Here is a 56348-nt window from a genome sequence, read left to right as displayed (position 1 = left end):
GCTAAAGCAATAGTTCTGATGACTGCCTAGGATCAAGAGCAAAAGCTTCGCGAGCAAGCCCGCTCCCACAGTTGACCGGGTTGTCTGGATAGACACGGTCTAAATGTGGGAGCGGGCTTGCTCGCGAAGGCGATCGCCCAGACGATTCAAAAATGACTCATGAAACGTACATTCAACATCCCCTGTGCCCGAGGCGCGGTGCATAAAGTGCTGAGGGTTTTCTGCAACCACGGCAAGTCATGGTGAGGTTTGCGGGCAAGCTGTTTGGGCCTGAGCTTGCCGATGTGTTTTTTGAAATTTTCTTCCAGGGTTTCCCGAGTCCCGATGCCCTTGAGCTTCTTCAGCAGTTTCCCCTCCTTGTAGAACAGCACAGTGGGTGTGCCGGTGACTTCCGGATGCCTGGGGGACTCACTCGTACTCAGCACGTAGACCTGCGCGTGATCCTTATATTGCTCGGCAATCGTGCGGAAAACCGGCTCGGCCATCTCGCAGGCGTAACAGTTTTTATCGCCGAAATACAGGATCACCGGGCGCCAGGTTTTCAGGGCTTTGCGATAGGCCGGAGCCAGCGTTGATGGGTTAATCATCGAACTCATTGAAATCTCCTTTTCAAAGACAATCGAAGGCCTGTTGACGTTAAAGGAGGCGAGCAGGTGGGTCTACTGTCAGAAATTACAGGTAGGGCTCTGCTTCATTTTGAATCGCTATGGCTTCAGATGTGGTGCAAGTACTCGAGCGTTGTGTCCCACGGTAGCGTTCTCTTATTTGTGCGTTTCGTAACGCCTTCTCGCGCTCACGCGCATCCATCTGATTCAAAACACTTTCCAGACTCCCCGAGATTCTGCCCATAACCTGTGGCACACTTTCTGCTGTCTATTCCGTTGTTACATACCATGTTCCGGTATAGCGGAATAAACACAACTCTGGAGTGCTTGCCATGCATCGCCGACCTTCGTTGTTTAAAGCGTGTGTTTTTCTGTTCGCGGCTTCGGCCGCTGTCATGGGGGCCGCTCAAGCGGCAGACAGCAAGCTCGACAGCGTGCTGGCCCGTGGGAAATTGATCGTGGGCACGGGCAGTACCAATGCGCCGTGGCACTTCCAGGGCGCGGATGGCAAGTTGCAGGGTTTTGATATTGATATCGCGCGGATGGTGGCCAAAGGGTTGTTCAACGACCCGAGCAAGGTCGAGTTCGTGGTGCAGTCGTCCGATGCGCGGATTCCCAATCTGCTGACCGACAAGGTCGACATGAGTTGCCAGTTCATCACCGTGACCGCCAGCCGTGCACAGCAAGTGGCGTTCACCCTGCCGTATTACCGCGAAGGCGTCGGCCTGTTGTTGCCGGCCAACAGCAAGTACAAGGAAATCGACGACCTGAAGGCTGCCGGCGATGGCGTTATCGTGGCGGTGCTGCAGAATGTGTACGCCGAGGAACTGGTGCATCAGGCGTTGCCCAAGGCCAAGGTCGATCAATACGACAGCGTGGATTTGATGTATCAGGCGGTGAATTCCGGTCGCGCCGACGCAGCGGCCACCGATCAGTCGTCGGTGAAATACCTGATGGTGCAGAACCCCGGTCGCTATCGCAGCCCGGCTTATGCCTGGAGCCCGCAAACCTACTCCTGTGCAGTCAAGCGCGGCGATCAGGACTGGTTGAACTTCGTCAACACCGTCCTGCATGAAGGCATGACCGGTGTTGAGTTCCCGACGTATGCGGCGTCGTTCAAGCAGTGGTTCGGTGTCGACCTGCCGACCCCAACCATCGGTTTCCCCGTCGAATTCAAATGATCCCGTGAGAGCGGGGCGTTTCTAAATCGCCCCGTTCAAGGTACTGCTGACCATGAACTATCAGTTGAATTTTGCCGCCGTCTGGCGCGACTTCGACACCTTGCTGGCGGGGCTCGGTCTGGGCCTTGAGCTGGCACTGGTGTCGATCGCCATCGGCTGCGTGATCGGCCTGCTGATGGCGTTTGCATTGCTGTCAAAGCACCGCGCATTGCGGGTGCTGGCGTCGGTGTATGTGACGGTGATCCGTAATACGCCGATCCTGGTGTTGATCCTGTCGATCTACTTCGCGTTGCCGAGCTTAGGGGTTCGGCTGGACAAGATCCCCTCGTTCATCATCACCCTGTCGCTGTATGCCGGGGCGTACCTGACCGAAGTGTTCCGCGGCGGGTTGTTGAGCATTCCCAAGGGGCTACGTGAAGCCGGCCTGGCCATCGGGCTCGGTGAGTGGCAGGTCAAGGCGTACATCACCGTGCCGGTGATGCTGCGCAATGTGCTGCCGGCCCTGTCGAACAACTTCATTTCGCTGTTCAAGGACACCTCGCTGGCGGCGGCGATTGCCGTGCCGGAGCTGACCTATTACGCGCGCAAGATCAATGTCGAGAGCTACCGGGTGATTGAAACCTGGCTGGTGACCACAGCGCTCTATGTTGCGGCCTGTTACCTCATTGCCATGATGCTGCGTTACCTCGAGCAGCGTCTGGCGATTCGCCGATAGGAGGCCCCCATGTACGAATCCCCCAGTTGGTTGCATGAGTTATGGGTGGCGCGGGAAGTCCTTTGGCAAGGCTTTCTGACCAGTGTGCAGTGCTCGGCGCTGGCGATTTTACTGGGCACGCTGGTCGGCATCGTTGCCGGTCTGGTGCTCACCTACGGCACGTTCTGGATGCGCGCGCCGTTCCGGTTTTACGTCGACATCATTCGCGGCACGCCGGTGTTTGTATTGGTGTTGGCCTGCTTTTACATGGCGCCGGCATTGGGCTGGCAAATTAGCGCATTCGGCGCCGGTACCTTGGGGCTGACGCTGTTTTGCGGCTCCCACGTTGCCGAGATTGTGCGCGGTGCATTGCAAGCGCTGCCCAGTGGCCAGATGGAAGCGAGCAAGGCCATCGGCCTGACGTTCTACCAGGCGCTGGGCTACGTGTTGTTGCCCCAGGCGTTGCGGCAGATCTTGCCGACCTGGGTCAACTCGTCCACCGAGATCGTCAAGGCCTCGACGCTGTTGTCGGTGATTGGTGTCGCCGAATTGCTGCTCAGCACCCAACAGATCATCGCCCGGACGTTCATGACCCTGGAGTTTTACCTGTTCGCCGGTTTGCTGTTTTTCGTCATCAACTACGCCATCGAACTACTCGGCCGGCACATTGAAAAGCGGGTGGCTTTGCCATGACACAAGCTCAAGTTTCGACACAGGATCAAGCGCTGCTGAACATCCGCGGCCTGCACAAACAATACGGCCAGCTCGAAGTGCTCAAGGGCGTCGACCTGACGATGCAGCGCGGCAACGTGGTCACGCTGATCGGCTCTAGCGGCTCGGGCAAGACCACGCTGCTGCGCTGCGTGAACATGCTTGAAGAGTTCCAGGGCGGGCAGATTCTGCTCGATGGCGAATCCATCGGCTATCACGAGGTCAACGGCAAGCGCGTGCGTCACCCGGAAAAAGTCATCGCCCGCCATCGCGCCATGACCGGTATGGCGTTTCAGCAATTCAACCTGTTCCCGCACCTCACCGCGTTGCAGAACGTCACCCTCGGGTTGCTCAAGGTCAAAAAGCTGCACAAGGATGAAGCCGTGGCGCTGGCGGAAAAATGGCTGGAGCGGGTTGGGTTGCTGGAGCGTCGCGATCATTACCCCGGCCAGTTGTCTGGCGGTCAGCAACAGCGCGTGGCGATTGCCCGGGCGATTGCGATGAACCCGAGCCTGATGCTGTTCGATGAAGTCACCTCGGCCCTAGACCCGGAGCTGGTGGGTGAAGTGCTGAACGTGATCAAGGGCTTGGCCGAGGACGGCATGACCATGCTGCTGGTGACCCACGAAATGCGCTTTGCCTTCGAGGTGTCGGACAAGATCGTGTTCATGAATCAGGGGCGGATCGAAGAGCAGGGGCCGCCCAAGGAACTGTTCGAACGCCCACAGTCACCGCGTCTGGCGGAATTTCTCAAGAACACCCGTTTTTAACGTTTTCAATCAGGAGGAACACTCATGAGCATTACTCGTTACGGCACCGGTAGTACGGCCGGTGGCGGCCAGCCCCGTCCTTTCGCCCGCGCCGTCGAAGCCGATGGCTGGCTGCACGTGTCCGGCCAGGTGCCGGCGCTGGATGGCGAAATCATTGTGGGCGGGATTGTCGAGCAGACTCACCAGACCATGAAAAACCTGATCGCGATTCTGGAGGAGGCCGGTTACGGGCTCGAAGACGTGGTCCGTACCGGCGTATGGCTGGAAGACCCGCGGGATTTCTGGAGTTTCAACAAGGTGTTCTCCGAGTACTTCAAAAGCGAACACGCACCGGCGAGGGCCTGCGTACAGGCGAACATGATGGTCGATTGCAAGGTCGAGATTGATTGCATCGCGTACAAGAAAAAGGCCTGAACCGAGTCGCGCCTATCGCGGGCAAGCCCGCTCCCACAGGGTTCTATGTGCTGCCACAGATTGCAGACACACCTTCCATCTCTGTGGGAGCGTGGCTTGCCCGCGATAGGCGGCCTTACAGTCGCCACCGCACTCTGGGTAAACTCCCGGCACTCTGAATGGGAACCGAATGACATGACCGAAGACACCATCAAGCGCCGGGCTCGCGGTCTGGACCGGGCGTTCGACATTCTCGATTTCCTCAAGGAAATCGGCCAGCCCCTGCGCCCGAATGAAATCGCCAGCGGCATCGGCAGCCCGAAATCCACGGTCTATGAACTGGTTGCGTCCTTGTTGGAACGGCGCATTCTGGAACCTGTGGGCAAGGACGGTCACGTATACCTCGGTCGTCAGCTGTACTTCCTCGGGCAGGCGCATTTGCGCCATTTCGACCTGACCCGCGAGGCTGATCTTGCCTTGCAAGAGATCGTCAGCCAGACACGTGAAACCGCGCAGATGTGCCTGCTCAACGGGCGCAAATATACCGTGGCGTTGATGAAAGAAGGCGAGCGGCATTTCCGCATTTCCTCGGACATCGGCGAGAACGCGCCAATCCCCTGGACCGCTTCCGGGCGCTTGCTGCTGGCGCACCTGAGCGATCAGCAGATTGTCGACTTGATCGACCCGGACGACTTCATCCTGCCCGACGGCGAACGTTTGCCGCTGGAGCGGTTTCTCGAGGAAATTCGCCAGGCCGGTATCGACGGGTTCTTTTCCTTCGATAGCGTCGCTGACACGTTTACCCATTGCTTCGCCGCGCCGGTCAAAGACCCGAATGGCGTGGCCATCGCGACCCTGTGCATTGTCGCCCCACGGGCCGATGCAAAGAACAATTACAACGACTATCGTCGGGTGCTGATCGACAGTGCCAACAGTCTCGCCCGGCGTATCAACGAATAACAGCGGCTGCCTGCGGCCACGAGTGTGAGGAGATCGACCATGTATTCCGCCAAAAATACTGCCGCCGTGGAAAAGGGCTTTGCCCACACAGGCGCCAATCTTGTGCGCGACGTCAGCCTGCCGGCGCTGGTGCTGCACCGCGACGCGCTGGAACACAACATTCGCTGGATGCAGGACTTCGTCAGCAACAGCGGCGCGGAACTGGCCCCCCACGGTAAAACCAGCATGACCCCGGCGCTGTTTCGCCGCCAACTGGACGCCGGTGCCTGGGGCATTACTCTGGCCAGTGCCACGCAAACCCGCGCGGCTTACGCCCACGGCGTGCATCGGGTGCTGATGGCCAACCAATTGGTCGGCACGCCGAACATGGCGCTGATCGCCGATCTGTTGGCAGACCCGACCTTCGACTTCTATTGCATGGTCGATCATCCGGATAACGTCGCGGACCTCGGCGCGTATTTCGCCTCGCGCGGGGTGCGCTTGAACGTGATGATCGAGTACGGCGTGGTCGGCGGGCGTTGCGGTTGCCGCACCGAAACCGAAGTGCTGGCGCTGGCCAAGGCGATTGCGGCACAACCGGCATTGGCGCTGACCGGCATCGAGGGCTACGAAGGGGTGATTCACGGCGATCACGCGGTGAGCGGCATCCGTGCGTTCGCTGATTCTTTGGTGCGCCTGGCGGTGCAATTGCAGGACAGCGGCGCGTTCGCCATTGCCAAGCCGATCATCACGGCGTCGGGTTCGGCCTGGTACGACTTGATCGCTGAATCCTTCGAAGCGCAGAACGCCGGCGGGCGTTTCCTCAGCGTGCTGCGTCCTGGCAGCTACGTCGCTCACGACCATGGCATCTACAAAGAAGCGCAATGCTGCGTGCTCGACCGCCGCAGCGACCTGCACGAAGGCCTGCGCCCGGCGCTGGAAGTCTGGGCGCATGTGCAGTCGTTGCCGGAGCCGGGTTTTGCGGTGATCGCCCTGGGCAAACGCGACGTCGCCTACGACGCCGGTTTGCCGGTGCCGTTGCTGCGTTACAAGGCCGGCGTGGTGCCGGCAATCGGCGAGGATGTGGGTGCCTGCAAGGTGACGGCGGTGATGGACCAGCACGCGTTCATGACCGTGGCGCCGGGGGTTGAGTTGCGGGTGGGCGATATCATTTCGTTCGGTACTTCGCACCCGTGCCTGACGTTCGACAAATGGCGCATCGGGTGTCTGGTGGATGAGCAGTTGAATGTCATCGAAACCATGGAAACCTGTTTTTAAGGTTTGAGACCGCGTCGTGGCCTTCGCGAGCAAGCCCGCTCCCACAGTGGATCTTCAGTGCTCACAAGACCCCTGTGGGAGCGGGCTTGCTCGCGAAGACGTCCGCCCAGACACCACCGAAACACCAGAGACACCACATCAATGAACAGCATCAGCCCCCTCGGCCCCAACACCCCGCGCATCGCCCTGATCGGCGAATGCATGATCGAATTACAGCAGCGCGCCGATGGCACGCTGCAGCAAAGCTTCGGCGGCGATACCCTGAACACGGCGGTCTACCTGGCCCGTGAGCTGGGCGATGGCGGCACGGTGGATTACGTCACCGCCTTGGGCGATGACAGTTTCAGCGATGCGATGTGCCAGAGCTGGGCCAGTGAAAATATCGGGCTGGACATGGTCCAGCGTTTGCCCGGTCGCCTGCCTGGCCTGTATTGCATCCAGACCGATGCGGCCGGCGAGCGACGTTTTCTCTACTGGCGCAACGAAGCGGCAGTGCGCGATTGCTTCACCACCCCGGCGGCCGCGCCGATCCTGGCGGCGCTGCCGGATTATGACGTGTTGTATTTCAGCGGCATCACCCTGGCGGTGCTCGGTGTGCAAGGGCGGGAAAAACTTCTGGAAACCCTGATCGAAGCCCGGCAGCGGGATGCGCGAATTGTGTTCGACAACAACTACCGGCCACGCTTGTGGGCGTCGATCGAGGAAGCACGGGCGGCTTATCGCAGCATTCTGCCCTATGTCGACCTGGCGTTGCTGACGGTTGACGACGAGCAGGCGCTGTTCCATTTTTCCGATTGCGCGGCGGTGTTTGCCGCTTACGAGCAAATGGGCACGCCGGAAGTGGTGCTCAAGCGCGGGGCCGAGGCGTGTCTGATTCACTGCGATGGAGAGTCGTTCGAAGTGCCGGCACAGGTAGTCGAACGGGTGGTGGACACCACGGCGGCGGGGGATTCGTTCAGTGCGGCTTACTTGGCGTGTCGGCTCAAGGGTGGCAGCCCGGTCGAGGCTGCCGAGGCCGGGCATCGGTTGGCGAGTCGGGTGATTCAAGTGCCTGGGGCACTGATCCCGAGATAGGCGGAGGATGGCCGCTTGCTGCGCAATCGGTTCGCGAGCAAGCCCGCTCCCACACTAGATCTTCAGCGAACACAAAATGGGTGAGCACCACCGATCAAATGTGGGAGCGGGCTTGCTCGCGAAGGGGCCCTAAAGCCAACCGCTCAATCCCGGAAAAATACCTGCACCAGGTGATAACCGAACTTGCTCTTGATCGGCCCATGCACCACCCGCAGTGGTTTTTTGAAGATCACCGCATCGATCACGCCGACCATCTGCCCGGGCCGTACTTCGCCCAGGTCGCCGCCGCGTTTGCCGGACGGGCAGGTGGAGTATTTCTTGGCCAGCACATCGAAGGCTTCGCCCTTGGCGATGCGTTGTTTGAGCTGCTCGGCTTCTTCCGAGGTTTTCACCAGGATATGGCGGGCTTGGGCTTTCATTGGCAGTACCTTGCAACGGTGGTGGCTATGCTGGTGCCAGCGTGGGGCGCGCGATTATGCCTTAACTCAGTCCGCTTGGCCGATCATCGTGCGAATCTTGTTGGCCAACAGATCGATGGAAAAGGGCTTGGCCACCATGTCCATGCCTTCCTCCAGGAACCCCTGGCGTTCGGCGGCTTTCTCCGCATAACCGGTCATGAACAGCACCTTCAGATCCGGGCGATGCTGACGCGCGATTTCCGCCAGTTGCCGACCGTTCATGCCCGGCAGCCCGACATCGGTCACCAGCAGATCGACCCGCAGATCGGATTCCAGCAAGGGCAGGGCGGCCTTCGCGTCTTCGGCTTCATGGGCGTGATAACCCAGTTCATTGAGCAGATCGAGCACCAGCATACGCACCGCCGGATCGTCTTCCACCAACACCACCGTTTCACCGGCCACCGCTGCCGGTGTTTCGCCGGTGAGCGGTTCCAGAGTGTGCTCCGGCACCGCGACGTGCAGCCGTGGCAAATACAGGCGAACGCAGGTGCCCTGGCCCGGCAGGCTGTGAAGGCTGACGTGCCCGCCTGACTGCTGGGCGAAACCATAGATCATCGACAGTCCAAGGCCGGTGCCCTGACCGATGGGTTTAGTGGTGAAAAACGGGTCGAAGGCCTTGGCCAACACTGACGGCGTCATGCCGGCGCCGTTGTCGCTGACGGCAATCATCAGGTAATCCCCGGCCGTGACCGGTTCCAAGGGGGTGATGTCGCTACCGTCAAGATGAACGTTGGCGGTTTCGATCAGCAGCTCGCCACCTTCGGGCATCGCATCCCGGGCATTGATCACGAGGTTGAGCAGGGCGTTTTCCAATTGGCTGACGTCAGTACTGACCGGCCATACTTCATCGGCCAGTTGCATTTTGAGTTCGATATGGTCGCCCTTGGTGCGGCGGAACAAATCTTCCAGGGAGTGCACCAGCTGGTTGGCATTCAGCGGCTTGCGATCCAGCGACTGACGCCGGGAGAACGCCAGCAGGCGATGGGTCAGGGCAGCGGCGCGGTGAGCCGAGGACACCGCGGCTTCGGTGAAGCGCCCGATCTCGGCGGCACGCCCGTCGGCGATGTAGCGCTGCATCAAATCGAGGCTGCCGATGATCCCGGTGAGCATGTTGTTGAAGTCATGGGCGATGCCGCCGGTGAGCTGTCCCACCGCTTCCATTTTCTGCGCATGCCGCAAGGCGTCTTCGGCGCGCTCGCGTTCGAACATCTCGTTCTGCAGCCGCTGGTTGGCTTCGGCCAGTTGTTGAGTGCGGGCGCTGACGCGCTCTTCAAGGGTTTCGTTGAGATTGCGCAGGGCTTCTTCGGTCTGTTTGCGCTCGGTTTCGTCGATCACGAAGATGTAAAAACCATTGACCGCGCCGTCCGCGCCATGACGCGGCAGGTAGTTCATCAGGGCCTGGCGGGTGCTGCCATCGCGGTGCGCGGCGCTGATGCTGAAACTGCTGGCCTTGCCTTTCAGCGCTTCGGCAATGTATTCGGCGCGCAGGGCATAGGCTTCGTCGCCCAGCACTTCACGGACGGTGCGGCCGTAAAGCTCCTGGGGCGTCAGGCCGTACCATTCCAGGTAGGCGGCATTGTTGAGGCGAAAACGCTCCTCGCTGTCGACGTAACTGATCAGGATCGGCATGGCGTTGATGATCAGTTGCAGCTCGGTCTGGCTCTGGCGCAAGGCCTGTTCGATGTGTTTGCGTTCGGTCAGGTCGAGTGCGGCGCCAAGGAAACGAATCGGCCGACCGTGATGATCCTTGTAGCAGCGGCCTCGGGCAAACACCCAGCGCAATTGGCCGTCGGGCTGCAGCAAGCGATATTCCTCGGCGTACTCGCTGCCATGGGTGATGCAGTGCTTGATGCTGCGGGCAATCATCGCCCGGTCTTCCGGGTGTACGCCGTGGAGGTATTCGCTGATGGGCAACTGGCTGGCCATGGCCGGATCGACGCCATGCAATTGCGCGAAGTGGGCATCGGCGATGAAACGGTCTTCGCCGATGTCCCAGTCCCAGGTGCCGACGGCATCGGTGGCGGCCAGCGCCAGTTGCAGGCGCTGTTCGGTTTCGTGCTGGGCCTTGAGGCTGGCGGCGGAGCGTTGTTCGAGTTCCAGGGCGATGCGGCGGCGTTCGTTGGTTTCGATGGCCGTGACCAGAATCCCGGCGACCTCGGCGCTTTCATTGCGAATGGGACTGTAGGTCAAATCCAGCCAGAAGTCGGAATCTCGCCCGTCACGCTGCAAGGTGAAGCGCTGTTCGCTGTAGGTCCGCACCTGCCCCTGTAGGACGGCGCTGTAAATCGGGTCGGTGAAGTCTTTAAGTTCTGGCCAGATCAGGTGCGTCGGTTGTCCGAAAGCGTGAGGGTGTTTACTGCCGGCGAGGAAGGCGAAGCCGTCGTTGTAGATCTGGGTGAGCTGCGGGCCCCACAGCAACAGCATCGGCATCGGCGAGTGAATCACAATGTCCACGGCGGTGCGCAGGCTCTGCGGCCAGTGATCAGCAGCGCCCAGCGGGTTGTTTGTCCAGTCCAGTCGGGCAATCAAGGCCTGGGCGTCGCTGGCGGTCAGTGGTGCGTTCATCACAATGTCCTGCGCGTCAGTCGGTGTGGCGGCGTCTACTATCCTTGCATGGCGGTAGACGCTGGATGATCCGTTTTGGGTCATTTTTTCAATTGAATGCTTCGCGGGTGTTTTTTGCCATGGAAATCGATGCACTGTTGCAAATTCTGGCCAGCCGCAATGGCTCCGATCTTTACTTGTCCACGGGCGCGCCACCCAGCGCGCGATTCGACGGTGTGCTCAAAGCCCTGGCCGAGCAACCGTTCAAGCCCGGAGAAATCGCAGCCATTGCCGCGTCCATCATGGACGCCGAACAGCGCCTGGAGTTCGATCGCGAACTGGAAATGAACCTGGCGCTTTCCCTGGCCGGGGTCGGGCGCTTTCGGCTCAATATCTTCAAGCAGCGCAATGATGTGTCGATCGTGGCGCGCAACATCAAACTCGACATTCCACGCTTCGAAGACCTCAAACTGCCACCGGTGCTGCTTGAAACCATCATGCTCAAACAGGGGCTGATATTGTTCGTCGGTTCGACCGGTTCCGGCAAGTCGACCTCGCTGGCGGCGCTGATCGATTACCGCAACCGTCACAGCAGCGGGCATATCATCACCATCGAAGACCCGGTCGAGTTTATCCATCGGCACAAGAAGTCGATCATCAACCAGCGTGAGGTCGGCGTCGATACCCGCAGTTTTCATGCGGCGTTGAAAAATACCCTGCGCCAGGCGCCGGACGTGGTGCTGATCGGCGAGATCCGCGACCGCGAGACTATGGAACACGCGCTGGCGTTTGCCGATACCGGTCATCTGGTCATTTCCACTTTGCATGCGCACAACGCCAATCAGGCACTGGACCGCGTGATTAACTTCTTTCCCGAAGAACGCCGGGCGCAACTGCTCCATGACCTGGGCAATAACCTCAAGGCCTTTGTTTCCCAGCGTTTGGTGCGTACCCGGGATGGGCAGCGCCGGGCGGCGGTGGAAGTGATGCTGGGAACGCCAACCATCGGCGACCTGATCCGGCGCAATGAGCTTGGCGAGCTCAAGGGGATTATGGAGAAGTCGTCAGAAGCGGGAATGCAGACCTTTGATGGTGCGCTGTTCGGGCTGTTTGCCGAGGGCGCGATTGATGAGGCAGAGGCGTTGAAACATGCGGACTCGGTGAACAACTTGCGCCTGCGTCTGAAAATGCACGCCGAGGCCACGCCTGGGCCCCATACACCGCCGGGTGAATGGGGATTGGTGGACTAGGGCAACGACGATCAAAATGTGGGAGCGGGCTTGCTCGCGAAAGCGGTCTATCAGCCAACATCAATGTTGAATGTGAAATCGTCTTCGCGAGCAAGCCCGCTCCCACAGTGGATCTTCGTTTCAGTCATTCAATTCAGGGCGGTCGCGAAACTGCTCCAATGCCTCGGGATTGGCCAGTGCATCGGTGTTTTTCACCTTCTGGCCATGCACCACATTCCTTACCGCCAGCTCGACCACCTTGCCGCTGATGGTTCGCGGTATATCCGTCACCGCGACAATCTTCGCCGGCACATGCCGCGGCGTGGTGTTGGCGCGTATCACCTGGCGAATCTGTTGTTGCAGTGCTTCGTCCAGCTCGACACCATCACGCAACTTCACGAACAGCACCACCCGCACGTCATCCTGCCATTGCTGACCGATGGCAACGCTGTCCAGCACCTGCGGGACTTTCTCCACCTGACGATAGATTTCCGCCGTGCCGATGCGCACGCCGCCGGGGTTGAGCACGGCATCGGAACGCCCGTGGATCAACATGCCACCGTGGGGCAGTTGTTCGGCGTAATCGCCCTGGGCCCAGACACCGGGGAACACGCTGAAATAGGACTTTCGTAGCTTCTCCCCATCAGGGTCATGCCACAAACCGATGGGCATGGCCGGAAAATGCCGGGTGCACACCAGTTCGCCTTTTTCCCCGATCACAGGCGTACCGGCGTCGTTCCATACTTCGACCGCCATGCCCAGACCCTTGCACTGCATTTCGCCACGACGCACCGGAAGGACCGGGTTGCCGATCACGAAGCACGAAACGATGTCGGTGCCGCCGGACATCGAGGACAGGCACAGGTCAGACTTGAACGCGCGGTAGACGTAATCGAAGCTTTGCGGCGACAGCGCAGAACCGGTGGACAGCACGGTTTTCAGGCTGCTCAGGTCATGACTGTCGCAGGGCTTCAGGCCATTGCTTTCCAGCGCGGTGAGGAACTTGGGGCTGGTGCCGAAGACGTTGATGCGTTCGTCGTCGATCAGGTCGATCAAACGCTCCGGGCCTGGATGAAATGGCGAGCCGTCGTACAGCACCACGGCGCTGTCGACGGCCAGGGCCGAAACCAGCCAGTTCCACATCATCCAGCCGCAGGTGGTGTAGTAGAACAAACGGTCGCCGGGGCCGAGATCGGTGTGCAGGCCATGTTCCTTGACGTGTTGCAACAGCACGCCGCCGGTGCTGTGCACAATGCACTTCGGCACGCCGGTGGTGCCGCTGGAGTAAAGGATGTACAGCGGATGGGCGAAGGGCACGGGAATGAATTGCGGCTCGCCGCCCGGGTCGTAGAAATCGTCCCATAGCGTCACGTTGGCCTGGCTGCGGAAGTCCTCTATACGCGCTTGGGGTCGTGCATAAGGCACAACGATCAACTGCTGCAAGGACGGCAGTTGCCCGAGGATTTCGTTGACCTTGGCGGTCTGGTCGATCTCTTTGCCGGCGTAACGGTAACCGGCGCAGGTGATTAGCACTTTCGGCTCGATCTGGCCGAAGCGGTCGATCACCCCATGAGTACCGAAATCTGGCGAGGAACAAGACCAGATCGCGCCCAGACTGGTGGTGGCGAGCATGGCCACTAGTGTTTGCCAGGTGTTTGGCATGCACGCGGCCACGCGGTCGCCGAGGCCGACGCCGGCGGCTTTCAGGCCGTTCTGAAAACCGGCGACATGGCTCGCCAGTTCGGCCCAGGTCAGTTGTTCCCGTTGGCCGTTTTCGCCGATGGCCACCACCGCCACGGCATCGTCGCGACGGCGCAGCAAGTGCTCGGCGAAATTCAGCGTGGCGCCGGGGAACCACTGGGCGCTGGGCATTTGTGCGCCCTCAATCAGTACCGCGTCTGGTTGATCGTGAAAACGAATGTCGAAGAAATCGACGATGGCCTGCCAGAAAGCTTCCCGTTGATCGATGCTCCACTGGTGCAGGGCAGGGTAGTCGGCGATCTTGAGGTTGTGTCGCTGATTGATCGAGCGCCGAAAGGCCTCCATGCGGGACTTACCGATGCGCTCGGTGCCGGGTTGCCAGAGGATGTCGGACATGGCTGGACCTCTTCTTATTTATGCATAACACGCAGGCTTTTGTGGCGAGGGAGCTTGCTCCCGCTGGACAGCGCAGCTGTCCCAACACCTAATTACGGCTGCTTCGCAGCCGAACGGGAGCAAGCTCCCTCGCAACAGGGGTTACCGGTAGTTCACTGCGCCAACCACCCACCATCAATATTCCACGCAGCGCCACGCACCTGGCTACCGGCTTCGCTGCATAAAAACAGCACCAACTCGCCCAGCTGCGGCGGCGTCACGAATTCCAGCGACGGCTGCTTCTCGGCCAGCAAATCATGTTGCGCCTGCTGCGGGTCGATCCCGGTCGCGGCGCGATCATCAATCTGCTTTTGCACCAGCGGCGTCAGCACCCAACCCGGGCAAATGGCATTGCAGGTGACGTTCGTCGTGGCGGTTTCCAGACCGACCACCTTGGTCAGGCCGATCACACCATGCTTGGCCGCAACGTACGCCGCCTTGCCCACCGAACCGACCTGGCCATGCACTGACGCGATGTTGATGATCCGACCCCAGCCCTTGGTGCGCATCCCCGGCAAGCTCAAACGGGTACTGTGAAACACCGATGACAGATTGATCGCAATGATCGAGTCCCAGCGCTCCACCGGAAAATCTTCCACCGACGCCACATGCTGGATGCCCGCGTTGTTGACCAGGATATCCACGCCGCCGAACTCACGCTCGGCGTACTCGATCATGTCGGCGATCTGCGCCGGGTCGCTGACGTCGGCGGGGTGATGGCCGACCTTGCCGCCGAATTGTTCGACTTCGGCAATCACTTTGGACGCATCGCCGAAACCGTTGAGGATCAGGTTGGCGCCAGCCTTGGCCAGGCTCAGGGCGATTCCCAGGCCGATGCCGCTGGTGGAACCGGTGACCAGTGCGGTCTTGCCCAAAAGAGTCGTCATGAATACCTCACACAATGCCAGTGGCGTAGAAAGTACCGATCACCACAAAAACAGCGAGTGTCTTGATCAGCGTAATACAGAAAATGTCTTTGTAGGCTTCGCGGTGGGTCAAACCGGTGACCGCCAGCAAAGTAATCACCGCGCCGTTGTGCGGCAGGGTGTCCATGCCGCCACTGGCCATCGCGGCGACCCGGTGCAGCACTTCCAGCGGGATATTGGCGGCGTGGGCGGCACTGATGAACGTCTCGGACATCGCCGCCAGGGCGATGCTCATGCCGCCCGACGCCGAGCCGGTGATACCGGCCAGCAGGGTCACGGTGATCGCTTCGTTGACCAGCGGATTGGGAATGCTTTTGAGCCAGCCGGACAGCACCAGAAAACCCGGTAGCGACGCGATCACTGCACCGAAACCGTATTCCGACGCGGTGTTCATCGCCGCCAGCAGCGCGCCGCTGACCGCACTTTTACTGCCTTCGGCCAACTTGCCGCGAATCGTCTGAAAGGCGAACACCAGCACCATGACGATACCCACCAGCAAGGCTGCCTGGACCGCCCAGATCGCCGTCAGTTTGGCGATGTCGGTGGTCACCGGTGCTGCCATTCCCGGCAGCGCGAGGCTGTGCGTCTTGCCATACCACAGCGGAATCCAGCGGGTGAACAACAGGTTCATCAAGCCCACCATCAACAGCGGCGAGAGCGCGATCCACGGGTTGGGCAGCTTGATGTCCGGCGCGGTTTCCGGCTCGTTGCGCAGCGCTGAACCATACCCTTCACCGCTGCGCTGGGCCTTGTTGCGCTGGCTCTGCAGGAACAGCATGCCGGCGCAGAACACGAAAATCGTGCCGATCACACCCAGCCACGGCGCGGCCCAGGCGGTGGTGTTGAAGAAGGTGCTGGGGATGATGTTCTGGATCTGCGGCGTGCCGGGCAGGGCGTCCATGGTGAACGAGAACGCGCCGAGGGCGATGGTCGCCGGGATCAGGCGCTTGGGGATATTGCTCTGGCGGAACATTTCGGCGGCAAACGGGTAGACCGCAAACACCACCACAAACAGCGACACGCCGCCGTAAGTGAGCAGGGCGCAGACCAGCACGATCACCAGCATCGCCTGGCGAGTGCCGAGCAAGCGAATGGCTGCTGCGACGATGGAACGGGAGAAGCCCGACAACTCGATCAGCTTGCCGAACACGGCACCGAGCAGGAACACCGGGAAATACAGTTTGACGAAGCCGACCATTTTTTCCATAAACACCCCGGTGAAGACGGGGGCAACGGCGGAAGGGTCGGTGAGCAGGACGGCGCCGAGGGCGGCGATCGGGGCAAAGAGGATAACGCTGTAGCCACGGTAAGCAGCCACCATCAGCAGCGTGAGGGCTGCCAAGGCAATGATCACACTCATGGTGTGTCTCCTTCGATTGTTATTTTTGTAGGGTGAAGCTTTGTGGGAAGGGCTATAGCGAGTTTCGTGCCATGCAAGTAAGTAATTGAAATAAAAGAATATTTTTTATTTTGTGCGTTTAGTTTTAATTATTCGTCTCTATTTGGAGACTTGTGTTGGCAGGTCTGGCCCTTTCGCGAGCAAGCCCGCTCCCACAGTTTGACCGAGTCGCTCGGAAAAATGCGGTCGAATGTAGGAGCGGGCTTGCTCGCGAAGAGCGCGCAGCGCTCAGGAGGCCATGTCTACCAAATGAGATATGTGTCTCCTTATGGGGACTCTGCAATCCCCAACGCCACCATCTTCTTGTACAACGTCGACCGCCCCAGCCCCAACCGCGCCGCCGCTTCAATAACCTTCCCACCGCATTGCGCGAGGGCGGTTTCAATCAACTGCCGATCAAACCGTTCGCGAGCTTCACTGAAAGTCTCATGGGCAACCGGCTCGATGGCCAAGGGCGCCACACGTTGCACCGGGATAAAACTGCCAATCGCCGCGCGGATATCCCCCACGTTCAGCATCAAATCATCACTGAGCAACGCCGCGCGCTCCAGAACATTGCGCAGTTCGCGGATGTTCCCCGGCCAGGCGTGTTGACCCAACAAATTCAGGGCTTCGGGATTCAGTTCGTGCTGACTGCGCAGCTCTTCGAGAATCGCTTCGCTGAGGGCCGGCAGGTCGTCGAGGCGATCACGCAGGGGCGGGACCTGAATCGGTAGCACGTTGAGGCGGTAATACAAATCGGCACGAAACTCGCCGCGTTTGATTGCCGCTTCCAGATCGGTGGAGGTGGCCGCGATCACCCGCACATCGCTCTGGATCACTTCGTTGGAGCCTACGGGCTCGAATTCCTTTTCCTGCAACACCCGCAGCAACTTGCTTTGCAGCGGCAGCGGCATGTCGCCGATCTCATCGAGAAACAGCGTGCCGCCCTGAGCGATTTGCAACTTGCCGGTGCGGCCCTTGCGATCGGCGCCGGTGAACGCGCCGGGGGCGGTGCCAAAGAACTCGGCTTCCAGCAGCGACTCGGGGATCGCCGCGCTGTTGATGCTGACGAAAGCTTTGTGGGCCCGAGGCGAGGCGCCATGGATCGCTTGGGCCAGCAGCTCCTTGCCGGTACCGGTTTCGCCGAGCAGCAACACCGGTGATTCGGCACTGGCGCTGCGCCGGGCGCGGCGTTTGACTTCCAGGCTGGCGGCGCTGGTGCCGATGAAATGGGCGAAGTTGTACTTGGTCTGCCGTGCCCGCAGCAGCGAGCGGGTGGAGGCGAGTTCTTCCTGCATGCTCAGGTAGCGCTTGAGCATCGGCGACAGGCTGCGCAACTCATCGAACAGGGCAAAGCCGATAGCGCCAATCACTGCGCCGGCATCGTCGTGAATCGGCAGACGCATCACCACCAGCGGTTCCTTGGGAGTGTCTTGCATGTCCAGCAGGATGGGGCGTCCGGTGCGCACCACCTCGCGCAACAGGCTGCCGGGGATCACACTTTCACAGGCCCGGCCAATCGCACCGGCGGCCGACTCCAGACCGAAACGCCGGGCATAACGCTCGTTCATCCAGACGATGTTCGCGTCGCGGTCGACAATCACCGTGCCTTCGCTCGATTGCTCGATGATTTCGAACAGCGAGCGGATCGCCAGGGTGCGAACGCGCTGGTAGTCCTTGAGGCTTTCGGTGGTGTTCATCGGTGTCATATCCAGAATGTGTGGTGTTGTTATGGGCGTCTTCGCGAGCAAGCCCGCTCCCACATTTGAATTGAGGTGTTAATGCGATCCAATGTGGGAGCGGGCTTGCTCGCGAAGGCCGCGACACGGTCCAACGACATGACGCCGATTATGCCTACCCCGGATGCGCCGCCGCCAACAGCTCTTTGGTGTAGGGATGCTGCGGCGAGTCGAACACATCGTGGCTGGCACCGCTTTCCACCACTTTGCCGTCCTTGATCACGATCATGTCGTGGGCCAAGGCGCGTATCACCGCCAGGTCGTGACTGATGAACAGGTAGGTCAGGCCGTATTTTTCCTGAAGCTGACGGAGCAGGGCGACCACTTGTTTTTGCACCGTGCGATCCAGCGCCGAGGTCGGCTCGTCGAGCAGGATCAGCGCCGGTTTCAGCACCAGTGCGCGGGCAATGGCGATGCGCTGGCGTTGTCCGCCGGAGAATTCGTGTGGGTAGCGATGACGGCTTTGCGGGTCGAGCCCAACTTCTTCCAGCACCCGAATCACCTGGGCTTCGCATTCGTCCGGGGTGGACTGGCTGTGAACCTCAAGGCCTTCACTGATGATCTGCGCCACGGACATTCGCGGGCTGAGACTGCCGAAGGGGTCCTGGAACACCACCTGCATCTTCTTGCGCCACGGTCGCAGCTGCTTTTGCGTCAAGCCATCCAGGGCCTCGCCCTGAAAGCGAATACTGCCTTCGGAATCGAGCAAGCGCAGGATCGCCTGACCGAGGGTGGACTTGCCCGAACCGGACTCACCGACGATGCCCAGCGTCTTGCCACGCTGAACATTCAGGCTGATGCCATCCACCGCGCGCAGGTATGTTTTACGCTGGAACAGGCCGCCACCGATGGCGAAATGCACCTGCAAATTATCCACTTCCAGCACTTTTTCACGCTCGTCCCGGGGCAGGGCTTCACCTTCCGGTTCGGCGTGCAGTAATACGCAGCTATAAGGATGTTTCGGCTCGGTGAACAGTGTCTCGCAAGGCGCCTGTTCGACGATTTCCCCGGCCTTCATCACGCATACCCGCTGGGCGATGCTGCGCACCAGATTGAGGTCGTGGCTGATCAACAGCAGCGACATGCCGAGCCGCTGTTGCAGGGATTTGAGCAGCAGCAGAATCTTGCGCTGCACCGTCACATCCAGCGCGGTGGTCGGCTCGTCGGCGATCAGCAATTCCGGTTCGCAGGCCAGGGCCATGGCGATCATCACCCGTTGTCGTTGACCGCCAGAAAGTTGATGGGGATAGGCCTTGAGCCGCTCTTCGGGCTTCTGGATGCCTACCAGTTGCAGCAACTCGAGAATCCTTGCTTGCGCCGCTTTGCCGCCCAACCCTCGGTGCAGCAGCAGCGTTTCGCCGATCTGCTTTTCAACGCTGTGCAGTGGGTTGAGGGAGGTCATCGGCTCCTGGAAGATCATCGCGATCCGGTTGCCGCGCAGCTCGCGCAAGGTCTTGATGTCGGTGCCGATCAACTCCTGGCCGCGATAGCGAATGCTGCCGGTGGTTTCAGTGCCGGTCTCGGGCAGCAGTTGCAGGATCGAGTGGGCGGTCACCGACTTGCCGGAACCCGATTCGCCGACCAACGCAAGGCATTCGCCGGGGCGGATGTCCAGGCACAGGTTGCGCACCACGGTCTGGCCGCTGAAGGCCACGGTGAGGTCACGGATTTCGATCAGGTTGTCAGTCATATCACCAGTCCGTGTCATGGTTGTCGATCAAGAGCGTGGATCAAAGGCATCACGCAATGCCTCGCCGATGAACACCAGTAGAGAAAGAATCAGCGCCAGGGTGAAAAACGCCGTCAGCCCCAGCCATGGCGCTTGCAGGTTCTGCTTGCCCTGACCGATCAATTCGCCCAGAGATGCACTGCCAGCCGGCATGCCGAAGCCGAGAAAATCCAGCGCCGTGAGGGTGGAAATCGCCCCGGTCAGGATGAATGGCAAGTAACTCAGGGTGGCGTTCATCGCGTTGGGCAGAATGTGCCGCACGATCACCTTGCGGTCGGTCAGGCCCAGCGCACGGGCGGCCTTGACGTATTCCAGGTTGCGCCCGCGCAGGAACTCGGCGCGCACCACGTCCACCAGGGCCAGCCAGGAAAACAGCGCCATGATCCCCAGCAGCCACCAGAAATTCGGCTCGACGAAGCCCGACAGAATGATCAGCAGGTACAGCACCGGCAGCCCCGACCAGACTTCCAGCAAGCGCTGGCCGAGCAGGTCAACCCAGCCGCCGTAGTAGCCTTGCAGCGCACCGGCGGCGATGCCGATCAACGCACTGATGAAGGTCAGCGCCAGCGCGAACAGAATCGACACCCGCGCCCCGAAAATCACCCGGGCCAGCACGTCGCGGGCCTGATCGTCAGTGCCCAGCCAGTTGACCTTCGACGGCGGGCTCGGTGCGGGTTGATTGAGGTCGTAATTGGGCGTGTCGTCGCTGAACGGGATCGGAGGAAACAGCATCCAGCCGCCGTCCTTATGAATCAGCTTCTGCACGTAATCGCTGCGGTAGTCGGCCTGGAACGGCAGTTGCCCACCAAACTCCTGTTCGGTGTGGCGTTTGAACGCCGGGAAGTACAGCGAGCCCTGATAACTGACCACCAGCGGTTGGTCGTTGGCGATGAGTTCTCCGCCCAGGGTCAGCAGGAACAGGCCGACAAATAACCACAGCGACCACCAGCCCCGGCGGTTTTTCTTGAAGCGGTCGAAACGGCGACGGCCCAGCGGCGAGAGCTTGAACATCAGGCGTTCCTCGCGGCGAAGTCGATGCGTGGGTCGACCAGGGTGTAGCACAGGTCGCCGATAAGTTTTATCAGCAGGCCGAACAAGGTGAAGATGAACAGCGAACCGAATACCACCGGATAGTCCCGTGAAACCGCGGCTTCGTAACTCATGCGACCCAGGCCATCGAGGGAGAAAATCACTTCGATCAGCAGTGAGCCGGCAAAAAATACGCTGATGAAGGCCTGCGGAATTCCTGACACCACCAGCAGCATGGCGTTGCGAAACACATGGCCGTAAAGCACCCGGCGTTCGCTCAAGCCCTTGGCTCGGGCGGTGACCACGTATTGGCGAGTGATTTCATTGAGGAAGGAGTTCTTGGTGAGGATGGTCAGGGTGGCGAAACCGCCAACCACCAGCGCTGTCACTGGCAGCACCAGGTGCCAGAAGTAATCAGTGATTTTGCCCAGGGTCGACAGCGACTCGAAATTGTCCGAGACCAGCCCGCGCACCGGAAACCAGTTCAACGAGGTGCCGCCAGCGAAGACCACGATCAGGAACATCGCAAACAGGAACGCCGGCATGGCGTAACCGATGATGATCGCGGTGCTGCTCCAGATATCGAAATGGCTGCCATGATGCACGGCCTTGCGGATGCCCAGAGGAATCGACACCAGATAAGTGATCAACGTGGCCCAGAGCCCGAGAGAAATGGTTACCGGCATTTTTTCCAGGATCAGGTCGGTGACCGTGGCACCACGGAAAAAGCTCTTGCCGAAGTCGAGGCGGGCGTAGCTCTTGAGCATCAGCCACAGACGTTCCGGGGCCGGTTTGTCGAAGCCATATTGCTTTTCAATCTCCTTGATCAGTTGCGGGTCGAGCCCTCGACTGGCCCGTGAGCTGCCATGCATGGTTTCGCTGGAACCGCCACCGACACTCGCACCGCCAATGCCCTGCAATTGTGCGATGGCCTGTTCCACCGGGCCACCGGGCGCGGCCTGGACGATGACGAAATTGACCAGAAGAATGATCACCAGTGTCGGAATGATCAGCAGCAAACGCCGCAGTATGTAAGCCCACATCAGCGCGGCCCTCCGGGTTGGCCGCGTTTGATCAGTTCGGCGGTCATCTGTTCGTTAGTCAGGGGCGTGGTGCTCACTTCCCACCAACTCTCGATAGCTTCGTCATTGCTCGCCTGTACAGAGGGAATGCCGAAGCGGTTCCACCACACGGTCGAACTGCCTGGCGGGTAATAATTGGGAATCCAATAGAAGTTCCATTGCAGGACACGGTCCAGGGCATGGGCGTAGCGCAGCATGTCAGCCTGGGTGGTGGCGCGAACCAGGCCGTTGACCAGCGCATCGACTGCCGGGTTCTTCAGCACCATATAGTTGTTGGAACCGGGATCGTTGGCCGCCGCCGAGCCAAAGTAGTTGTACAGCTCGTTGCCCGGCGAAGTGGTGACCGGGTAGCCGGTGACGATCATGTCGTAGTCCCGGGACATCAGGCGGTTGATGTACTGGGACGCGTCGATGCGCCGAATATTCAGGTCGATGCCGATTTGTTTCAGGGTGCGTTTATAAGGCAACAGCAGTCGGTCCATGCCGTTCTGGCTGACCAGGAAAGTGAAGCTCAGCGATTGGCCTTGGGCGTTGACCAGTTGATCGCCATCGGGTTTCCACCCGGCTTGTTCGAGCAAACCCAGGGCTTGCAACTGTTTGTCGCGAATCACGCCGCTGCCGTCGGTTTTCGGTGCTTCGAAGACCTGGGTGAAGACTTCGTCGGGGATCTGCCCGCGCAGCGGTTCGAGAATCGCCCGTTCGCCTGTGTCGGGCAATTCTCGGGCAGCGAGGTCGGTGTTGGAAAAGTAGCTCTGCTGGCGGATGTACATCTCGCGCATCATCTGCCGGTTGCTCCACTCGAAATCCCAGAGCATGGCCAGGGCCTGACGCACGCGACGGTCCTGGAACATCGGGTTTTGCAGGTTGAACACAAAGCCCTGGGCCGATTGCGGTGCCTCTTTGGCCAGGTGGGCCTTTTGCAGGCGACCGTCGCTCAGGGCCGGGCTTTCGTAGCCGATGGAGTAGGCGGTAGCGGAGAATTCGCGGTTGTAGTCGTAGGCGCCGCCACGCAGAACCTGACGGGCCACGTCGGTATCGCCGAAGTACTCAATGCTGAAATGATCGAAGTTGTAGAGGCCACGGCTGACCGGTAAATCCTTGCCCCACCAGTCGGCGTTACGCTCGAAGGTGATGCTGCGCCCAGAGTCGACCTTGCTCACGCGATACGGCCCGCTGCCCAGCGGTGGCTCGTAACCACCGCCGCTGGCAAAGTCGCGGGTTTTCCACCAGTGCTCGGGAAATACCGGCAAGGTCGCGAGGTCCAGGGGCAGGGTACGGTTTTCGTTGCTCTTGAAGTCGAACCGAACGGTGAGTGGTGACTCCACTTCGACGCCTTTGACGTCGGCGAATTGCGTGCGATAGCGCAGGCTGCCCTGAGTCATCAGCAGGTTGAAGGTGTAGCGCACGTCTTCGGCGGTGATCGGCTTGCCGTCGGCGAAGCGGGCCTTCGGATTCAGGTAGAAATGCAGGGACAGTCCGTCGTCGGAACGCTCCATCCGTTGGGCGACCAGGCCGTAAACGGTATAGGGCTCGTCCAGCGAACGCTGGGCCAGGGGCGAGTAGATCAAGCCGTCGATCTGCGTGACACCCGTGCCCTTGTCGATGTACGGCAGCATATGGTCGAAATGACCGATTTCCATCGCCGAGCGACGCATCGTGCCGCCCTTGGGCGCGCGCGGGTTGGTGTAGGCGAAATGGCTGAAGCCAGCGGGATACTTCGCCGGTTCACCGTACACGGTCAACGCATGTTGCGGTGCAGCGTTCACACCAGCGGCACTTAATAGCAGCGCCACGACAGTGAACAACAAAGTGGGGAAAGCCAGTCGCATTGTCAGCCTTAGAGCCGGGTGGTGGATAACCACAATTTGTACGCTAGCGGCGCGTCCCTCGCCAGCCGTATCACGTAACGAAAACACAACGGCCCACCAAAAGGCGGGCCGTTGTGTAGCAAACTCAAGCGTTGATCAGTCCTGACGACTGGTCACTTCCAGCAGGTGGTAACCGAACTGGGTCTTGACCGGGCCTTGCACCACGTTGATCGGTGCGCTGAAGACCACGGTGTCGAATTCCTTGACCATCTGGCCCGGGCCGAACGAACCCAGGTCACCGCCCTGACGGCTGGACGGGCAGCTGGAGTTGGCTTTGGCGACTTCGGCGAAGTCGGCACCGGCCTCGATCTGGGCTTTGAGTTCGTTGCACTTTTCTTCGCTGGAAACCAGGATGTGACGGGCAGTGGCTTTGGCCATGGGAAAATACTCCATTCAATGTTCAATAAAGTGCGGAGCCTACCGGATTCAGTGGGCTATTTCTTCCCCAAAGTTCCGTCTCTTTCATGCCGCGTTTTAAAGGCCGGCATTTCGCAAGCGTTCGGCATGTTGCACATACAGGGCAATCGGATCGATACCCTGGCGGACCTGACCGGTTGTCTGGCCGAGGCTATCCAGATGATCCAGCGAATAATCCGAACGGATCACTTTGCCCAGATGGGAACTGAATCGACCGACCATGCCGTCATTCTGCTCGGCTTCGGTGGTGAAATAGTGGGAGAAGGCCCGCAGAAACCCGTGCAGCGGATTGAGTGCATGGAGTCCCTCATCGAGGATGTCGCCCTGCCAAATGCCGCTCCAGGAATAGTAGCGCACGCCATTGACCTGATCGCGACCCTTGCCGCCCCAGGTTTTTGGCAACCCTTGCGGGTACTTGTCGTTAAAGGCGCCGACGCCTTCGGTGGTCAGTGCATTGAGCGCGGCAATGGCATTTTGCGGCAGATGCCGGTTGCCACTGAGCAATGACAGGAAATCGGCGAACAGCGTGGCCACCGCTCCGGCAACGTGTTCCGGCAGGCGTCCGGGGATCAGCGCCTTACGCAGGAAGTCGGCCAGTTCCGAGCCATGATTCGGCCCGCTGACCGATGTCACCGAGGCGATCACCTCGGGTGCCAGCGCTCCTGCATACCGTGCCGCAAGCGCCCCCTGACTGTGACCGATCAGATTGACTTTGCTTGCACCGGTTCCCAGCAGTACCCGATCGATCTGCGCCAACAGTTGCTCGCCGCGGGTTTCATTGCTGTGGGTAGCCGACAGATGCGGGATGAAGACCCTGGCGCCGGCGCTTCTGAGGGCCAGTTTGACGTCATGGAACAATTCCAGGTTGCCGATGCGATCGAAGCCGAAGAGCCCGTGGACCAGCAGGATCGGATAGTGAGTGGTTGCATTCCGTAGCATGTAGATTCCTTTTTCGCAGTAGGTCAGGTGTGTGTGCAAGGGGGCACTCTAAAGCACACCAGCTGCTCGGCGATGTATGAAAAAGCCGCTATAACCCGATGAAAACGGAATAGAAATAGTGCGAAAGTTCAGATGAACCTGAGGTCTTGGTCGGAATATCTGGACATCTTTTTAACGATGGTTGAACGCTTTCTCGCAATGACCTACTTGTGAAACGTCATTTTTCCGCGCAAGCCGACGCCTTTGCCCTGCATCACGAATCAGCTTCGTGGGGTTCAATAGGCTTCGTTCGATGCCGACTCTCAAGGCGGCATTTATTCCAAGGACTGGAGCGTATGAATGACTATTTATGAAGCGGCAAACCTGAATGTTGTAGAGCAATACATGGCGGCACCACGGCTGGACCAGGCGGAGAACGCCATGTTGGATCCATCCGAAAGAAAGGCCATTGTCACTGTTGCGCCTTATCAGGCCATGACCTGCGGAGACAAGCTGGTCTTGTCCTGGTCAGGTATCGATGCAGAGGGTGCGGCGTATCGGCATGAAGTGTCGCGGTTCGTCAGCGAAGCCCAGGTGGACAGGGTGATTGTCTTTGCTGTGTCGGACGTACACATCGCCGCACTGGACGGCGGGTCGCTCGAGGTTTACTACACGCTTTACAGCGCGCTCCATTGTGAGCCTTTGGAGTCCGGGCGTTTACAGTTGAGCGTCGGTGATGTCCGGCCGGATCTGCTGCCTGTGATTGTGAACGATGCGGTGGGTGGCACACTTGATCCCGACAGGGTCGCCGAGGGCGCCCGCGTTACGATCAAGCCGTATCCCCGGATGGCGGCTGGAGATCGGGTCTTGCTGTCCTGGGTCGGCGGTACGCCACAATCAAGCTTCAATGACACATTGAAAATCGAATCCTTTGCAGTGGGTGGCGAACTGTCGTTCTGGGTAAGTCCCGAGTCTATTGCTCCCAACCTTGGTGCAACCATTACGATCAGCTATTGCGTCGAGAAAGAAGGCCAAGAGCCTCGCTTCTCGGAGCCTGCACAGTTGTTGATCGGCCCTCTGGAGCGAGGACCGCTGTTGCCTCCCTCTGTGCTGGAGGCCGATGAGGGTTGGCTGGATCTGCAAGATGCGATCGATGGTGTCACCGTCGTGATCGACAATGCCCAGGCAGAAGAGGGTGAGCTGGTTTATCTGAAATGTGACGGGGAGCATTTCAATCATCGCGATGATCGTGAGATCTCAAGGGAAATGGCCGGTCAACCGCTGGTATTTATCGTTCCCTACAGGTTTTGGCGCGAACATCGTGATTTGACGGTCCGGGTAGCCTATTCGGTCGAACGTCTCGACGATGTGAGCCAACAGTCCGAAGTCACGTTGGTACAAGTGCAGTCGTAACCGGTTTAAGGCAACCGCCTTCCAGTTTTCGCTTGGAGAACTGGAAGGCGGACACCGGTCACTTCGGCTGTTGGGTGCAGCGCTGCGCACGAAGTTGCTCGGCTGCCTGCTGCAACAACCGTTCTGTCCCGGTCCAGCCAAGGCAGCCATCCGTTACTGACACCCCGTAACGCAGCGACGGGCTCAGCGCTTGGCAACCTTCGAACAGATGGCTTTCGATCATCATGCCAATCAACGATCGATCACCCTGCAGGCGCTGTTCAAGCACGTCGTTAAACACCGCTGGCTGACGCAATGGGTCTTTACCGCTGTTGGCGTGGCTGCAATCGACCATGATCCGCGCCGGAATCTTGAGCCGGGTCAAATCGCTGTGCACTTGAGCGATGCTGGCACGGTCGTAGTTCGGCCCGCGATGGCCGCCACGCAATACCAAGTGGGTATCGGCGTTGCCTGGTGTCTGGATAATCGCAGGATGTCCCTGGCTATCGACACCGAAATGGCGATGCGGATGGGCGGCCGAGCGCATGGCATCGCTGGCGACAGCCACACCGCCATCGGTGCCATTCTTGAACCCAACCGGCATGCTCAGGCCGCTGGCCATTTCCCGGTGGATCTGTGATTCGGTGGTACGGGCGCCAATCGCGACCCAGCTCAGCAGGTCGTCGAAGTAGCCGGCGGCCATCGGTTGCAGCAGCTCGGTGGCAACGGGTAAGCCCAGCTGGAGCATTTCGCGCATCAATTCGCGGGACAGCGTCAAACCGCCGGCCATGTCGTCGCTGCCATCCAGGTGCGGGTCGTAGGCCAGGCCTTTCCATCCCACCGTGGTGCGGGGTTTTTCGACGTAGGCGCGCATCACCAGCAGCATCTCATCGCTGACTTCGGCAGCCAGGCGGGCAAGGTGGGTGGCGTATTCGAGGGCGGAACGGGGATCGTGAATCGAGCACGGACCGACGATGACCAGCAGACGGGAGTCTTCACCGTTGAGGATCGCGCGAACCGCTTGACGGTGGGCGGCGACTTGCCGGGTCAGGGCGTTGCTGAGGGGTAACTGCTGTTTGAGCTGCAATGAGCTGGGCAGACGCAAGGTCAGCGTTTCATTGGCAGGGTTCAAGGTGGACAGCGGCAGAGCAGAGACGGACGAGTTCATATTCGGGCTTCCTGGGCTGGCGGCGGGTTTCGTTCCCGCGCGCTCGGCCCTACTGGGGTGTTCGACAATTGGCCGGATTGGCTGCGTGTGTGTGCTTGCCACCTGTGGGTGACCGATCGGAGGCGGCAGGCTGTCCCGAGCGGAGGCTGGTAAATCGCCAGGCGGTAAAACTGTCGTGACGGTAATAAGTGGCGTAGTTCATGTCGTGAATCCTCAAATTGTCTGGTGTGACGCTAAAAATGTTCAGGGCTGAAAAAACAAAACCCCCGGTCGGGAGGCCGACCGGGGGTTGAGAATTCTCTGGTGGCGACCCGTTTAAAGTGGGCGCCGTGTGGGTATCAGGCGCGCCAGTGGCTAAACCAATACCCAAAATAAAAGCTGACCGAAGTACAAACGTCATTCACCCGGGCAGCCGCAACCGAGCGCGCGGCGCTGGCGGTACGAAGCTGTGAGAGGGCGTTGAGCATGGTCTGTCTCCGATGAATGCGCCGAGCTTACTAGAGGCCGGTACGCGGATTCAATCAGAAAATGCTATCGATCATCACGGGCTTTTCTATCGCTTGAGTACGTCGAGGGTTGTGACACACTTTGCGTTGCGCCCAAACCACAACGTCACACGGACGAACCATGACGACACTGACCATCGCCGCCGCTCAATCGATCCCCATCGCCGGTGATCTTGCCGCCAATATGGCTAGGCATCGGCGCTTCATGCAGGTTGCTGCAGAGCAAGGCGTGCAATTGCTGGTGTTTCCGGAACTGTCACTGACCGGGTACGAACGCGGCCTGGCGGCGGAGCTGGCCATAGCGCCAGACGCCGGGGTGCTGAAACCGCTGCGCAATTTCGCGCGGGAAGTCGGTGTGACCAGTGTCGTCGGGATGCCGATTCGTCTGTCGGGCGATTCGCCGGTATTGATCGGAGCTCTGATATTGGGCGCCGATGGTTCGCTCGGCGTTTACAGCAAGCAGCATCTGCACCCGGGCGAGGAGGTGGCGTTTGCTCCGGGAACGGGCGGTTCGACATTAAAGATCGGTACCGACACCGTCGCGCCGGCGGTCTGCGCCGATTTTTCTCACGCCAGTCACGCTGCAGCCGCGGCACGGCAGGGTGCTGATCTTTATGCGGCGGGCGTACTAATCACAGAAAATGGCTACGCTCCAGATACCGCTCTATTGCAAGGCTATGCTCGAACCCATGGGATGGCGGTGCTGATGGCCAATCATGGTGGCGCAACGGGTGGCTGGGAGTCGGCAGGGCGCAGTGCAATCTGGGCGGCGGACGGGACGTTGATTGTGGCGGCGCCGGGTACGGGGAACCTTATGGTCGTTGCTCGCCGCAATGCTGACGGCTGGAAAGGGCAAATCGTGGCTGTGGCGGAGGCTTGAATGGGTTTCGAATTGCGTCCGGCAACCTCGCGGGACCTGGACTTTGCCCGTGACCTGACTTGTCGAAATATGCTTCGCTACTACATTCAACATGAGCTGTTGTGGCTGGACGAGGCCTTCGATGTCGCCTGGGAGGGGCGAGAAAACTGGCTGATCGTACGTGATGACACGCTGATGGGCTATGTCAGCCTGAGCCGTGACGCCAGAGCCTTGTATATCCGCGAATTGCATGTGTCAGCAGCGTACCAGGGGCAGGGCGCCGGTTCCTGGGTGATCGATCAGGTATTCGCCATGGCGAGCAAGGAACGACGTCCGGCATTGCGTCTGACCGTCTTTGAAAATAATCCGGCAAAAATACTTTACGAAAGAAAGGGCCTGAAGGTGGTCGGCAAAGACCAGTGTTTCCTGAGAATGCAGCGTGATATCAATGGACTGCATCGCTGAAACACACTGGCGGCAAGCCTCGCAAGAAGATTTGACACTTTTTATATGCTGCTTGCCGCTAGGTCTGCCAGTTGCTTTTTGCTAAGGTGTCCGACAACCCAATAAGACCAATTCGCGAGGTGTCTGCTTGATTAGGGTGCTAGTAGTCGATGACCATGATCTCGTTCGTACAGGCATTACACGAATGCTGGCTGACATCGATGGCCTGCAAGTAGTCGGCCAGGCTGAGTCAGGGGAGGAATCCCTGCTTAAAGCGCGTGAGTTGAAACCCGATGTGGTGCTGATGGACGTCAAGATGCCCGGGATCGGCGGTCTTGAAGCCACGCGCAAATTATTGCGCAGTCATCCAGACATCAAAGTCGTCGCGGTCACCGTGTGCGAAGAAGATCCGTTTCCTACCCGGTTGTTACAGGCCGGTGCCGCAGGTTACCTGACCAAGGGCGCAGGGTTGCCGGAAATGGTCCAGGCCATCCGCCTGGTGTTTGCCGGGCAGCGCTATATCAGCCCGCAGATTGCCCAGCAACTGGCGATCAAGTCGTTCCAGCCAACCAATGATTCGCCCTTCGACGCCTTGTCGGAGCGGGAAATCCAGATTGCGTTGATGATTGTCGGCTGTCAGAAGGTGCAAATCATTTCCGACAAACTGTGCCTGTCGCCCAAAACAGTGAATACCTACCGTTACCGTATTTTCGAGAAGCTTTCGATCAGCAGCGATGTCGAATTGACGCTGCTGGCGGTTCGTCACGGCATGGTTGATGCCAGCCTCTGAAAATGACTGAAATCTTCGATCCAAGTGCTTTTCTGTCGACAGTCAGTGGTCGGCCGGGCGTCTATCGCATGTTCGACAGTGATGCGCGCCTGCTCTATGTCGGCAAAGCGAAAAATCTCAAGAAGCGTTTGGCGAGCTACTTCCGCAAAGCCGGTCTTGCTCCCAAGACCGCCGCGCTGGTAGGCCGTATCGCCCAGGTCGAAACCACCATCACGGCCAATGAAACCGAGGCCTTGCTACTTGAGCAGACGCTCATCAAGGAATGGCGTCCGCCGTACAACATCCTGCTGCGCGACGACAAATCCTACCCTTATGTCTTTCTCTCGGATGGCCAGTTCCCACGCTTGAGCATTCATCGCGGGGCGAAAAAAGCCAAGGGCAAATATTTCGGCCCTTATCCCAGCGCCGGGGCGATTCGCGAAAGCCTGAGCCTGCTGCAAAAGGCGTTTTTCGTTCGTCAGTGTGAAGACAGCTTTTACAAGAACCGCGCTCGACCTTGTCTGCAATACCAGATCAAACGCTGCAAGGCGCCGTGTGTGGGGCTGGTGGAGCCCGAGGTGTATGCCGAAGATGTACGCCATTCGGTGATGTTTCTTGAAGGGCGCAGCAACGCTCTGGCGGACGAGTTGTCTGCGGCCATGGAGGAGGCGGCGGTCAACCTCGAATTCGAGCGCGCCGCCGAGCTGCGTGATCAGATCTCATTGCTGCGTCGGGTCCAGGACCAGCAAAGCATGGAAGGCGGGACAGGCGATGTCGATGTGATTGCGGCGTTCGTCAACCCAGGTGGCGCCTGCGTACACTTGATCAGCGTGCGCGGTGGTCGGGTGTTGGGGAGCAAGAACTTCTTTCCGCAGGTGGGTATCGAGGAAGACGTTTCTGAAGTCATGGCAGCGTTTCTTGGCCAATACTTCATCAGCAGTCCTGAACGGGACTTGCCGAGCGAGCTGATCGTCAACGTGGTTCACGAAGATTTTCCGACCCTGATCGCAGCCATCGAAGAGCTGCGCGGTCGAGAATTGACCATCAGCCATCGAGTACGCGGCACCCGGGCGCGCTGGCAGCAATTGGCGGTCACCAATGCCGAGCAAGCGCTAGGCGCACGTTTGGCTAACCGGCAACACGTTGCGGCCCGTTTCGATGCCTTGGCCGAAGTGCTGAAACTGGACGAGCCACCGCAACGTCTTGAGTGTTACGACATCAGCCATTCCAGCGGCGAGGCCACTGTGGCGTCCTGCGTGGTGTTCGGCCCGGAAGGCCCGATCAAGTCCGACTATCGCCGCTATAACATAGAAGGCGTTACCCCGGGCGATGACTATGCCGCGATGCACCAGGCCTTGACCCGGCGCTTCAGTAAATTGAAGGACGGCGAGGGCAAGTTACCGGACATCCTGCTGGTCGACGGCGGCAAAGGTCAGCTATCCATGGCGCGTGACGTGCTTAACGAGCTGGCTGTGCCAGACCTGATTCTCTTGGGTGTGGCCAAGGGCGCGACGCGCAAGGCCGGTTTTGAAACCCTGTACCTCAACGACGCAGCCCATGAATTCACCTTGCGCGGCGATTCCCCCGCGCTGCATCTGATCCAGCAGATACGCGACGAAGCCCACCGTTTCGCCATTACCGGGCACCGCGCACGTCGTGGCAAAACTCGCCGCACGTCTACACTTGAGGGCGTTGCCGGTGTCGGACCGACACGCCGGCGCGATTTGTTAAAACATTTTGGTGGATTGCAGGAGCTGTCTCGTGCCAGCATCGAAGAGATCGCCAAAGCACCCGGAATCAGCAAAAAGCTCGCAGAGTTGATTTATGCAAATCTGCACAGCGAGTAGAATGCCCAACTCACCTCGTAGCCAGTTGTGCCGATGAATATCCCTAATCTGATTACCGTTCTACGCGTCCTGCTCATCCCGATCTTCATTTTGCTGTTTTACTTGCCTTACCACTGGAGCTATCTGGCGTCCGCCTCGGTCTTCGCCTTTGCCGCCGCGACCGACTGGCTCGACGGGTATCTTGCCCGTCGTCTGGAACAAAGCACACCGTTCGGGGCCTTCCTCGATCCTGTTGCAGACAAGCTGATGGTCGCCGTTGCTCTGGTTCTGCTGGTGCAAGAGCATGGCAATCTGTGGCTCACGCTGCCGGCCGCCGTTATCATCGGTCGTGAAATTGTTGTCTCGGCACTGCGCGAGTGGATGGCCGAACTCGGTGCCCGCGCCCATGTAGCAGTGTCGAACCTGGGCAAATGGAAAACCGCCGCGCAGATGCTGGCGCTGGTGATCCTGCTGGCCAATCCTTCGGACTTCAGCTTCTGGGTTCTGATGGGGTATGCCTTGTTGCTGGTGTCCGCTGGCCTGACGTTGTGGTCCATGGTCCAATATTTGCGGGCTGCCTGGCCGCATCTGAAGACGGACGTGGAAAAGAAATAAACTTTTTTTGAATCAAGGGGTTGACGGGGGATGTGGATTCTATAGAATGCGCCTCACCAAGACGCGGGAATAGCTCAGTTGGTAGAGCACGACCTTGCCAAGGTCGGGGTCGCGAGTTCGAGTCTCGTTTCCCGCTCCAAGATTCACAAAAAACGCCACTCAATGAGTGGCGTTTTTTTTGTGCGTGATATTTACACGATTGCTGCCAGCGGCTAACCGAAGGCAGGGCGTATGGTGGCGTAAAACTGGCTATTGGCGACTGAAACACGGACATAATGTTCGGACAATAGAATTCGCGGCAATGGAATAAAGGCGCAAGAGATGAATCGGCCATCACGAAGCATGCGCAAGTTGCTCGACTCAGTCGCCACCAACAACGAGATCGCGTCGCTGGATGTAATGCGCGCAACTGAGCGTCAGCGCTCCTAGATACCAAGCGGTGTATTGATCCTCGGGTGAAACCGGATTGGCGCCAGCGGTATAGCGAAGTAACCGAGCATCAGTATCGCCAACACCGCCGGCCCTCGCTAAAGTGGGTGCATTGCCAGGCAGACTGCTGAGCGGTCAGGGCGACAATGCCTTGAGGTCGAAGGATGTTGCGCCTGGCAAGGTTGGCCACGTCTGTGGACCTTCCATGATCTCTTGCGGGGTCAGCAGGCAGGCATCCAGTTGCTGCTTTAAAGTATCCAGGTCGATACCTTGGCCGATGAAGGCGATTTCCTGCCGGCAATCCCCGGTGATTTCGTTCCATTTGGCCAGAATCCCTTGTTGGCGATAGTCGTCCTGAGGCCATTGCGATTGAGCAATGAATGTCCACCAGCGCCCGACATAGTCCCAACGAAATTGCCCGCCACTTTGCACCAGCATGCCAATGTCCAGATGCCGACTGGCAACCCAGAAGTAGCCTTTGCAACGCAGTAACCGCCCGTTTTGCCAAGGCCGCTGCAGGAACTCCAGCAGACGTTGCGGATGGAATGGCGCACGCTCCTGATACACCCACGAAGCGATTCCATAGGTGTCGGACTCGGGAGGACGATCATCACTCGATTCCAGGCTTTTCATCCAGCCGGGTGACTGCACCAGACTCGGCAAATCGAATCGACCGGTGTCGAGGATCTTCGACAGATCGACGGCACCGTGGGTCATGGGCAGGATTTCGGCCTGCGGATTGAGGCCCGCGAGAACGGCGCTCAGTTCCAGAAAGCCTTTCTCGCCAATCAGGTCCAGCCGGCTGACAAGGATGACGTTGGCGTATTCCACCTGTTCGATCAGCAGGTCGGACAAGTGGCGTAATGGCGTGCCCGTTTCGTCCTTGTCGCCAACTGTGTCCCGCGAGGCCAGCAGAGACTGGAAGTTGCTGCCGTCGACGACGGTGACCAAGGTATCGAGCCGCGCCAGTTCGCTCAGACTGAAACCTTGCGAGTCGAGGAAGGCGAAGGTCTCGGCGACCGGCATCGGCTCGGAGATTCCGGTTGACTCGATCAGCAGGTAATCGAAGCGCTGCTGACGCGCCAGCAGGCTGATCTGCTCAAGCAGGTCAGCGCGCAGCGTGCAGCAAATGCAGCCGTTGCTCATCTCGACCAGTTCATCGCTGCCGCGGTGCAGCGACACGTTGCGTGCCACGTCCTCGGCGTCGATGTTGACTTCGCTCATGTCGTTGACGATGACCGCCACCCGCATACCTGCGCGGTTGCGCAGGATGTGGTTGAGCAGGGTCGTCTTGCCGGAGCCGAGGAAGCCCGAAAGGACCGTCACCGGCAATCGAACCGATAGGGCCCCGTCAATCATGCGGCCACCGTTTTCGCATCGACGGCCTTGTCCAGGTAGCTTTCGAACAGGTCGACGACCACGAAGCCTTCGTCCGCGGCATCGCCCCACAAATCCTTTACGCGGAATTCAACGTGATAAGTCGGCTGGTGCGCCGCGCTCAAATCGCCGTGACCGATGGCATCCGGGAACGGCCATTTTTCCGAGGTGCGGTGTCGGACGATGCCTTCCTTGCCGCGTACATAGGCCGGCATGCGCACGTGGCCGGCCACGTATTCGTCGCGAACCACTACCCGGTCGCCCACTTCAAATGGCGGGCGGCCGGTGATGGCGGGGCGGCCCTTGTCGTGGGGAGGATTGGCCAACTTGAAGGGTGAGCCCAGTGCCAGATCGAGTTCGTCCTGGGTAATGACGCCGGTTTCGACCAGCAAGGTGGCCGTAGCGATGACGTAGCGTTCGTAATATTGCGTGCCAACGTGCTGGCGGACATCAAGTCGTTCGACGGCGTGACGTATTTCATCGACGCTGAATTTTTTCAACTGGTCGGCGCCGATAAACATCAGGCTGTAAGCCAGATGTTCCCATTCCTGCTTGAATACTTGTTTGTAATCCTGGCTATTGATGGCATGGGGAACCTTGCCAAAGCCTTGAAAACCGCCGAGATCGTGAAAGCCATCCATAATAAAACCTCCGAAAATTAGAAGATGAGAGAGCCTTTTGGATCAACGTACGCGGGGCAAGGCAACCCCGATCAGCACATCCTTGGTCACCAGTTTCTGAAGCTCTTCTTCACTCATGTGCTCGGAGCCTTCGGGCCTTACGGGCAGGACCAGGTAGCGGCTTTCCGCACTGGTATCCCAGACTTTGACGACCACATCGCTTGGCAACTCTGTGCCCATCTCACGTAGCACGGTGCGTCCTTCACGAACCAGGCGTGCACGGAACTCAAAACCCTTGTACCACTCCGGCGGCAACCCCAGGACCGGCCAGTTGGTGCAAGAGCACAGGCTGCAGACGATGACGTTTTTAAGCTGGGGCAAATCCTCCAGTGCCACGATGTATTCGCCTTGCGGGCCGGTGAAGCCGAACTGCGCGCACGCTGCGGTGCCGTCTCTGAGCAACATTTCCCGGAACTGCGGATCGACCCAGGCCTTGGCGACTACACGAGCGCCGTTTTCCGGGCTCCATTGGTGCTCCATCAAATTGGTCAACTGCTCGATATAGCCCTCTGGAATCAGTTCCTTATCTTTCAGAACCTTGAACAAGGCCCAGGCCCGCTCGCTGGGCGTCGAAGTAGATGCTGGCGATACATTGGCGCTCATGGTGTAACTCCTCATCGGTTGACTCGGTCAAAAAAGTGAAGAACAGCCCCCGGTTTTTTATTGATGTCCGGGAGGTTTGGGGGGAATCAGCCTTACAACGTCTTCCAGTCGACATCCGCCTCGAACGCTGCCGCCGCCTGGTAAATCGTGCCTTCGGCATAGTGTTTGCCGACGAACATCAGCCCCACCGGCAGACCGTTCACCAGACCGCACGGGATCGACATGGCCGGATGGCCGGTAATGTCCTGCGGCGCGGTGTTGCCGATCATTTCCAGCGCTCGGGCCACGTACTCGGTGATCGAACAACCCGGCTCAGGGTGGGGCTGGGCAATGATCGGCACGGTTGGCATCACCAGAAGGTCGTAGGTCTGCAGTGCCTTGTCGTAACCGGCTCGGGCAAAGCGTGCGATGTTCTGTGCCTTGGCGTAGAAACGACCGTTGTAGCGTTCCAGACCGTACTGGCCGACGAACATGCACAGCTTGAGCGACGCGGACAATGCGTCCGCTTGTTCGCGCCAACCAGCCTGTCTATCCAGCAGGCCGACGTCGTAGAGCCCCTTCCAGTTAAAGCCTGCGCCATTGCCATGCATCATTTGCATGGTCAGGCCTTCGCAGCCGATCGGGTGCCACAGCGAACCTGCCAGGTTGTGCTCGGGAACGGAGACCTCTTCGACGCGAGCTCCCAAGGCTTCGAGTCGGGCGATGGCGCCGCGTACCTTGTCGGCGACACGTGGATCCTGGTTGGCCAGCTGGAAGCCTTCCTGCAGGATGCCGATCCGCAGTCCGCTCACACCTCGCTCCAGATAGTCGCAATAGGCGTCGACTTGAGGGGCGGCCTGGCGAGGATCGAGCCCGTCGGCACCGGCCATGACTTCCAGCATCAGCGCGTTATCACGCACAGTGCGGGTGATGGGACCGGCATGGTCGATGGTGGCCTCGATCGCCATGATTCCTGTGTAGGGCACCAGACCGTGAGTCGGCTTCATGCCATAGGTGCCGCAGAACGCGGAAGGGATGCGGATCGAGCCGCCTTGATCGCCGCCAACCGCCAGGTCCACCTCGCCGGCTGCCACCAATGCAGCGCTTCCGGAGGAGGATCCGCCAGCAGCGAAACCGTGCCGGTATGGGTTGTGTACGGGCGCCGGATCAGAGGTATGGCTGCCACCGGAGAGGCAGTAGTGCTCACAGGTCGCCTTGCCCAGGATGGTCGTCCCGGCGTCTAGCAAACGGGTCACCACGGTTGCGTCAAACGACGGTACAAACCCTTCCAGGATTGAGGCGCCGTTCATCATCGGGACGCCAGCCAAGGAGATGTTGTCTTTGAGCGCAACAGTCTTGCCAGCCAGCTTGCCCTCACGGGCGCCATTTACTTCAGTCCTGTAATACCAGGCGTTGAGCAGGTTTTGCGGGTTAGACGGACGGTAGCCGGAACTGCGGTCGTAGTGCACCGGCGGGGTGAAATCCGGCAACTCGTCGACTAGGTCATAGGCGTCGAAACTTGGTTGCATAAGTGCCAGGTATTCCGCTGCCTGCTCGTGGGTCAGCTGCATATTCAGCCGGCCCGCGATGTCCTGCAGTTGGTCGAGGGTAGGGCGAACAATGGCCATGATTTTCCTATTCTTTTTGTCTGTGGTCGACGACGGGCCAGTCTGTACGGGAGCGTTCGACGGTGTTCGCAAAACACCTCGCGCCGGTTACCTGGAGCGACATCAATCTATGTGAGTAACAGGGTTCAAGTTAGGCATCCTTCTCAGCCTTTGCTTGGCTGAGAAGGACAGCCATTTGGTTGAAAAGGACAACCTGCCAAGCGTGGCGCGCTCAGAACACTTTCAAGACGCGCAGGTTCAGGCGTGCGCCTTCCTTGAAGCCTTGTTCGACCTCGATGTCGGTGCCGATCTGGGCTTGAATCTGCAGCGTGGGCTCGATGAAGTGCGTGACGGTGAAACGCCCGTAGGAGGTGGAGACTCCGTCGTGCTGATCTACACCGTTGACGGTGGTCGCCGAGCCGGTGATGTAGCCGCCGCCCACGGCGAAGGTGGTGCTCGGCGTCCAGTTGTAGCGCACGGCGGTCTGGTACTCGTAGCGGGTGTTTTCTTCCAGCTTTGCCCCGGTCGAGCCGAAGTCATTGTTGGTCGATACCCAAGAGGCTTCGGCCACTGTGTCCAGCGCCCATTTCGGGGAGAAATGGTGGATGTACGCCGCCTGTAGCGTGGCGCGCCAGCGGTTCTCGCCGAGGTTCAAGGCATCGTTCTTGTCGTAGCTCCCCACCGGAACGTACAGGTAGGGTGCCAAAGCGAAGATGTCCTTGTTCGCGGTGGGCAGCGTCCACTTCAGCGGCGCGGTGATGATCGGGTCGCCGATGCCGCGGGTATCGCCCAAGGCACCGATATCTCCCGAGGCGTTCATCTGGCCGAAAGGCAACAGAATCTGCGGTTCCCATGAGAGGTTTTCTGATAGGCCGATGGCGTGCACATACCGCAGGATGCCGATGTCCGAACTGAGCCTGGCGTCGTCGGATACCTTGCGGCCGTTCTGGTACTGATCCGATCGGTCGGCATGCTGGTAGTAGAGCAGCAAGGCGTTGGCGCCGGCCGGCAATGGCTCGAAATCGCCGGGAGCTACCTCAATGGCCTGGCTTTTAACAAAGGGCAGCATGCACAGCACGAGTAAAGAGTGACTCAACTTCATGATCGATTTCCTGACAAAAGGGCCCCCAACCCCATGCGCTAGAGATGGGGGGCCAAAAGATGTTTGGGGGTGAGGTCTGTGTCAGGGCGCAATTCGGATCAAGACCGCCCGTGGACGCCGGGTCGCGTCAGACGTCAGGTTGTCGGGATCACCGCGTCACGCAACATGCCGGTCTGCGGGTGGCAGTTGATGTACTCGAACACCTGATCCTTGGCGTCGGATACCGAGACTTCGTGGTAGAGCCGTAGCTTCGACAGGCTGGTGGCGACCCGAAAGAAGGTCACGAAGATGCGCAGATGTGTCGGGTGGGATTCAGCCCAGCGCTCGAGTTTTTCCAGGGAGCGCCAGTGGCCAATGTTGTAGCTCAGGTTCAGAAGATTGCCGTCCAGGTCGATGTAATTCACGAAGCGATTGCTGTAGCAACCCAGGTCCTTGCCACTGTCGCGCAGGAAATCCATACCCGCCTGTAGCGTCGGCAGAATTTCGTTGAGATAGAGCGATCGTTCTTCGTCGCCGGCATCCGCCCAATCCTGCCCGGAGCGGATCAGCGCGATATTGTCGTGGCCTTGCACGACCACGCGCCCACCTTTGGTGGGGTCACCGGCGATGACCGTCAGTTCGCCGGAAGGAGCCATCCAGTCGGTTTGGGAAATCGGGAAGCGGTCCCGCATCGATCCCCAGTAACCGTGTTCTTCGATGTCGTCACTGATGGTGTCCATGACGGCACCAACGCCGGGCAACTCATTGCGAAAGCCATACAGCGTCTCGAACTGCTCAGCCCGCGGCGCGACAATTTCCCGGAAGTAACCGAGACCGTCGTTCAGGCGATCCTCTGACGACCACCATTGGATTACCTCGGGCGTGCGCAGCCAACGGCAATACGCGGCGGGGTCTTTCCAGTACCCGACGATCATCAGGTTGTCATAACCGCTGTTGTCGGTGTGATGGGTCAGGTCATGGCTCAGAGGGCCGTCGGGCAAACTCAGGCTCGCGGCGATGTGGCGCATGGCGTGCAGGGCCGCTGCACGCTGGTCCTCCCCGCGGTACTGCACTCCCAAATATCCCATCACCACCTGTTCCAGTTGCTCATCGGCGCGCCCAACCCACATGGGGAAGGGTGGTTGATATTCATCAGGTACGCGGCGAGACAACGTCCGCGGGCATTTGAGGTGCTTATCGATCGCAGATTCCATGGGGGGCTCCTTGGTTCTATTTTTTTTGGTATGGGGTTATCTGTTCAACGTTTCGACGGGCGCGGGTGGCTGGCGGTTGGCGCAACCAGTCGACGCCGCAGCACCAGAGTCCCCAGCTCTAACAGGTAGGTGGCGAACTCTTCAGGCGCTAGGTCGCGCATCTGCAAAAGCCAGGATGAATCGGACTGTCGCTGCTGCTCTGGCAGTTGCATGGGACACCTCATCAGTTGTGGTTGGAGGGCACGGTGTGGGGTAGAAGTTAGGCGGGGACGGCGCAGTACGCTTGGCTCGTACGGACAACCGTTTGGCTAGAAAGGACAGGCCCTGAAAACAGGATTACGATGAGTTAAATTGGTGCGCACGCTTCGTCAGCAGGCGAGTGTGTGCATCGATATCGGGCAGGTGTAATCAGTGTCAGGTGTCAGCGGGACTCGCTGATGCAGCCTCTGAACCGTTGGCTGCCCAAAAGGGGAGTGGCCTGCTATTTGCTAAGCAGGGAACCAACGTTACCGTCACCCTTATTGTTCAGTCGCCGCCGTGAGGTGAATGCCATGAGTCATCGCAATCAGTATTCAACCCTCGCCGTTGCGTCTCCACGTCGCTTTGATTACTGGAAAGAAGTGGTATGCCGTCACTGCCTGGCGGCGGACAGCAAACCGTTGACGCAGAGCGATTTCGACGGGGCGCTGGAGGTGCACGATATGGGGCCGCTGGACATCTGCACGCTGTCCTCGCCACTGCATTTTTGGGAGCGTTCGCCCCAGCATTTGCGCAGCGGTCCTGATGAAGATCTATGGCTGGGTTTCACCCGGCGAGGCTATGGTGAACTGGAGCAGGGAGGGCGCAGGGCAACGCTAGCGGCGGACAACTTGTTTCTTTATGACGCATCCCAGACGTTCCGATTCAGCCTGGGTGGTACCGAAAACCACTTGGTCCGCATTCCGAGACAGTTGCTCAGCCAGCGGTTGCCAGGTATTGCAGGCTGCACAGCCGTGGTCCTGGACGATCGCCGTCCAGGGGTGATTCCGTTGCGCGAGATGTTGCACCAAGCGGCGAGCATTCCTGCAAGCTTTCAAGACGAGGGGCTTTCCAGCCGCTTCTCCAACACCTTGCTGGATCTTCTGGCGATCAGCCTGGAACTCCAGGATCTCAAGACGACCCATGAGGAGCTGGATCTTTATGGTCGGATCATGAACTACATCCAGCAGAATCTGACCGATCCGGACCTCTCGATCGAGCGCATCGCTCAAGTGCATTATGTGTCCACGCGAACCGTCACGCGCGCTTTCGCCCGTTACCAGAAAACGCCGGTCGCGGAGATCTGGAAAGAGCGCCTGCTCGCGAGTCGCGAGGCAATAGAACGCGGTCAGGTACGCAGCATTTCTCAAGCTGCACTGGATTTCGGATTCTCCGATTTCTCCCATTACAGTCATGCTTTTCGCAAGGCCTTTGGTGTGGCTCCTCATACACTCCTGCGCCGAACTTGAGAAAGGCTCCAGGATTCACAAAAAAACGCCACTCAATGAGTGGCGTTTTTTTGTGCATGAGATTTATGTTCAGCGTCTGGCCATTAGCCCGGCTTTGACGAGAGTTCAGAGCCTGAGGTATGAGTCGCCTGCAACGCACCCTGGAGGGTACTCATCACCATGTCATGCAGCAACTTGCGGCGTACTCCCTTGCTTGCGTGCGGCTCCCCAACCCAGGCCGGCAGTTGGTTGAGGAGGGACACGATGCCGCTCAAGGTGGCGCGCCGGGTGGCACTGGTCGGTTTACCGGTGAGCTGCTCTATAGTTTCCACCAGGTGCTCCTCGTAGCGTCGGCGCAGGGTCAGGATCAAGGCATGCTGTTCGCTGCTCAGGCAATGGAGGTCGTACTCTGCCAGGCGGAAATGCGCTCCCATGCGCTCGTGTAGCAGGAGGTGCGCCTCAAGCAGGCCGTGCAGTCGTACCGCCGGTGCGGATTTGCGACGATTCACCAGGCTGGCGCCATGAAGCAACTGTTCGTAGAGTTCCTCGATCAGCTCGAACAGCAGTGCTTCCTTGCTATCGATGTGGTTGTAAATGGAGCCGACCTTGATCCCCAGATAAGTGGCCAGGTCGCGCATGCTGACCCGGCTGAAACCACACCTGGCGAACAGCTCGAGCGCCTTATGGCGGGTTTCCAGGTAGCGCGAATGGTGCCCTTGTTCGACAGGTACCGCCAAAAGGGAATTCGGGCTGGCGCAACGGGGCGCGACTGACTGGGCGTTGGTCATGGAATTAACACCTCCATCGTTGCTCATTCGCCTTCATACGCGAAACTGCCCCAACAGCCGATTCAGCTGACCCGCCAGTTGGCCCAGTTCCTGGCTGGCCTCGTTGGACCGGCCTGCTGCCTGGGCATTTTCGTGGGCCAGCGAAGCTGCACGGGTGACATTCTGGTTGATGTCTTCGACCACATGGGACTGCTCCAGGGTGGCGCTGGCGATCGAGGCGTTCAGTTCGGTGAGATTGCGCAGCGCGCTGAGAATCTGGTGCAGGCTTTCACCGGTTCGGCGGGCCTGTTCGACGGTTTGTTGAGCGGCTTGGCTGCTGGTATTGATGACCTTCACCGCCGCTTTCGAGTTGCCCTGCAGGCGCTCGATCATGCCCTGGATCTGCGCGATGGACTGCTGAGTGCGCTGGGCCAGCAGGCGCACTTCGTCTGCTACCACGGCGAAGCCGCGACCCTGTTCGCCAGCGCGCGCCGCCTCAATGGCGGCATTCAGCGCCAACAGGTTGGTCTGCTCGGCGATGGCGCGAATGACTTCCAGCACACTGCCGATCTGGGTGCTTTCCTGGGCCAGGCTCTGGATCACCTCGACAGCCTGGCCGATGGTCTCGGACAACTGGTCGATCTGGCTCAGGCTGTTGTCAATATTGTTCTGGCCCTGGCGTGCCTGCTCATCGGCCTGGCGTACTTCGTTGGCGGCGTGTTCGGCGTTCTTCGCCACTTCCTGCACGGCGTAAGAAACCTCGTGAATGGCGGTGGCCACCAGCTCCATCTGCTGGGACTGTTGTTGGCTGTGGCGCTGGCTATCGCTGGCAATCTCAGCGAGTGATTGCGAGGCCTGGTCCAGGCTGCCGGCGGTCTGCATAGACTGGCCGATCACAGTGCGTAGCTTGTTGGTGAACACGTTGAAGTGGACGTTGAGGGCAGTGAGCTCGTCGCGCCACTGGCTGTCCAGATTGCGGGTCAGGTCGGCATCGCCGCTGGCGATGTTCTGCATTGCATCGACCGCTTGCGCCAGTGGCGAGGCGATGCTGCGGGCAATCAGCAGGATCAGCGAGCTGAGGAGCAGGGTGATCATTATCAGGATGACGAAGGTGTGTACCAGCTGGCGGCGGAACTCGACTTGCACGTCGTCAATGTAGATACCCGAGCCGACGATCCAGCCCCAGGGCTTGAACAGTTCGACGTAGGAAACCTTCTCCACCGGCGCGTCGGAACCCGGCTTGGGCCAGCGGTAACTCACCAGGCCAGAGCCGTCGCGTTTTGCCACGGCAACCATCTCGTCGAAGAGCGCCTTGCCATCAGGGTCGAGGGTGCCAGCCATGCGCTTGCCTTCAAGCTTGGCATTGGGATGCAGGATCATGCGTGTGTCGAGGTCTTCGAGCCAGAAGTAGTCCCCGTGGTCATAGCGCAGATCGCGTATTACCGCGATAGCCTGCTGCTGCGCCTGTTCACGACTGAGCCCGTGTTCCTCCAGGTTTTGGAAGTGGCGCAGGATGCCGCTGGCCGTCTCGACCACGTGACGGGTTTTCAGCTCCTTGGCTGCATACAGGTTGTCAGAGTTCTGCTTGAGCATCATGCCGGCGAGAATCAGCAGCATCAGGATGGACGTCAGCAGGATCAACCACAGTCGGCGGTTGATGGGAATATTGCGCAAGCGGGGCATGGGCAACTCCACAAGGAGGGGCAGAAAGTGGGCGGCCGGACGCGGCGGGCGCATCCGGACGGGGGACTCAGAGCGCGTAGTGGGCCAGCTCGCGGGCGATCAACAGGCGTTGGACCTCGCTGGTGCCTTCGTAGATCTGGGTGATGCGTGCATCGCGGTAGTAACGCTCAACCGGATAATCCTCCAGGTAGCCGTAGCCGCCATGGATCTGCATGGCGCTGGAGCACACGCGCTCGGCCATCTCAGAGGCGAACAGCTTGGCCTGCGAGGCTTCTGACAGACACGGTTGCCCGGCGCTTTTCAGGCGTGCGGCATGCAGCACCAGCAGTCGGGTGGCATTGAGCCGGGTGTGCATATCGGCGAGCAAGTTGGATACGCTTTGGTGTTCGATGATCGGCTTGCCGAATTGGACGCGCTCGCGGGCATACCCCAGCGCGGCCTCGAAAGCGGCGCGGGCGATCCCCAGGGCCTGGGCGGCGATACCAATGCGACCACCTTCCAGGTTGGACAGGGCAATGGCCAGGCCCTTGCCGCGTTCGCCCAGCAGGTTAGCCTCGGGGATCGTGCAATTGTTCAGGGTCACCGCGCAGGTATCCGAGGCCTTGATCCCCATTTTGTGCTCACGGCGGTCGACCACGAAACCAGGGTTGTCGGTCGGTACCAGGAAGGCCGACAGCCCCTTCTTGCCCAGTTCCGGATCGGTGACGGCGAAAACGATGGCCAGCTTGGCGCGCTCGCCGTTACTGACGAACTGCTTGGCGCCGTTGAGCACCCACTGACCGTCGCGCAGCTCGGCTCGAGTGCGCAGGTTGTGTGCTTCGGTGCCGGCCTGCGGCTCGGTCAAGCAGAAGCAGCCTATGGCCTGGCCGCTGGCCAGAAGCGGCAACCAGTCGTCTTGCTGAGTCGGGCTGCCATATTTCAGCAGGGGGCCGCAGCCCACTGAATTGTGGATGCTCATCAATGCGCCGAGGGCACCGTCGCCGGCCGAGATTTCCTCCACGGCCAGGGCGTAGGCCACATAGTCGGTGTAGCTGCCACCCCAAGTGTCCGGCACAACCATGCCCAGCAGGCCCAGTTCACCCATCTGCGCCACCACGGCGTCATCGATCCAGCCGGCCTTCTCCCAGGCTTGGGCATGCGGGCCGACTTCGCTGCGGGCAAAGTCGCGCGCCATGTCGCGGATCATGCGTTGTTCTTCGGTCAATTCGATATCGTGCATTGCGGTGTCTCCTGCCGATCAGGCGGTGCGAAGAGGGTTGGCGGAGGCCGGACGGAAGCCGCTGAAAAAGGATTGCACCCGCGGTGGTGCCAGTTCCGCCAGGGTTGGCGGGTTCCAGCGCGGAGTTTTGTCCTTGTCGATGATCAAGGCGCGCACGCCCTCCATCAGGTCGCCTTTGTCGAACCACTGATAGTCCAGGTGCAACTCCAGGGCAAAGCAATCGGCCAGGCTCAGGTAACGGCCGCGGCGCAGCAGCTCCAGGGTCACGGCCATCGCCAGTGGCGAACGGCTGTCGAGCAGTTTGGCCATCTGCTCGGCCCAGTCGCGCAGCTCGGGACGTTGCTCGCGCTGCAGGGCGGTGCGAATGGCCGGCACATCGGGCAGGGAGAAATACTCATCGATCACCTGGCGATAGGCCTTGAGTTCCGATCCCGCAATCCGTTCGGTGGCCATGCGGGCGAGCAGGTTTTGCAGGTCTTCATCGGGCGCACCGGTCCAGTTCAACTGATCCAGCGCGGCATCCAGTTCGGCCAGTTGCTCACTGGGCAGGCAGTAGTCAGCCAGGTTGGCATAGAGGGCATCGGCGGCACGTACCTGGCAGCCTGTGACCCCCAGATAGATACCCAGCTCACCCGGAAGGCGCGGCAGGAAATAGCTGCCGCCGACATCGGGGAAAAAGCCGATGCCGACTTCCGGCATACCCATCCGCGTGCGCTCGGTGATCACCCGCAGCGAGGCGGCCTGAGCGAGCCCCATACCGCCGCCCAAAACATAACCATCCAGCAGCGCCAGCACCGGTTTGGAGTAGCCATGCAGGTACTCGTCAAGGACGTATTCCTCCTCGAGAAACACCTCGTGCAGGTCGTCGCCGGCCTTGTGGCTGTCGTACAGCATGCGGATGTCGCCACCGGCGCAGAAGGCCTTTTCCCCGGCACCACGGATGGTCACGGCGACAATCTCCGGGTCCTTTTCCCAGACCCACAGGTGCCGGTACAGGAGGCCCACCATGGATAGGTTCAGGGTGTTCAACGCGCTCGGTCGATTCAGCGTCAGGTGGCCGATGCGGTTGCGCACACTGGCCAGCACCGGGGCTTGCTGCTCGCTCATGCTTTTGCTTCTCCACGAAACAGTTTGATGATGGCGGAGAAGTCCAGACCGCCATTACCTTGCAGGCTGAAGGTCTGGTACAGCTGCTGGGCGGCAGCACCGAGCACCACCGGCTGACGCACATGTTTCGCTGCTTCGGTGGCGAGGCCGAGGTCCTTGAGCATCAGGTCGGTACCAAAGCCGCCACTGTAACCACGCGAGGCCGGAGCGTTTTCCAGCACGCCCGGGAACGGATTGTTGATCTCCGAGCTCCAGCAGCGACCGGTGGAGGTGCCGATGACACCGGCCAGCACCTTGGCGTCCATGCCCAGGGCTACACCCAGGGCCATGGCCTCGGCGACGCCGACCATGGAGATGCCGAGCAGCATGTTGTTGGCGATCTTGGCCACCTGGCCGTTACCTGCTGCGCCGCAGTGCACGATGTTCCTGCCCATGGCCGAGAGGATTGGCAGGGCCTGGTCGAATACGCTGACCGGGCCACCGACCATAAAGGTCAGGGTGCCTGCCGTCGCGCCACCGGTGCCGCCGGATACCGGCGCATCGAGCATCGGGTTGCCTTGGGCAAGGGCGAATTTGGCCACTTCGCGGGCACTGAGCGGGTCAATGGTTGAACTGTCGATCAACAGCACGCCCTGGCCAATATTGGCCAACAGGCCCTCCTTACCGCGATAGACCTGCTTCACATGGTCGGCGGTCGGCAACATGGTGATGATCACCTCAACCTTGGCTTTGGCCACGGCGGCGGGCGAGTCAGCGGCGCTGGCACCGGCCTCCACCAGGGCGGCGACCGCCTGCGGGAAAGGATCGAAGACGGTCAGGCTGTGTCCAGCCTTGAGCAGGTTGCGGGCCATTGGGCCGCCCATGTTGCCGAGGCCGAGAAATCCGATATGCATGATGACTACCTTTTGCGAGTGGGGATCAGCGGTGCAGGAAATTCGGCACGCGCTTTTCGACGAAGGCTTGCATGCCTTCCTTTTGGTCGTGGCCGGCAAACAGCGAATGGAACAGCCGACGCTCGAAACGTATGCCTTCGCTGAGGCTGATTTCTTCAGCGCGGTTGACGCATTCCTTGATCATCATGGCCGCCGGCAGCGACTTGCCGGCAATGCCGCGGGCGACTTCCAGGGTCCGTTCCAGCAACTCCGCGACGGGGAAAACACGGGCCACCAGGTTGGCGCGCTCAGCTTCCTCGGCGCCGAGCTGGCGGCCAGTCAGGCACAGCTCCATGGCTTTGGACTTGCCAACGGCGCGGCTCAGGCGCTGGGTGCCACCGATCCCGGGAATCACTCCCAGGTTCAATTCCGGAAGGCCGAAGCGGGCGTTATCGGCGGCGTAGATGAAGTCGCACATCAGCGCCAACTCGCAGCCGCCACCCAAGGCATAACCGGCTACTGCGGCAATCATTGGCTTGCGCCGGGCGCCAATGCGGTCGGCGGCGGCGAAGAAATCGTCCAGGTAGATTTGCGGATAACCCAGCGCGGCCATCTCTTTGATGTCAGCGCCGGCGGCAAAGGCCTTGGTCGATCCGGTGATGACCATGCAGCCGACTTCGGGGTCGGCCTCCAGGCGGTGCAGAGCCAGGTTCAGCTCGGCGATCAACTGACTGTTCAGCGCGTTGAGCGCTTGCGGCCGGTTGAGCGTAATCAGGCCAACGCGCTGTTGCACATCAACCGTTAATGTCTGGTATTCCATCGTTCAGCTCCTGGCCGGCCGACGCTGGGCGCCGGCCGGAAGAGATCATTTAAGGGTGATGGTGGTGTTCACCGAGCCGCCGGTGTCATCCTCGTCGAACCAGCGCTGGGTGACCGTCTTGGTCTGGGTGTAGAAGGTCACCACTTGTTTGCCATAGGGGCCCAGGTCACCGAGTTTGGAGGCGCGCGAACCGGAGAACGAGAACAGCGGGACCGGTACAGGGATCGGCACGTTGATGCCTACCTGGCCGACGTCGATTTCTTCCTGGAAGTGACGGGCCGCAGCGCCGGAGCGGGTGAACAGGGCGGTACCGTTGCCATTCGGGTTGGCGTTGATGATCTCGATCGCTTCGCTCAAGCTGGCGGCGTGCATGACGCACAGCACCGGGCCGAAGATTTCTTCGCGGTACACGGACATTTGTGCAGTGACGCCGGAGAATATGGTCGGGCCGACGAAGTTGCCGTCCTGGTAGCCAGGCACGCTTGGGTTGCGCCCATCCAGTTCGAGCCTGGCGCCTTCTTCGATGCCGCTGGCGATCAGGCTGTTGACGCGATCCAGGGCCGCGCAGGAGATCACCGGGCCGATGTCGGTGCCAGGTTCGGTGCCGCCATTGATCTTGAGGGTTTTGGTCCGCTCGATCAGGTCCGGCAACCAGGTCTGCGCTTCACCCACCAGAATGACCACCGGCAGGGCCATGCAGCGCTGACCGGCGGCGCCGAAGGAGGCGCCCAGCAGGTTGTTCAACGTCTGCTGCTTGTTGGCATCGGGCAGGACGATGGCGTGGTTCTTCGCGCCCATCATGCACTGTGCGCGTTTGCCGTTCTGCGTAGCGCGGTTGTAGACATGGGTGCCGACCTTGGTCGAACCAACGAAGGACACGGCTTTGATGTCCGGGTGGTCACAGATCAGGTTCACCGCGTCGACGCCGCCGTGGATGACATTGAGCACGCCCTTGGGTACACCGGCCTCCAGGGCCAGTTCGACCAGGCGCATGGTCACCAGCGGGTCTTGCTCGGACGGCTTGAGGATGAAGGTGTTGCCGGTGGCGATGGCCATCGGGAACATCCACAGCGGGATCATCGCCGGGAAGTTGAACGGGGTGATGCCGGCACACACGCCCAGCGGCTGCATCAAGGTGTAGGTGTCGACGCCATTGGCGACGTTGTTGGCCAACTCACCCATCTGCAGATTGCCGATGGAGGCGGCGTGCTCGACCACCTCCAGGCCGCGGAACACATCACCTTCGGCATCCGGCAGGGTTTTGCCCTGTTCAGCGGTGAGCAGGGCGGCCAGTTCCTTGATGTTCTCGCGGATCAGTTGCTGGTATTTGAAGAAGATCCGGGAGCGGGCGCCGATCGGAGTCTTGCGCCAGGTCTTGAAGGCTTCCTTGGCGCTGGCCACGGCGGCGTCCATTTCCTCTGCGGTGGCGAAGGGCACGCGGGCCAGGACTTCCTGGGTGGCCGGGTTGACCACGTCGCGCCACTGAGTGCTACGCGATTCGACGAATTCGCCGTTGATGAGAAGCTTGACGCTAGGAATGCTGGAGGAGGTCATTTTCGGGTCCTGTCTACTTTCTTTGAGTCGAGTAAGGCCCCTCGGCCTGGTTGGCCGAGCGGTCGTGTTTGAATTCAGGAGGGCCGGCGTACCGGCCCGGGTTTAGCCCTTGAGCTGTGGGAAGTCTTCTTCGAAGTACTCTTGCGCGCCGCGTGCATCGCTCTGGCGGCGCTGCACTTCCATCTGTCGCAGTTCCACCCGCCGGATCTTCCCGGAGATGGTCTTGGGCAGTTCGCTGACGAATTCGATACGTCGCACCCGCTTGTAGGGCGCCAGGTGCTCGCGGGCGAAGGCGAGGATGTTACCGGCCAGTTCGGCACTGCCGGGTTCGTCATGGGCCAGGATCAGGAACGCCTTGGGCACGGCCAGGCGTAGAGGGTCCGGGCTTGGAACCACGGCCACTTCCATCACCGCCGGGTGCTCGATCAGTGCGCTTTCCAGCTCGAAGGGACTGATGCGGTAGTCGGAGGCTTTGAACACATCGTCGGCACGGCCGACAAAGGTGATGTAGCCATCCTCGTCGATCTGCGCGGTGTCGCCGGTGCGGTAGTAGCCGTCGCGCATTACTTCTGCGGTTTTTTCGGGGCTGTCCTCGTAGCACAACATTAGGCCGAGCGGACGCACGTCCAGTGGCAGGGCTACTTCTCCCTCGTTGCCGGGTACGCCGTCGGGGTCAAGCATGGTCACCCTGTAGCCCGGCAGAGGACGGCCCATGGAGCCGGGTTTGAGCAGTTGGCCGGGTGTATTACCGACCAGAGCGGTGGTTTCCGACTGACCGAAACCATCACGCAGCGGCAAGTCCCAGGCATGCAGGATCTGCTCGATGATCTCCGGGTTCAGTGGCTCACCGGCGCCCACCAGTTCGCGAAGGTTCAGGCGCTGCTTGTAACTGGCCAGGTCCTCCTGAATCAGCATGCGCCACACGGTGGGCGGGGCGCACAGGCTAGTGACGCCATAGCGCTCCAGCGCGCCAAGCAGGGCCGGGGCGCTGAAGCGCGCGACGTTGTGGATGAAGATGCAGGCGCCGGCGTTCCACGGTGCGAAGAGGCAGCTCCAGGCATGTTTGGCCCAGCCCGGTGACGAAATGTTCAAGTGCAGGTCACCCGGCTGCAGGCCGATCCAGTACATGGTCGACAGGTGGCCGACCGGGTAGCTCTGGTGGCTGTGCAGCACCATCTTCGGCTTGGAGGTAGTGCCGGAGGTGAAGTACAGCAGCATCGGGTCGGTGGCTAGCGTGCGGTCCTCGACGTCGAACTGCTCGGAATAGTCGTTGGCGGCGCTGTGCGGGGTCCAGCCGGCGGGGGCCGGGCCGACGCAGATGCGGCTGCAGCCTTCTCCCAGGCCGACGAACTTGTCGACATGGGCGCTGCCGACCACCAGGTGACGAACCTGGCCGCGCTCGATGCGGTCGCCCAGGTCATCGGGGGTCAGCAGGGCGGTGGCGGGGATAACGACGGCACCAAGCTTGAAGGCGGCCAGCATGGTTTCCCACAAGGCGACATCATTGCCGAGCATCAGCAGGATGCGCTCGCCGCGGCGTACGCCGAGGGCACGCAAGTGGTTGGCCACCTGATTAGAGCGCGAGGCCAGTTGCTGGAAGCTGTAGCGTTGTTCGCTGCCGTCTTCTTCGACGATCCACAGGGCGTTGGCCTGGTTGCCCTCGGCCATGGCATCGAAGTAATCCAGTGCCCAGTTGAACTCGTTCAGTTGCGGCCAGCGGAAGTCACGCACGGCAGTGGCGTAGTCGGTACGGTGGGCCAGCAGGAAGTCTCGAGCGGCGAGGAACGGTTGGCAGTTGCTGTTCATTGGAGTCTCCATCGATCGTGGTGACGATCGGCGCGGGTACAGGTACGGGATGGTCAGGCGGCGAAGGGGGCTTCGCTGCGGGCAGCAATGCGTACGAGACGCGTGCAGGTACCTGAGAGCGGGGAGACGGCGGCAAGCATGGATGTCTTCACGGTGTATGCCCTTGTTTGTTTTTGTTGGGTCTGGCGCGGTTCATGACCAGGCGCTTGAGCCCAGTATATGCATGCAAAAATCAATTAAAAATGCTCATAAAAACCGGTGCGTTGTGCAAAAAAATCATAGAGGTGGCGCGTTGGATTGGGGGGCACTCGCACTCTCAGGCAATGCGAGCGGCCCCCGTCTGGCGGGGGGATTTACCACAGCGCCAGGGTATAGCTGAGGATCAGGCGGTTTTCATCCAGGTCGCTGCCGAAGTTGGTCGAGCGCACTGTCGCATTGCGCCATTTCACCCCGACATTCTTCAACGGCCCGCTCTGCACGACATAGCCAATGTCGGTATCGCGTTCCCATTCCTTGCCTTCCGGGCGATTGCCGCCCAGATCGATGTTGTCACCGGTGAGGTAGCGGGTCATGAAGGTCAGGCCCGGTACGCCAATGGCCGCGAAGTTGTAGTCGTAGCGCGCCTGCCAGGACTTTTCGTCCTTGCTGGCGAAGTCGCCGATCTGCACGAAGTTCACCAGGAACGCATCGGTGCCGTTGATGTAGGCGTAGCCGGTGTCGCCGCTCATGCCTTGATAACCCAGGCCCAACGCATGCCCGCCGAGGTTGTAGGTGAACATCGCGCCGATGGCGTTGTTATCGACATTGCTGCCGCCATCGTCCGTGGAGCGGGCGAAGCGCAGATCCGTCTTCAGCGATTGGCCGGTTGTGACCGGCAACACGTAGGTCAGGTTGACCAGGTGCTGACTGTAGAAGTTGTCGAGGTGACCGTAGCTGTAGCCGGTGGCGAGGTTGCTGGTCCATTTGTAGTTCAGGCTGGCGAAATCGAAGCTGTCGCTGTCGAGATGACGTGTGGTGATGCCCTTGGCGCCGGTGCGGGTGATGCCCATGTCCTCGTAATCCGAGGAGTCGCGCTGATTGACCTGCGTCAGTCGTCCGGCATCCACGGTCAGGCCTTCGAGTTCCAGCGACGTCAACTGACCGCCCTTGAAGGTTTGTGGCAACAGCCGTGAATCGTTGGCCAGTACCGTCGGCAGTTTCGGCAGCAGCGTGCCGAGTTTCAGCGTGCTTTTCGAGGCGCGCACTTTGGCGGTCAGGCCCAGTTCGCCGTACTCGTCCTGCGCACCTTTGCTTGTGTCACGGTGGCGTTTGAGCAGGCCGGAACCTGCGCGATCAGGGCTGGAGTCGAGCTTGACGCCGAGCAGGCCGATGGCATCGAAACCGACACCGATCAAACCGTCGGTGAAGCCCGACTCATAGCGCAGCAGGAAACCCTGGGCCCATTCCTCTTGTTTGGATTGGGCGGCGTTGGTCTGACGATAATCTCGGTTGAAGTAAAAGTTGCGCAGTTCCAGGCTGGCCTTGCTGTCTGCGAGGAAGTCCGCGTGGACCTGGGTGGCAACGCTGCTGCCTGCCAGGAGCAGGGTGAAAAGGATGGGTTTCATTGCTTGCCTCTTGTTGTTATAAGCAAGCCGTTCCCGCACTGGCCGGGGCCGGTGGAGGGAAGACTCGTTGGAGGTGCCCTGCGCCGGGTGGCGCAGGGCGGGAGTAAAAAAGCGCGACGCTAAGGGGCGAACTCGCGCTCGGGGCATAGACCCCGGGAAGCTGCAGCGTTAGTGACTGCTGGCCATAGCAGCGCCCAGGCCAGTCTGGGCGCGGACGAACTGATCGGCATAGGCAGCACGCTCGCGGTCGGCACGCTCGCTACGGTCCAGTTTGGACGCCACCACGATGACCAGGAAGGCCAAAGGCATGGAGAACAGCGCCGGCTGGTCGTAGGGGAAGATTGCCTGGGCATGGCCCAATACGCCGACCCACACCGACGGAGAGCCGATGACCAGGGCCAGGGCGCTGATCAGGCCAGTCAGACCACCATAGAGGGCGCCACGGGTGGTCAAGCCACCCCAGTACATGGCCATGATCAATACCGGGAAATTCGCAGAGGCCGCTATGCCAAACGTCAGGCCGACCAGGAAGGCGATGTTCTGGCCCTCGAACAGAATGCCGAGGGAAATCGCGACGATGCCCAGACCGACAGTGGCGATGCGCGACACTCGCATTTCCTGCTTCTCGTCGGCCTGGCCCTTCTTCAGTACCGAGGCATAAAGGTCGTGAGAGATGGCCGAGGCGCCGGCCAGCGCCAGGCCGGCCACCACTGCAAGAATGGTGGCGAAGGCCACGGCGGAGAGGAATCCGAGAAACAGGTTGCCGCCCACCGCTTTAGCCAGATGCATGGCAACCATGTTGCCGCCGCCGATCATGGCGCCGCCGAGCTTGCCGTCGACATAGTACTGCGGGTCTGTGCCGACGATGACGATGGCGGTGTAGCCCAGGATGCAGACCACCAGGAAGAAGAAGCCGATGAACACCGTGGCGAATAGCACCGATTTGCGCGCCTCCTTGGCATTGGGTACGGTGAAGAAGCGCATCAGAATGTGCGGCAGGCCGGCGATGCCGAAGACCAGTCCGAGGGACAGTGACACCGCGTTGATCGGGTCGGCCAGCAAGGTGCCCGGGCCCATAATCTGCACGCCGCTGGCATGCACCGCCACGGCTTGGGCGGCCAGCGTCTCGAAGCTGAAGCCGAAACGGCTCAGGGCCATCAGCATCAGGGTCGTGCCGCCGGCCAGCAGCAGGACCGCCTTGGTGATCTGCACCCATGTGGTGGCAAGCATGCCGCCGAAGATCACGTAGACCAGCATCAGCAGGCCGACCACCACCACCGCCGTGCGATAGTCGAGGCCGAACAGCAGCTTGATCAACTGGCCAGCACCGACCATCTGCACCACCAGGTAGCAACACACCACCGTCAGCGAACCGAGGGCGGCGAAGCTGCGCACGCGAGTTTGATCCAGGCGGAAGGAGACGATGTCGGCGAATGTATAGCGGCCCAGGTTGCGCAGGCGCTCGGCCATCAGGAAGGTGACGATGGGCCAGCCGACGAAGAAGCCAATGATATAGATGAAGCCGTCATAGCCCTTGGCGAACACCAGGCTCGAGAGGCCCAGCAAAGTGGCCGCCGACATGTAGTCACCGGCGATCGCCAGGCCATTCTGAAAGCCCGTGATACCGCCGCCGGCACTGTAGAAGTCGGCAGCGGAGCGCGTGCGACGGGACGCCCACCAAGTGATCAGCAAAGTGGCGAGGACGAAGATGAAGAACATGCCGATGGCATGCACATTGAGCGGTTGCTTCTCCGCGGTGATGGGTGCGGCGTTGGCCAGCAGGGGGCTGAGGGCGAGAAGGGCGAGTAGGCGTTTCATGCGCGGGTCTCCTGGAGGATCTGCGCGCTGAGCGCGTCGAAACGGGTGTTGGCGGTGTTCACGTACCAGGCGGTAAGTAGCCAGGACAGCAGGATAATTGCCACGCCGACCGGCATGCCGAGGCTGAGGTGACTGCCGTCGTACAGTGGCAGGTGCAACCAGGCAGGTGCGAAGGCCACTACCATGATGAAGCTGTAATAGACAGCCAGGACTGCGCCGCTCAGTGACCAAGCCAGGAGCGCGCGCTGGCGGGTGAGTCGCTGGAACTTGGGATTGGCCCTGACCTGGGCGCAGGTCAGGGCGTGGTTCGGATGATCAGTCGTCATAGTGAGGCTCCGCTTTTAATTGTTGTTGTTTTCCGGCCTTTTGAGGGGCGTACGGGTACCCGGGCGACGTCCCGAAGCGGAGCGTCACCTGAATGCTGCTGGAGTCGTTGCTGCCCTGGCGATCTTCCGGAGGCAAGGGTTGAAATGGCAGGTGTGGCGCCGACAGGAAACCCGCCGTATTAGCCCTCGGCGGGCGCGATGGTGGCAGTGATTGCGCTGTCGCGCAGCCGCCTGTTTTCGGCTTGAAAGCAGTGTTTTTTACCCTGCATTCATGCCGTTAGCCCTGGTTGAAATCGGGGCTTTTCCGGTTGAGAAACGATGCTGGTCAAACCAGGCTGAATGCGAGTATATGTTGGCTAATTTCCAATATGTATTGGCAGAAAAGCCTGATGAATATGCAAAAAAGCACAACGCAAAGTCACGTGAATTGGGACGATATGCGTTTCTTTCTCGAGGTCGCCCGTGCACGCACCGCGAGTGGCGCAGCGCGCCGTTTGGGGGTGGACTACACCACGGTGTCGCGGCGCATCCGCGCCCTTGAGCAAAGCCTTGGCGCACTGCTTTTCGAGAAGTCCCGAGCGTCGGGTTTCGTCATGACTATCGAGGGGCAGCGCCTGGTCAGTCACGCCGAAACTCTGGAAAGTACGCTGCTGGCAGCCTGCGAGCAGGTTTCCGGAACCACCGGGGGGCTCGCCGGGCACCTGCGTATAGGCTGTACCGAAGCTTTCGGCTCCTGTTTCGTCACCACGCAGATGAGCCACTTCATCATCCACTATCCGCATATCTCCGTGGACATCCTGCCGGTCCCGCACTTCGTCAATCTGTCACGGCGCGAGGCAGACATCGCCATCACCCTGGAGCGGCCTGAGCGCGGTCCGTACGTGTGCTCGCGGCTGTGCGACTACCGTCTGCGTCTGTATGCGACACCGGAGTACCTGGCCAATCATTCGCCGATTGCCAGTCGCGAGGACCTGGCCGGTCACCCATTCGTGACCTATGTCGAGGATCTGGCCTTCAGCTTCAAGCTGCTCTACCTGAACGACCTGCTGCCCGGCGCGCACAGCCGCCTGCGCAGCACCAGCGTAGTTTCCCAGTACCATGCGGCGCTGGAAGGGCGCGCGCTGGCCATCCTGCCTTGCTTCCTCGCCGGTCCCGACCCGCGCCTGTGCGAAGTGCTACCGGATCAGGTGGAGGTCACTCGACAGTTCTGGATGTACTACAGCGAGGACCTGCGCAAGCTCAAGCGGATCACCTTGGTAGCCGACTATTTGCGCGCCTGTGCTGAACTCAATCATCCGCTGCTGATGGGCGAGTCCCGCGCGATGGCCTACCTGCCGTCGCCCTGAGTTGCAAGTCTGGGCCGCGGCTGCCGGCGCAGTGCCTACAGTCGCTGGCGAGGGCTCATTGGCCTGGCCACGGTGAGCCTGGATTCATGCATTCAGCGGACCTTGGCGATCAGCCGCGAGTTACGCGCATTGCGCAAGGCCAGTTGTTCAATGGTCTGGGTCGCGTGTTCGGCTTCTTCGCGAGCCTTGAGGATCACGCCGTGATGTTCCGATTTGCTGCACACCGGGTCGGCGTTGCTCGCGTCCCCCGTGAGCATGAATGCCTGGCAGCGACAGCCGCCGAAGTCTTTTTCTTTCTCGTCGCAGGAAC

General features: G+C 60.2%; 50 protein-coding genes, 1 tRNA gene and 2 pseudogenes (1 of these 53 running past the window's edge). 19 read left to right on the top strand and 34 right to left on the bottom strand.

The genetic code is table 11. The annotated features are described in order from the left end of the window. Positions 1–13: the end of a MerR family transcriptional regulator gene (locus PMI36_RS29010; protein WP_008066914.1), read on the top strand. The gene continues 392 nt to the left of window position 1, outside the view; the window shows 13 of its 405 coding nt (coding positions 393–405); the start codon falls outside the window, past its left edge; it ends in the stop codon at positions 11–13. Between the two features lie 133 nt (positions 14–146). Here PMI36_RS29010 and PMI36_RS29015 read toward each other — a convergent pair whose 3' ends face one another. Then, entirely contained in the window at positions 147–596 is a 450-nt protein-coding gene (locus PMI36_RS29015) for a thioredoxin family protein (protein ID WP_008066912.1), read from the bottom strand. Positions 597–937: 341 nt separating this feature from the next. Between PMI36_RS29015 and PMI36_RS29020 the strand changes: the two genes are divergently transcribed. The 8 genes from PMI36_RS29020 to PMI36_RS29055 all read left to right on the top strand — a co-directional run bounded on the left by PMI36_RS29020 (position 938) and on the right by PMI36_RS29055 (position 7645). Beyond that, positions 938–1786 carry a transporter substrate-binding domain-containing protein gene (locus PMI36_RS29020; RefSeq protein ID WP_008066911.1) on the top strand — a complete coding sequence of 283 codons (849 nt, stop codon included), beginning with the start codon at positions 938–940 and terminating at the stop codon, positions 1784–1786. A gap of 52 nt (positions 1787–1838) precedes the next feature. After that, complete coding sequence (locus PMI36_RS29025; protein WP_008066909.1) at positions 1839–2501, top strand: amino acid ABC transporter permease; 663 nt, start codon at positions 1839–1841, stop codon at positions 2499–2501. Positions 2502–2510: 9 nt separating this feature from the next. Continuing rightward, a complete protein-coding gene (locus tag PMI36_RS29030) occupies positions 2511–3173 on the top strand; it encodes an amino acid ABC transporter permease (protein ID WP_007898262.1) in 663 nt (220 codons plus the stop codon). After that, on the top strand, positions 3170–3961 hold the full coding sequence (locus PMI36_RS29035; protein WP_008066908.1) for an amino acid ABC transporter ATP-binding protein: 792 nt from the start codon (positions 3170–3172) through the stop codon (positions 3959–3961). The genes PMI36_RS29030 and PMI36_RS29035 overlap by 4 nt, the downstream gene beginning before the upstream one ends. Before the next feature lie 24 nt (positions 3962–3985). Further along, positions 3986–4375, top strand: a complete 390-nt coding sequence (locus PMI36_RS29040) for a RidA family protein (RefSeq protein WP_007898265.1) — start codon at positions 3986–3988, stop codon at positions 4373–4375. Positions 4376–4549: 174 nt separating this feature from the next. After that, entirely contained in the window at positions 4550–5314 is a 765-nt protein-coding gene (locus PMI36_RS29045; RefSeq protein WP_032830034.1) for an IclR family transcriptional regulator, read from the top strand. A 39-nt stretch (positions 5315–5353) separates the two neighbouring features. Then, complete coding sequence (locus tag PMI36_RS29050) at positions 5354–6571, top strand: amino acid deaminase (RefSeq protein ID WP_008066903.1); 1218 nt, start codon at positions 5354–5356, stop codon at positions 6569–6571. Positions 6572–6712: 141 nt separating this feature from the next. After that, positions 6713–7645 carry a sugar kinase gene (locus tag PMI36_RS29055; protein ID WP_008066901.1) on the top strand — a complete coding sequence of 311 codons (933 nt, stop codon included), beginning with the start codon at positions 6713–6715 and terminating at the stop codon, positions 7643–7645. A 143-nt stretch (positions 7646–7788) separates the two neighbouring features. Here the strand turns inward: PMI36_RS29055 and PMI36_RS29060 are convergent, their stop codons facing one another. Together PMI36_RS29060 and PMI36_RS29065 are read right to left on the bottom strand one after the other, a co-directional pair. Beyond that, entirely contained in the window at positions 7789–8064 is a 276-nt protein-coding gene (locus PMI36_RS29060) for a peptidylprolyl isomerase (protein ID WP_008066899.1), read from the bottom strand. A gap of 66 nt (positions 8065–8130) precedes the next feature. Beyond that, positions 8131–10668, bottom strand: coding sequence for a PAS domain-containing hybrid sensor histidine kinase/response regulator (locus PMI36_RS29065; protein ID WP_008066897.1), 2538 nt, complete (start codon positions 10666–10668; stop codon positions 8131–8133). Between the two features lie 119 nt (positions 10669–10787). Between PMI36_RS29065 and PMI36_RS29070 the strand changes: the two genes are divergently transcribed. Then, the gene (locus tag PMI36_RS29070) at positions 10788–11897 is read left to right on the top strand and encodes a PilT/PilU family type 4a pilus ATPase (RefSeq protein ID WP_032830045.1); all 1110 of its coding nucleotides are present in this window, start codon (positions 10788–10790) and stop codon (positions 11895–11897) included. Positions 11898–12017: 120 nt separating this feature from the next. On the opposite strand, the gene PMI36_RS29075 is transcribed toward PMI36_RS29070, so the two are convergent. The 10 genes from PMI36_RS29075 to PMI36_RS29120 form a co-directional block, all read right to left on the bottom strand. Further along, the gene (locus tag PMI36_RS29075; RefSeq protein WP_008066893.1) at positions 12018–13973 is read right to left on the bottom strand and encodes an acetoacetate--CoA ligase; all 1956 of its coding nucleotides are present in this window, start codon (positions 13971–13973) and stop codon (positions 12018–12020) included. 152 nt (positions 13974–14125) lie between these two features. After that, complete coding sequence (gene hbdH, locus PMI36_RS29080) at positions 14126–14899, bottom strand: 3-hydroxybutyrate dehydrogenase (protein WP_008066891.1); 774 nt, start codon at positions 14897–14899, stop codon at positions 14126–14128. Positions 14900–14906: 7 nt separating this feature from the next. Next, a complete protein-coding gene (locus PMI36_RS29085; protein ID WP_008006884.1) occupies positions 14907–16298 on the bottom strand; it encodes a GntP family permease in 1392 nt (463 codons plus the stop codon). A 305-nt stretch (positions 16299–16603) separates the two neighbouring features. Continuing rightward, positions 16604–18019 (bottom strand): sigma-54 interaction domain-containing protein, encoded by a 1416-nt coding sequence (locus PMI36_RS29090; RefSeq protein ID WP_008066889.1) that lies wholly within the window; start codon positions 18017–18019, stop codon positions 16604–16606. A gap of 154 nt (positions 18020–18173) precedes the next feature. After that, entirely contained in the window at positions 18174–19748 is a 1575-nt protein-coding gene (locus tag PMI36_RS29095; protein WP_008066887.1) for an ABC transporter ATP-binding protein, read from the bottom strand. Positions 19749–19775: 27 nt separating this feature from the next. Beyond that, positions 19776–20798, bottom strand: coding sequence for an ABC transporter permease (locus PMI36_RS29100; RefSeq protein WP_008066885.1), 1023 nt, complete (start codon positions 20796–20798; stop codon positions 19776–19778). Continuing rightward, positions 20798–21859, bottom strand: coding sequence for a microcin C ABC transporter permease YejB (locus PMI36_RS29105; RefSeq protein WP_008066883.1), 1062 nt, complete (start codon positions 21857–21859; stop codon positions 20798–20800). The genes PMI36_RS29100 and PMI36_RS29105 overlap by 1 nt, the downstream gene beginning before the upstream one ends. Beyond that, on the bottom strand, positions 21859–23727 hold the full coding sequence (locus PMI36_RS29110; protein ID WP_008066881.1) for an extracellular solute-binding protein: 1869 nt from the start codon (positions 23725–23727) through the stop codon (positions 21859–21861). The genes PMI36_RS29105 and PMI36_RS29110 overlap by 1 nt, the downstream gene beginning before the upstream one ends. A 135-nt stretch (positions 23728–23862) precedes the next feature. Further along, a complete protein-coding gene (locus PMI36_RS29115) occupies positions 23863–24144 on the bottom strand; it encodes a peptidylprolyl isomerase (protein WP_007898306.1) in 282 nt (93 codons plus the stop codon). 96 nt (positions 24145–24240) lie between these two features. After that, positions 24241–25122, bottom strand: a complete 882-nt coding sequence (locus tag PMI36_RS29120) for an esterase/lipase family protein (protein ID WP_008066878.1) — start codon at positions 25120–25122, stop codon at positions 24241–24243. Positions 25123–25461: 339 nt separating this feature from the next. Here PMI36_RS29120 and PMI36_RS29125 point away from each other — a divergent pair, with 339 nt between their 5' ends. Beyond that, positions 25462–26514, top strand: coding sequence for a hypothetical protein (locus tag PMI36_RS29125; RefSeq protein WP_008066876.1), 1053 nt, complete (start codon positions 25462–25464; stop codon positions 26512–26514). A gap of 58 nt (positions 26515–26572) precedes the next feature. Here the strand turns inward: PMI36_RS29125 and PMI36_RS29130 are convergent, their stop codons facing one another. Then, positions 26573–27661 (bottom strand): 3-deoxy-7-phosphoheptulonate synthase, encoded by a 1089-nt coding sequence (locus PMI36_RS29130; protein ID WP_008066874.1) that lies wholly within the window; start codon positions 27659–27661, stop codon positions 26573–26575. Positions 27662–28288: 627 nt separating this feature from the next. On the opposite strand from PMI36_RS29130, the gene PMI36_RS29135 reads away from it, so the two are divergent. The 6 genes from PMI36_RS29135 (at position 28289) to PMI36_RS29160 (ending at position 32819) form a co-directional block, all read left to right on the top strand. Then, positions 28289–29047 carry a carbon-nitrogen hydrolase family protein gene (locus PMI36_RS29135; protein ID WP_008066872.1) on the top strand — a complete coding sequence of 253 codons (759 nt, stop codon included), beginning with the start codon at positions 28289–28291 and terminating at the stop codon, positions 29045–29047. Beyond that, the gene (locus tag PMI36_RS29140; RefSeq protein ID WP_008066869.1) at positions 29048–29491 is read left to right on the top strand and encodes a GNAT family N-acetyltransferase; all 444 of its coding nucleotides are present in this window, start codon (positions 29048–29050) and stop codon (positions 29489–29491) included. A gap of 127 nt (positions 29492–29618) precedes the next feature. Then, positions 29619–30260 (top strand): response regulator transcription factor GacA, encoded by a 642-nt coding sequence (gacA, locus tag PMI36_RS29145; protein WP_008015884.1) that lies wholly within the window; start codon positions 29619–29621, stop codon positions 30258–30260. 2 nt (positions 30261–30262) lie between these two features. Then, positions 30263–32086 carry an excinuclease ABC subunit UvrC gene (uvrC, locus tag PMI36_RS29150; RefSeq protein ID WP_008066868.1) on the top strand — a complete coding sequence of 608 codons (1824 nt, stop codon included), beginning with the start codon at positions 30263–30265 and terminating at the stop codon, positions 32084–32086. Positions 32087–32119: 33 nt separating this feature from the next. Then, on the top strand, positions 32120–32680 hold the full coding sequence (pgsA, locus tag PMI36_RS29155; RefSeq protein WP_008066866.1) for a CDP-diacylglycerol--glycerol-3-phosphate 3-phosphatidyltransferase: 561 nt from the start codon (positions 32120–32122) through the stop codon (positions 32678–32680). Positions 32681–32743: 63 nt separating this feature from the next. After that, positions 32744–32819: transfer RNA gene (locus tag PMI36_RS29160), tRNA-Gly, on the top strand. A gap of 425 nt (positions 32820–33244) precedes the next feature. Here PMI36_RS29160 and PMI36_RS29165 read toward each other — a convergent pair. From PMI36_RS29165 to PMI36_RS31660, 7 genes are all read right to left on the bottom strand, one after another. After that, on the bottom strand, positions 33245–34468 hold the full coding sequence (locus tag PMI36_RS29165) for a GTP-binding protein (RefSeq protein ID WP_008066865.1): 1224 nt from the start codon (positions 34466–34468) through the stop codon (positions 33245–33247). Then, a complete protein-coding gene (nthB, locus tag PMI36_RS29170; RefSeq protein WP_008066862.1) occupies positions 34465–35127 on the bottom strand; it encodes a nitrile hydratase subunit beta in 663 nt (220 codons plus the stop codon). Before nthB ends, PMI36_RS29165 begins: the two co-directional genes overlap by 4 nt. A 42-nt stretch (positions 35128–35169) precedes the next feature. After that, positions 35170–35769 (bottom strand): nitrile hydratase subunit alpha, encoded by a 600-nt coding sequence (gene nthA, locus PMI36_RS29175; protein WP_008066860.1) that lies wholly within the window; start codon positions 35767–35769, stop codon positions 35170–35172. A 92-nt stretch (positions 35770–35861) separates the two neighbouring features. Beyond that, on the bottom strand, positions 35862–37376 hold the full coding sequence (locus PMI36_RS29180) for an amidase (RefSeq protein ID WP_008066858.1): 1515 nt from the start codon (positions 37374–37376) through the stop codon (positions 35862–35864). Positions 37377–37587: 211 nt separating this feature from the next. Continuing rightward, on the bottom strand, positions 37588–38457 hold the full coding sequence (locus PMI36_RS29185) for a transporter (protein ID WP_008066857.1): 870 nt from the start codon (positions 38455–38457) through the stop codon (positions 37588–37590). A gap of 134 nt (positions 38458–38591) precedes the next feature. After that, a complete protein-coding gene (oxdA, locus tag PMI36_RS29190; RefSeq protein ID WP_008066855.1) occupies positions 38592–39650 on the bottom strand; it encodes an aliphatic aldoxime dehydratase in 1059 nt (352 codons plus the stop codon). Positions 39651–39694: 44 nt separating this feature from the next. After that, positions 39695–39862 carry a hypothetical protein gene (locus PMI36_RS31660; protein ID WP_008066854.1) on the bottom strand — a complete coding sequence of 56 codons (168 nt, stop codon included), beginning with the start codon at positions 39860–39862 and terminating at the stop codon, positions 39695–39697. A 339-nt stretch (positions 39863–40201) separates the two neighbouring features. Here PMI36_RS31660 and PMI36_RS29195 point away from each other — a divergent pair, with 339 nt between their 5' ends. Further along, complete coding sequence (locus tag PMI36_RS29195; protein WP_008066852.1) at positions 40202–41137, top strand: helix-turn-helix domain-containing protein; 936 nt, start codon at positions 40202–40204, stop codon at positions 41135–41137. Positions 41138–41220: 83 nt separating this feature from the next. On the opposite strand, the gene PMI36_RS29200 is transcribed toward PMI36_RS29195, so the two are convergent. From PMI36_RS29200 to PMI36_RS29250, 12 genes and pseudogenes are all read right to left on the bottom strand, one after another. Next, positions 41221–41904 (bottom strand): TetR/AcrR family transcriptional regulator, encoded by a 684-nt coding sequence (locus PMI36_RS29200; RefSeq protein ID WP_008066849.1) that lies wholly within the window; start codon positions 41902–41904, stop codon positions 41221–41223. A gap of 33 nt (positions 41905–41937) precedes the next feature. After that, complete coding sequence (locus PMI36_RS32350) at positions 41938–42672, bottom strand: methyl-accepting chemotaxis protein (protein WP_443216671.1); 735 nt, start codon at positions 42670–42672, stop codon at positions 41938–41940. A 123-nt stretch (positions 42673–42795) separates the two neighbouring features. Then, positions 42796–43476: pseudogene (locus tag PMI36_RS32345) on the bottom strand (cache domain-containing protein); the annotation flags it as partial. Positions 43477–43633: 157 nt separating this feature from the next. Next, entirely contained in the window at positions 43634–44785 is a 1152-nt protein-coding gene (locus PMI36_RS29210) for an acyl-CoA dehydrogenase family protein (RefSeq protein ID WP_008066847.1), read from the bottom strand. A gap of 18 nt (positions 44786–44803) precedes the next feature. Next, positions 44804–45892 (bottom strand): enoyl-CoA hydratase/isomerase family protein, encoded by a 1089-nt coding sequence (locus tag PMI36_RS29215; RefSeq protein ID WP_008066846.1) that lies wholly within the window; start codon positions 45890–45892, stop codon positions 44804–44806. Further along, positions 45889–46785, bottom strand: coding sequence for a 3-hydroxyisobutyrate dehydrogenase (gene mmsB, locus PMI36_RS29220; protein ID WP_008066845.1), 897 nt, complete (start codon positions 46783–46785; stop codon positions 45889–45891). The genes PMI36_RS29215 and mmsB overlap by 4 nt, the downstream gene beginning before the upstream one ends. Before the next feature lie 25 nt (positions 46786–46810). Then, positions 46811–47584: an enoyl-CoA hydratase gene (locus PMI36_RS29225; protein WP_008066836.1), complete on the bottom strand. Its 774-nt coding sequence runs from the start codon at positions 47582–47584 to the stop codon at positions 46811–46813. 45 nt (positions 47585–47629) lie between these two features. Beyond that, positions 47630–49138, bottom strand: a complete 1509-nt coding sequence (locus tag PMI36_RS29230) for a CoA-acylating methylmalonate-semialdehyde dehydrogenase (protein ID WP_008066834.1) — start codon at positions 49136–49138, stop codon at positions 47630–47632. 102 nt (positions 49139–49240) lie between these two features. Next, positions 49241–50944 (bottom strand): AMP-binding protein, encoded by a 1704-nt coding sequence (locus PMI36_RS29235; protein ID WP_008066833.1) that lies wholly within the window; start codon positions 50942–50944, stop codon positions 49241–49243. A 353-nt stretch (positions 50945–51297) separates the two neighbouring features. After that, entirely contained in the window at positions 51298–52548 is a 1251-nt protein-coding gene (locus PMI36_RS29240; protein WP_008066830.1) for an OprD family porin, read from the bottom strand. 168 nt (positions 52549–52716) lie between these two features. Then, positions 52717–54366: a cation acetate symporter gene (locus PMI36_RS29245; RefSeq protein WP_008066828.1), complete on the bottom strand. Its 1650-nt coding sequence runs from the start codon at positions 54364–54366 to the stop codon at positions 52717–52719. Further along, positions 54363–54692, bottom strand: coding sequence for a DUF485 domain-containing protein (locus PMI36_RS29250; protein ID WP_008066826.1), 330 nt, complete (start codon positions 54690–54692; stop codon positions 54363–54365). The genes PMI36_RS29245 and PMI36_RS29250 overlap by 4 nt, the downstream gene beginning before the upstream one ends. Positions 54693–55087: 395 nt before the next feature. Here PMI36_RS29250 and PMI36_RS29255 point away from each other — a divergent pair, with 395 nt between their 5' ends. Next, entirely contained in the window at positions 55088–56038 is a 951-nt protein-coding gene (locus PMI36_RS29255) for a LysR family transcriptional regulator (RefSeq protein ID WP_032830043.1), read from the top strand. Positions 56039–56130: 92 nt separating this feature from the next. On the opposite strand, the pseudogene PMI36_RS29260 reads toward PMI36_RS29255, so the two are convergent. Then, positions 56131–56348 (bottom strand): annotated as a pseudogene (locus PMI36_RS29260) (pyrroloquinoline quinone biosynthesis protein PqqE); the annotation flags it as partial.

Origin of the sequence: Pseudomonas sp. GM79 (genome assembly GCF_000282495.1) — a bacterium.
In the GTDB taxonomy this organism is placed as follows: domain Bacteria; phylum Pseudomonadota; class Gammaproteobacteria; order Pseudomonadales; family Pseudomonadaceae; genus Aquipseudomonas.
Note: the sequence above shows the minus strand (reverse complement) of the source record. Positions and strands in the feature narration are given on the sequence as shown.

Bases quoted from the DNA above. Each gene is read 5' to 3' on its own strand.
- PMI36_RS29015 (WP_008066912.1), bottom strand. From the start codon at position 596: ATGAGTTCGATGATTAACCCATCAACGCTGGCTCCGGCCTATCGCAAA.
- PMI36_RS29020 (WP_008066911.1), top strand. From the start codon at position 938: ATGCATCGCCGACCTTCGTTGTTTAAAGCGTGTGTTTTTCTGTTCGCG.
- PMI36_RS29025 (WP_008066909.1), top strand. From the start codon at position 1,839: ATGAACTATCAGTTGAATTTTGCCGCCGTCTGGCGCGACTTCGACACC.
- PMI36_RS29030 (WP_007898262.1), top strand. From the start codon at position 2,511: ATGTACGAATCCCCCAGTTGGTTGCATGAGTTATGGGTGGCGCGGGAA.
- PMI36_RS29035 (WP_008066908.1), top strand. From the start codon at position 3,170: ATGACACAAGCTCAAGTTTCGACACAGGATCAAGCGCTGCTGAACATC.
- PMI36_RS29040 (WP_007898265.1), top strand. From the start codon at position 3,986: ATGAGCATTACTCGTTACGGCACCGGTAGTACGGCCGGTGGCGGCCAG.
- PMI36_RS29045 (WP_032830034.1), top strand. From the start codon at position 4,550: ATGACCGAAGACACCATCAAGCGCCGGGCTCGCGGTCTGGACCGGGCG.
- PMI36_RS29050 (WP_008066903.1), top strand. From the start codon at position 5,354: ATGTATTCCGCCAAAAATACTGCCGCCGTGGAAAAGGGCTTTGCCCAC.
- PMI36_RS29055 (WP_008066901.1), top strand. From the start codon at position 6,713: ATGAACAGCATCAGCCCCCTCGGCCCCAACACCCCGCGCATCGCCCTG.
- PMI36_RS29060 (WP_008066899.1), bottom strand. From the start codon at position 8,064: ATGAAAGCCCAAGCCCGCCATATCCTGGTGAAAACCTCGGAAGAAGCC.
- PMI36_RS29065 (WP_008066897.1), bottom strand. From the start codon at position 10,668: ATGAACGCACCACTGACCGCCAGCGACGCCCAGGCCTTGATTGCCCGA.
- PMI36_RS29070 (WP_032830045.1), top strand. From the start codon at position 10,788: ATGGAAATCGATGCACTGTTGCAAATTCTGGCCAGCCGCAATGGCTCC.
- PMI36_RS29075 (WP_008066893.1), bottom strand. From the start codon at position 13,973: ATGTCCGACATCCTCTGGCAACCCGGCACCGAGCGCATCGGTAAGTCC.
- hbdH (WP_008066891.1), bottom strand. From the start codon at position 14,899: ATGACGACTCTTTTGGGCAAGACCGCACTGGTCACCGGTTCCACCAGC.
- PMI36_RS29085 (WP_008006884.1), bottom strand. From the start codon at position 16,298: ATGAGTGTGATCATTGCCTTGGCAGCCCTCACGCTGCTGATGGTGGCT.
- PMI36_RS29090 (WP_008066889.1), bottom strand. From the start codon at position 18,019: ATGAACACCACCGAAAGCCTCAAGGACTACCAGCGCGTTCGCACCCTG.
- PMI36_RS29095 (WP_008066887.1), bottom strand. From the start codon at position 19,748: ATGACTGACAACCTGATCGAAATCCGTGACCTCACCGTGGCCTTCAGC.
- PMI36_RS29100 (WP_008066885.1), bottom strand. From the start codon at position 20,798: ATGTTCAAGCTCTCGCCGCTGGGCCGTCGCCGTTTCGACCGCTTCAAG.
- PMI36_RS29105 (WP_008066883.1), bottom strand. From the start codon at position 21,859: ATGTGGGCTTACATACTGCGGCGTTTGCTGCTGATCATTCCGACACTG.
- PMI36_RS29110 (WP_008066881.1), bottom strand. From the start codon at position 23,727: ATGCGACTGGCTTTCCCCACTTTGTTGTTCACTGTCGTGGCGCTGCTA.
- PMI36_RS29115 (WP_007898306.1), bottom strand. From the start codon at position 24,144: ATGGCCAAAGCCACTGCCCGTCACATCCTGGTTTCCAGCGAAGAAAAG.
- PMI36_RS29120 (WP_008066878.1), bottom strand. From the start codon at position 25,122: ATGCTACGGAATGCAACCACTCACTATCCGATCCTGCTGGTCCACGGG.
- PMI36_RS29125 (WP_008066876.1), top strand. From the start codon at position 25,462: ATGACTATTTATGAAGCGGCAAACCTGAATGTTGTAGAGCAATACATG.
- PMI36_RS29130 (WP_008066874.1), bottom strand. From the start codon at position 27,661: ATGAACTCGTCCGTCTCTGCTCTGCCGCTGTCCACCTTGAACCCTGCC.
- PMI36_RS29135 (WP_008066872.1), top strand. From the start codon at position 28,289: ATGACGACACTGACCATCGCCGCCGCTCAATCGATCCCCATCGCCGGT.
- PMI36_RS29140 (WP_008066869.1), top strand. From the start codon at position 29,048: ATGGGTTTCGAATTGCGTCCGGCAACCTCGCGGGACCTGGACTTTGCC.
- uvrC (WP_008066868.1), top strand. From the start codon at position 30,263: ATGACTGAAATCTTCGATCCAAGTGCTTTTCTGTCGACAGTCAGTGGT.
- pgsA (WP_008066866.1), top strand. From the start codon at position 32,120: ATGAATATCCCTAATCTGATTACCGTTCTACGCGTCCTGCTCATCCCG.
- PMI36_RS29165 (WP_008066865.1), bottom strand. From the start codon at position 34,468: ATGATTGACGGGGCCCTATCGGTTCGATTGCCGGTGACGGTCCTTTCG.
- nthB (WP_008066862.1), bottom strand. From the start codon at position 35,127: ATGGATGGCTTTCACGATCTCGGCGGTTTTCAAGGCTTTGGCAAGGTT.
- nthA (WP_008066860.1), bottom strand. From the start codon at position 35,769: ATGAGCGCCAATGTATCGCCAGCATCTACTTCGACGCCCAGCGAGCGG.
- PMI36_RS29180 (WP_008066858.1), bottom strand. From the start codon at position 37,376: ATGGCCATTGTTCGCCCTACCCTCGACCAACTGCAGGACATCGCGGGC.
- PMI36_RS29185 (WP_008066857.1), bottom strand. From the start codon at position 38,457: ATGAAGTTGAGTCACTCTTTACTCGTGCTGTGCATGCTGCCCTTTGTT.
- oxdA (WP_008066855.1), bottom strand. From the start codon at position 39,650: ATGGAATCTGCGATCGATAAGCACCTCAAATGCCCGCGGACGTTGTCT.
- PMI36_RS31660 (WP_008066854.1), bottom strand. From the start codon at position 39,862: ATGCAACTGCCAGAGCAGCAGCGACAGTCCGATTCATCCTGGCTTTTG.
- PMI36_RS29195 (WP_008066852.1), top strand. From the start codon at position 40,202: ATGAGTCATCGCAATCAGTATTCAACCCTCGCCGTTGCGTCTCCACGT.
- PMI36_RS29200 (WP_008066849.1), bottom strand. From the start codon at position 41,904: ATGACCAACGCCCAGTCAGTCGCGCCCCGTTGCGCCAGCCCGAATTCC.
- PMI36_RS32350 (WP_443216671.1), bottom strand. From the start codon at position 42,672: ATGGAGCTGGTGGCCACCGCCATTCACGAGGTTTCTTACGCCGTGCAG.
- PMI36_RS29210 (WP_008066847.1), bottom strand. From the start codon at position 44,785: ATGCACGATATCGAATTGACCGAAGAACAACGCATGATCCGCGACATG.
- PMI36_RS29215 (WP_008066846.1), bottom strand. From the start codon at position 45,892: ATGAGCGAGCAGCAAGCCCCGGTGCTGGCCAGTGTGCGCAACCGCATC.
- mmsB (WP_008066845.1), bottom strand. From the start codon at position 46,785: ATGCATATCGGATTTCTCGGCCTCGGCAACATGGGCGGCCCAATGGCC.
- PMI36_RS29225 (WP_008066836.1), bottom strand. From the start codon at position 47,584: ATGGAATACCAGACATTAACGGTTGATGTGCAACAGCGCGTTGGCCTG.
- PMI36_RS29230 (WP_008066834.1), bottom strand. From the start codon at position 49,138: ATGACCTCCTCCAGCATTCCTAGCGTCAAGCTTCTCATCAACGGCGAA.
- PMI36_RS29235 (WP_008066833.1), bottom strand. From the start codon at position 50,944: ATGAACAGCAACTGCCAACCGTTCCTCGCCGCTCGAGACTTCCTGCTG.
- PMI36_RS29240 (WP_008066830.1), bottom strand. From the start codon at position 52,548: ATGAAACCCATCCTTTTCACCCTGCTCCTGGCAGGCAGCAGCGTTGCC.
- PMI36_RS29245 (WP_008066828.1), bottom strand. From the start codon at position 54,366: ATGAAACGCCTACTCGCCCTTCTCGCCCTCAGCCCCCTGCTGGCCAAC.
- PMI36_RS29250 (WP_008066826.1), bottom strand. From the start codon at position 54,692: ATGACGACTGATCATCCGAACCACGCCCTGACCTGCGCCCAGGTCAGG.
- PMI36_RS29255 (WP_032830043.1), top strand. From the start codon at position 55,088: ATGCAAAAAAGCACAACGCAAAGTCACGTGAATTGGGACGATATGCGT.